The organism is Mycobacterium sp. SMC-18 (assembly GCF_045310895.1).
Lineage (GTDB): Bacteria > Actinomycetota > Actinomycetes > Mycobacteriales > Mycobacteriaceae > Mycobacterium.
In genome coordinates this window covers 114,738-171,236 of record NZ_JBJIAL010000010.1, presented here as the reverse complement: position 1 = coordinate 171,236, position 56,499 = coordinate 114,738, and the positions used below count along the sequence as shown (strand labels likewise).

Sequence of the window (56,499 nt, the reverse complement as noted above, 5' to 3'; positions counted from 1 at the left end):
ACGACGTGCTGCGCTGCCCCGAGTGCGGGGCGATCCTGGTGCGGGTCAAGGACTTCCGTGCGGGAGAAACCGGTCTGTGAGAGTTCTGGTCGAGGCCGACGGTGGGTCGCGCGGCAACCCGGGACCCGCAGGCTATGGCGCCGTGGTGTTTTCGGCTGACCGGGCCGAGGTGCTCGCGGAGAGCAGTGCCTCGATCGGGGTGGCGACCAACAACGTCGCCGAATACCGGGGCCTGATCGCCGGTCTGGAGGCCGCGGCCGCCCTGGACGCCGATGACGTTGCGGTGTCGATGGATTCGAAGCTGGTGGTCGAGCAGATGTCGGGCCGCTGGCAGGTCAAGCATCCGGACCTGATCCCGTTGAACCGCGAGGCGGTGGCGCTCGCCCGGCGGTTCGGCCGGGTCAGCTACACGTGGATTCCGCGGGCCCAGAACTCCCACGCCGACCGGTTGGCCAATGAGGCCATGGATGCTGCGGCGGCGTCGGTGTCGGCGCCGCCGGTGCCGGCTGCCCAGGCAGAGCCGAAAGTTGCTGCGGCACAACCATCCGCTCCCGGTTGGACCGGTGCCGTCGGCGCGCCCACCCGGTTCCTGCTGCTGCGGCACGGGCAGACCGAGCTGTCGGTGCACCGGCGCTACTCGGGCCGGGGTAACCCGCCGCTGACCGAACTGGGACGCGAGCAGGCCGCGGCGGCCGCGGCGTATATCGCTGGCATCGACGGCATCTCGGCGGTGATCAGCTCGCCGCTGCAGCGGGCGCTGGACACCGCGAAGGCGGCGGCGAGTGCGCTGGGCCTCGACGTCACCGTCGACGACGACCTGATCGAGACCGACTTCGGTGCCTGGGAAGGCCTGACCTTCCGCGAAGCGGCCGAACGGGATCCGGAATTGCACCGCAGCTGGCTGGGGGACACCAGCGTCGCGCCGCCGGATGGGGAGAGCTTCGATACGGTGACGCACCGGATTCGCCGCGCCCGCAACCGGATCATTGCCGAGCACGGCGCGACGACGGTACTCGTGGTCTCGCATGTCACGCCGATCAAGACGATCCTGCGGCAGGCGCTCGATGCGGGGCCCGGCATCCTGTACCGCCTGCACCTGGATCTGGCGTCGCTGAGCATCGCGGAGTTCTTCGGCGACGGCGGTTCCGCGGTCCGGTTGGTCAATCAGACCGCTTATCTGTAGGCCGGTCTGTAGCTCCGGCGGTTTGCTGACTCACAGATTTGTCGTGTCAGGACAGAGCAGAGCGGGCGACGCTGGTTTTTTCGTCGGTTGCGGACATAGGTCGAAAGCTGTCGCCCACGCAGAATCTGCGTAGCAACATTTCAAACGGTTGTTGAACGCGCATCGGTCGCAGCTGGGCAGAGCTGCCGCGGGTCCGACCCGTCTGGCCGCGCACACCGCGGAACATGTTGGCACCAGTCCCGTTTTCGACCTCGAGGCAGGGGAGTGAATGGCCACGCTCATCGCCGGGCACGCTGCGACGACGACGGGAGCGGACCGCCTGCACTCGCTAGGCCGCAATCTTCGCGATCCCGGCGCATACCACGAGCTGGACCGGCAACTCGACCGCTTCCGCCGCCGCCTCGAACGCCAGCGCAGTGCCGGCACCGCGACCGAAGACGTGTTGGCCGGCGTCCAGCGGCTCCGTCGTGAGCTGAGCCGTCGCGCGGTGGCCCATGGTGCCGGGCGCGTGACTGCCATTCGCCACGCCGTCGATTCGTTGCGCGGCACCTCGTCGCGGGAGACCATCAAGGCCGCCATGACACTGCTGTGCCGGGACTTCGGATTCAGCCGCGTCATGGTCTCCACGGTCCGCGAGCACGATTGGCTGCCGCGGCATCTGCATGGCCGCGGTGCGACATCGCTGTCCTTCCATGGGTTCTCGGTGGGCGTGTCCGTCCGGTTCGAGGAAACCGAGGCAGAGGCCGCCCTGATCCGCGGGCGACACGGCGTCGTCGTGTCCCGCCCGACCGCGTCGGCCCGGCTGGACTACCTCGCGGCACCGATCACCGTCGGCGGCGCGGTGATCGGGATGCTGCACGCCGATTTCCCCGAAGCCCCCGGCACCACGGTCATGGATCAGTTCGATCTGCTCGAGGCATTCGCCGAATGCCTGGCCGTGGTGTACGAGCGGGCCGTTCTGGCAGAGAAGGTTTCGCAGCAGCGCGTCGAGGTCGACAAACTCTGCGCCACAATGGATCACCTCATGACGCGGCCCGCACCGGGTGGCGCTGTCGTGTCGGATGCAGGCGAGTGCGAGCCGGATGTCCAGCCGACGAGCGCGCCCGTCGTCGCGGCCGAGCTGACCCCGCGTGAGCGGGAGGTCATGTCCTACGTGGCGACCGGAGCCACCAATCGCGACATCGCGCGCTGTCTGGAGATCTCCGAGGGCACCGTCAAATCCCATCTCAAGCGCATCGCCGAGAAGTTCGGCACCACCAACCGCGCGGCCGCCCTCGCGATGTATCTGGCGATGGACGCCGGCGTGGGGAGCGGACCGTCGCGATGACGCGCCGTGCGATGGTGACCAGGCTCAATCAGATCGACGGACACCTGCGCAGCGTGCTCAACCTGCCGAGAGCGGACAAGGCGACCACTCTCGAGGAGGCCATTGCCAACTCGGCGGCGACCACGGAGGAAGTGCTGTTCGGCGACGACGGCGAGGGCATCGCACTGATGCCCGCCGTGGCGCAGCGGCTGCTGATGGCGTCGTTGCAGGCGCAGGTCGAGGCGCGCCTGATCAGCGGTGACGACTCCGGTGCCACCGCGCGCTCGGTGATCGACAGCATCCGGCGGTTGAAAGCGGCGCCGTCGCTGCAGGCACTCGAGCGCCAGGTGTGCGCCGAGCTCTGCCACACCATCGGGTTGAGCAGTGCGGTGCTGTCGTCCATCGCTCCCGACAAGTTCATCCCCGTGACATCGCACGGCACGCGCGGGACCGGAAAACCGGTGCCGCGCAATGCCGCTGCCGCCGAACAGGACTGCGTGCGGTTCCGGCGGGTCATCCACGCCGGCGGCGATGAGGCGCCGGCCAGCGAGGGCTTCTGCGACATACTGGGCGCTGCGGACTATCTGGTCGCCCCCATTGTCGTCGAGTCGAAAGTGGTGGCACTGGTTCACATGTGTCGCGCGCGGGGTGCCATCGCCGACGGTGACGTCGAGACGTTGGGACTGCTGTTGGCGGTGTATTCGTTCGTCTACGAGCGGCTGTTGAATTCCGAACGGGTGGAACAGCTTCGGGTATCGATCATCGGGGCCGCCGCCCGGTTGGCGGAGGAAGCCGACCGCATCGCCGGCACCGCCGTCAGCCTGGACCCCGGCGGTGACGACGACGTGTTCGCGCCGGCCGCGGCGGTCGATGCGGTCACGGCGGCGTTGTCCAACCGCGAGCGTGAGGTGTTCGCCAGGATGGTGCGGGGCGACTCCAATGCGGAGATCGCCGAGGGGTTGGTCGTGTCGGTGGAAACCGTCAAGACGCACGTGAAACGCATCCTGCGCAAGATCGGTGCGGCCAATCGGTTGGAGGCGATCACGCTCTACATGGACGCGCAGTCCAGATTCGGTGAACAGGCGCGATAGCCGTGCGTGCTTTCGACCTCCGTCGGGTTTTCGGGGCGCTTTCGATATTGCCGCTGTGGTGAATTAAAAAAACTGGCCTGCATTTCTGTTCTGGTGCGAATTCAGCAATTATCTGATATGGCTTGACTGTGCTATTGCTGTGGAATTCCGGTTCCTCCGGCACTGTGTGATGTAGAACACAATAGTCACCCCGATGGGGGACAACTCACAGGCCTGAATCCCTCCATCTGGAGGTGGCTGACGGCTGACCTGCATTGATAGCGTCTCCACCCATGTTGGCCGCAGCGATCGCTTATCGACCATACGTAGTGGATTCGGCGCAATGGTTGGAAAGTGCGGGCGGCAAATGGTGACGATTGCTCGCACAGCGGCGAAGCCGGTTACTTCACTGGGCGGCTTCTTTGCGATGACGTTCGACACTTTTGTGCAAATGTTCCAGCCGCCGTTCGCATGGCATGAATACGTCATGCAAACGTGGTTCGTCGCGCGCGTGTCCGTTCTGCCCGCGCTGCTGCTCACGATGCCGTTCGCGGTGTTGCTGACATTCACCTTCAACATTCTCCTGACCGAATTCGGCGCAGCCGACTTCTCCGGCACCGGCGCCGCGATCGGCACGGTCAACCAGATCGGCCCCATCGTCACGGTGCTGGTGGTGTCGGGGGCCGGCGCGACGGCGATGTGCGCCGACCTCGGGGCGCGGACCATCCGCGAAGAACTCGACGCGTTGCGCGTGATGGGCATCAACCCCATCCGTTCGCTCGTGGTGCCCCGCGTGCTGGCCGCCACCACGGTGGCGCTGGCGCTGTCGGCGACGGTGATCCTGGTCGGCCTGACCGGTGCGTTCCTGTTCTGCACCACCGTGCAGCACGTGTCACCGGGTGCGTTCGTCGGCGGCCTGAACCTGTTGACCGGACCGGGCGACATCATCGTCGCGCTCATCAAGGCGACGCTGTTCGGCATGGCGGCCGGCCTGATCGCTTGTTACAAGGGCACTTCCGTGCGCGGCGGCCCCGCGGGTGTGGGGAACGCCGTCAACGAGACCGTGGTCTTCACCTTCATGGTGCTGTTCGCGATCAACGTCATCGTGACCGCGGTCGCGATCCAGTACACGGTGTCGTGAGGGAGAGATGACTGTCGACGTCCCCAGCCGCAGATTCCCGCGGCTCGACAAACTGGCCAAGACCTCCGTGGCGCGCTGGAATCGCATCGGTGAGCAGGGTGCCTTCTATTCGCACACCATCGGGTCGATTCCCGATGCCGTCGTCAACTACCGCGCCGAGCTGCTACGGCTCATCGCCGCAACAGGTTTGGGCACCGGCGCGCTCGTCGTCGTCGGTGGCACGGTCGCGATCGTCGGCTTTCTGACGATGACGACGGGTGCCCTCGTGGCGATCCAGGGCTACAACCAGTTCTCGTCCGTCGGTTTCGAGGCGCTCACCGGTTTTGCTTCGGCGTTCCTCAATGTGCGGATGATCGTGCCGGCGACCACTGCCGTGGCGCTGTCGGCCACCATCGGCGCCGGTGCGACCGCGCAGATCGGTGCCATGCGGATCAACGAAGAGATCGACGCCCTCGAGGTGATCGGTATCCGCAGCATCACCTACCTCGCGTCGACCCGGGTCCTGGCCGCGGTGGTCGTGGTGATCCCGCTGTACTGCGTCGCTGTCATGATGGCGTTCTTCGCCGCGCGCCTGGGCACCACGACGGTCTACGGGCAGGGCGCGGGTGTGTACGACCACTACTTCAACACGTTCCTCAACCCGACCGACCTCATCTGGTCGTTCGTGCAATGCGTCGCCATCACCGTCGTGATCATGTTGGTGCACACGTACTTCGGCTTCGCCGCTTCCGGCGGTCCCGCCGGCGTGGGTGAGGCGGTCGGCCGTGCGGTGCGCCTGTCGATGGTGATCGCGGCCGTCGAGATCGTGTTCATCTCACTGGCCATCTACGGCCAGTCCGGCAACTTCAACATGGCGGGTTAGCCGGTGGAAGCGCGCAAGGGAGATCGCCGGATCTCGAACTCATGGTGGGCCCTGATCCTGATCACGGCCGTGGTGCTGTTCATGGTGGTGACCACGGTGACCTTCACCGGTGCCGCGAAACCCTATGTGCCCGTGACGGTCATGGCGGACCGGGCGGGTCTGGTGCTGGAGACCAACGCCAAGGTCAAGATGCGCGGCGTGCTGGTGGGCCGTGTCAGCCAGATCGACGTGGGCCAGTCGGGGGCGACCCTGCAACTCAAGCTCGACCCGGACCAGGTGAAGTACATCCCCGCCAATGTCGGTGCGCAGGTGAGCGTTACGACGGCATTCGGCGCCAAGTTCGTCGATCTGGTTTATCCGTCGTCGCCCAGCAGTGCCCGCGTGACCGCGGGCACGGTACTGCATGCCGAACACACGACGACCGAGGTCGACACGGTCTTCGAGAACATCGTCAACCTGCTCGACATGGTGGACCCGGCGAAGCTGAACTCGGTGCTCAGCGCCGTCGCCGAAGGCGTCCGCGGTCAGGGTGAGCGAATGGGCCAGGCCACAACGGATCTCAACGAGGTACTGACGGCGCTCAACTCGCGCTCGGACAAGATTCGTGACGACTGGCGGTCGTTCAAGCAGTTCAGTGACACCTACGGTGCGGCGGCCGACAACATCGTGAAAATCCTCAATGCCGCCAGTACCACCAGCGGCACCGTCACCGGCAAGGCCAAGGCGCTCGACAGTCTGCTGATGAACGTCATCGGATTCTCCGAGGCGGGAACCGACCTGCTCGGCGCGAGCGGGAACAACCTGGTTGACGCGATCAACGGGCTGGAACCCACGACGAGTCTGTTGCTGAAGTACAGCCCCGGGTACACGTGCTGGCTGGAAGGGAACAAGAAGTTCCTCGACACCGGTGCCTGGGGCGTGTTCGGCGGGGCCGACGGCCGCTCGCTGATCCTCGATGCGACGCTGCTGCCGGGCAAGAACCCGTACGTGTTCCCCGACAATCTGCCGATCGTCGCAGCGAAGGGCGGACCCGGTGGGCAGCCAGGCTGTGGCTCGCTACCCGACGTGGCCAAGAACTTCCCGGTGCGGCAACTGATCACCAACACCGGGTGGGGTACCGGGCTCGATATCCGGCCGAACCCGGGGATCGGCAGCCCGTGCTGGGGCCAGTGGTTCCAGAGCACCCGCGCGGTGCCGGCGGCGCCGAGCATCCGGCAGTGCCTGCCCGGACCCGCGCCCGGTCCGATCCCGTATGCCGGGGCGCCGCCCTATGGCGCGGCGTTGTACGGGCCCGGCGGGGTGCCGCTGTGGCCGGGTGTGCCGCCCGCCGCGCCGAATCCCGCTGACGCTCAACCGCAGTCGGCACCGGCGCCCGCGCAGGCGGCACCATTGCCGGCGGAAGCGCCTGTGGCGCCCGCGCCGCCCGAATCGGCAGGCGCGAACTGACCATGACCATCAACCCACAACTGAGGCAGGAGGGACGCCATGGATAACTTCAAAGGCACGCTGCTGCGTCTCGCCGTCTTCCTTGCGGTCTGTCTGCTGGGCACGGTCGCCCTGTGGTTGGTCTTCGCCGACCTGCGATTCGGCGAGGGACACACCTACTTCGCCCGGTTCGTCAACGTCTCGAACATGAAGAAGGACAGTCACGTTCGCATCGCGGGCGTGGAGGTCGGCCAGGTCAAGAACGTGTCGATCAACCGCGATTCGACGGTGACGGTCGAGTTCACCGCGGACAGTTCGGTCGTACTGACCGAGGGCAGCCGTGCGGTGATCCGGTACGACAACGTCGTCGGCGATCGTTTTCTGGCGCTGGAGGAAGGTGCCGGCGGCACCAAGAAGCTCAATCCAGGGGACACCATCCCCGTCGACCACACGCAACCCGCGCTGGACCTCGATGCCGTCATTGGTGGTTTCCGTCCGTTGTTCTCGGCCCTGAGCCCCGACAAGATCAACGACCTGAGCGGGCAGCTGATCGAGGCGCTGCAGGGGCAGGGTCCGTCGATCGGGTCGTTCCTGGCGCAGGCCGCGGTGGTGACCAACACGCTGGCCGACCGCGATCAGCTGATCGGGCAGGTCGTCACCAACCTGAACACGGTGCTGACGTCTTTCGGCGGTAGGAGCGACAAGCTCGACAAGGCCGTGGTGTCGCTGTCGGAGTTGGTCGGCCGCCTGGCGCAACGCAAGACCGACGTCTCGAATGCCGTGGCCTACACGGACGCAGCGGCCAACTCGATTGCCGGCCTGCTGACCGAGGCCCGGCCGCCGCTGGCCAAGACGGTGCACGAGGTGGACCGGACCGCGGGCATCGTGCTCGCCGACCACGACTACTTTGACAACTTCCTCAACACCCTGCCGGACAAGTACAAGGCGTTGTCCCGGCAGGGGATCTACGGCGACTTCTTCAGCTTCTACCTCTGCGACGCGGTGCTCAAGCTCAACGGTAAAGGGGGACAACCGGTTTACGTCAAGGTGGCCGGGCAGACCTCAGGACGGTGCACCCCGAGATGAAACCTTTTGCCGAGCGAAGCCATTTCGCCCTTGGCGCCATCGGTATCGGCGCCGTGGTCGTGATCGCCACCGTGGCGCTCCTGTTCCAGAAGATTCCGTTCGTCAGCGGGACGAGCACGTACTCCGGCTATTTCGAGGATGCTAGTGGACTGCACACCGGTGCGCCCGTGGACATCTCGGGCTTTCCGGCCGGTCGGGTCGCCAGCATCGACCTTGACGGTCCGCGCGTGCTGATCAAGTTCACCGTGGACGACGACGTGCACCTCGGGGAGCGCACCGAGGCCGCGATCAAGACCAAGGGGCTGCTGGGCAGCAAGATGCTCGAAGTCGTTCCCAAGGGCGACGGCGACCTCAAGGGCACCATCCCGCTGGAGCGGACAGTGTCGGCGTACCAGCTTCCGGATGCCCTCGGTGATGTGACCAACGCGATCAGCGGCCTGGACACCCATCAGCTGTCGGACTCGCTGGCCACGGTGTCAGAGGCTTTCGCGAACACCGCACCGGATCTGCGGGATGCGGTGAACGGCATCGCGCGGTTCTCCAAGACGCTCAACGACCGTGACGCGCAGCTGCGTAGTCTGCTGGACAACGCGTCGAAGGCGACGACGGTGCTGGCCAAGCGCAGCGATCAGGTGGTGAGCCTGGTCAAGGACACCAATGTCCTTCTGGTGCAACTGCGTTCGCAGAGTGCCGCGGTGAGCCGGCTGTGGAACAGCCTGTCTGCGGTCTCGCAGCAACTCAAGGGACTGATCGCCGAGAACCGGTCGCAATTGCGGCCGGCGCTGGACAAGCTCAACGGTGTCGTCGCGATGCTCGACAACCGCAAGGAACGGCTGCAACAGGCCGTCAAGGGGCTCAGCCAGTACGTCCTGGCGCTAGGCGACGCCGTGAGTTCAGGGCCGTTCTTCAAGGCGTACATCGTCAACCTGCTGCCCGGTCAGTTCGTGCAGCCGTTCGTCGATGCCGCGTTCTCCGACCTCGGAGTGGACCCGAACACCAAACTGCCGTCCCAGCTTCAGGATCCCCAGGTGGGTCAGCCCGGCACCCCGCCGCTACCCGTGCCGTTCCCGCGCACCGGCCAGGCCGGCGACCCGCGTCTGACGATTCCGGATGCGATCACCGGCAAGCCCGGCGATACCGCTTGTGGCCCAGCGGGAATCCCGTTGCCCGGCCCCGGCTGCTACCCGGTCCGCGAGCCGCAGCCGGCGCCGCCGCCTGGCGGGCCGCCACCCGGGCCGCCGGCGCTCGCACCCGGGCAGACCGCCATGCCGGAACCACCGAAAACCCCGCCCGTGCACGTGTCGGATCCCGTTGAGCAGCCAGGAGGACAGCAATGAGCAAGCTGTCCACACGCCTGCTCGTCGTCGCCGCCGCGGTGACCCTCGTCGTGGGTGGCGGCTACTTCGCCGTGACGGCGTTCCAGCGCGCGTCGCGCAACGAAGTGGTGGGCTACTTCCAGAACACCAATCAGTTGTTCAAGGGCGACGACGTCCTGATCCAAGGCGTGCCGGTCGGCAAGGTCGAGAACATCGAACCGGGGCCAGAAAAGGTCAAGGTGACCTTCTGGATCGACGACAAGTACAAGGTGCCGGCGGACGCCAAGGCCGTGATCCTATCGCCACAGCTGGTGACGGGCAGGGCAATTCAGCTGATCCCGCCCTACCGGGGCGGGCCGACGCTGCGTGGCGGCGCCGTCATCCCGCTCGATCGGACCGCGGTGCCGGTGGAGTGGGATCAGGTGCGGACCCAGCTGCAGCGGGTGGCCGATCTGCTCAAACCCGACCAGCCCGGCGGCGTCAGCACCCTCGGCGGCTTCATCAACACCGCTGCCGACAACCTGCGCGGACAGGGCGCCAGCATCAGGGAATCGGTGATCCGGCTGTCGCAGGCGGTCTCGATCCTCGGCGACCACAGCAATGACCTGTTCTCGACGTTCAAGAACCTCTCGATCCTGGTCTCGGCGCTGCAGGACAGCACCGGACTGCTGGAACGGCTCAACACCAACCTGGCCGAGGTGAGCGGACTGGTCGCCGACGACCCCAACAAAGTCGGTCAGGCACTGCACGACATGAGTGCCGTCGCCGACGACCTGCGGTCCTTCGTCGCGGACAACAAGGAAGCCGTCGGGACGGCGTCGGACAAGCTGGCGTCGGTCAGCACCGCGATCGTGGGCAGCCTCGATGACATCAAGCAGGTGCTCCACGTGGCACCCAATTCAGTAGCGGATCTGAACAACATCTATGAGCCGGCGGTGGGTTCCCTGACCGGCATCCTGGCGGCCAACAACTTCGCCAACCCGGTCAGTTTCATCTGCGGTGCCATCCAGGCCGCGTCGCGCCTCGGTGCGGACCAGTCGTCGAAGCTGTGTGCGCAGTACCTGGCGCCCATCGTCAAGAACCGGCAGTACAACTTCCTGCCGCTGGGCGAGAACTTGATGGTGGGCGCCCAGGCCCGGCCCAATGAGGTTACCTACAGCGAGGATTGGATGCGGCCCGACTACGTCCCACCATCGCGGCCGGCAGCTCCGGTGGCGCAGCAAGCGGCCGCCGCACCCCAGCCGCTGGCTCCGCAGCAGGCTGCCTCCGCGGATGTACCGGCTGCGCAGACAGTGAGCACCGACGCCAACGCCGGGCTGGCCGGGATGATGACGCCGCCGGCCGGAGGTGGGTCGTGAACCGCCTGCGTACGGCCGGAGGCTGCGTGCTGGCGGCCCTGGCGTTGGTGGCCTCTGCCGGCTGTTCGGGGTGGCGCGGTGCCAACAGCCTGCCGCTGCCCGGCACCGAAGGCGGGGGACCCGGGGCGTTCGAGATCCAGGCGCAGATGACCGATGTCACCAATCTGCAGGAGAATTCGCGGGTCCGGGTTTCCGACGTCACGGTCGGCACGGTCACCAAGATCGAGCGGCAGGGCTGGCACGCGCTGGTCACCATGCGGCTCAACGGCGATGTGAAGGTACCGGCCAACTCGACCATCAAACTGGGGCTGACCAGTCTGCTGGGCACGCTGCACATCGAGCTCGGACCGCCCAAAGATGGCCGGCCACAAGGACAGCTGCACCAGGGGTCGGTCATTCCGCTGGCGAGCAGCGGCAGCTTCCCGTCGGTCGAGCAGACGCTGTCGGCGGTATCGATGGTGCTGGGCGGTGGTGGCATCGGCAACGTCCAGGACATCACCGAGGCCTTCAGCACGGCGTTCCACGGGCGTGCCGAGGACCTGCGCAGCCTCATCAAACAGCTCGACACGTTCACCGCCAACGTCAAGGACCAGACCCCTGACATCATCGCGGCGTCGGAGAGCCTGAACGTCGTCGTCGGCAAGCTGGCCGCGAGCCAGTCCGTCCTGGACAAGGCCATCGACACCGTCCCGGAGGCGCTGGCCGTACTCAACGGTGAGCGCGAGAACCTCGTCAAGGCCGCCGACAAGTTGAGCAAGTTCGCCGCGCTCGCGGCGGATACCGTGGACCGCTCAAAAGAGAACGTGATCAAGGAATTACGTGATCTGGGGCCGACGCTCGAGCAGCTCGCCAACGCCGGGCCGGCCATGACGCGGGCATTGAGCTTCATCCCCACGGTGCCGTTCCCGAGCGACACCATCGAGAAGTGGCAGCGCGGCGACTACGCGAACCTCACCGCGATCGTCGACCTCACCCTCAGCCGTATCGACCAGGCCTTCTTCACCGGCACCCGCTGGGAGTGCGACCTGACGGAGCTGGAACTGCAGTGGGGCCGCACCATCGGCCAGTTCCCCAGCCCGTGCACCGCCGGCGGGCCGAACAACCCGGGCAATCCGCTGACCATTCCGTACCGCTGGGATCAGGGGCCGTAAATGCATCTCGACAAACGCGTGAGAATTCAGCTCGCGATCTTCGCCCTCGTCGCCCTGATCGCGGTGACGATGATGAGCCTGATCTATATGCAGTTGCCCGCCAAGCTGTTCGGCATCGGGCGCTACGTGGTCAAGATGGAACTGCCCGAGACCGGCGGCCTGTATGCCACCGGCAACGTCACCTACCGCGGCACCGTGGTGGGCCGGGTGCAGTCCGTCGGGCTCACACCCACCGGGGTACAGGCGGAGCTGTCGCTCGACTCCGGTACCGATATTCCGTCTGATGTGCAGGCCGACGTGCACAGCCAGATGGCGATCGGTGAGCAGTTCGTGTCGCTGACGCCCCGTGGTACCGGCTCGCGGCCGCTCAAGGACGGTGACGTCATCCCGCTGGCGCACACGTCGGTGCCGCCGGACATCAACACGGTGATCGACTCGCTGACCAAGGGCCTGCAGGCAGTGCCCAAGGAGAACCTCAAGACGGTCGTCGACGAATCCGCCACGGCGGTCGGTGGTTTGGGACCGGAGCTCTCGCACATCGTCAAAGGCGGCAGCCAGCTGGCCATCGACGCACGCGCGAACCTGGACCCGCTGCTGAGCCTGATCGATCAGGTCAAACCCGTGCTCGACTCGCAGAACAACACCTCGGGTGCCATCCAGGCGTGGGCGGCGAACCTTGCCACGGTGACGGGTGAACTGCAGGCGCAGGACAAAGCCGTGGGCACGCTGCTCGACAAGGGCGGCCCGGCATTCGGCGAGATGGGGCAGTTGTTCAACCGGCTGCGGCCGACCTTGCCGATCGTGTTGCAGAATCTGGTGTCCATCAACAAGGTGGCGATCACCTACCAGCCGAACCTCGAACAGCTCCTGGTCCTGCTGCCGCGGACAACGGAAGCAGCGCAAGGCGTTACGTTGGCGAACCGCGACACCAAGCAGGCGTACAAGGGCGCGTACCTGAGCTTCAATCTCAACATCAACCTGCCGCCGCCGTGCACCACCGGATATCTGCCGGCGCAGCAGATGCGCAACCCGGCGCTGGAGGATTACCCCGAGCTGCCGGCCGGTGAGCTGTACTGCCGGACCCCGCAGGACGGCATGTTCAACGTGCGTGGCGCCAAGAACCTGCCGTGCGAGACGGTGCCCGGCAAGCGTGCCGCCACCGTCAAGCAGTGCGAGAGCAACGAACCGTACGTGCCACTCAACGACGGTTACAACTGGAAGGGCGATCCCAACGCCACCTGGACCGGGCAGGACGTGCCACAACTGCGGCCAGGCTCGCCCCCGCCAGCCGGTGCGCCGCCCCCGCCGGTCGCCGTGGCCGAGTACGACCCGGCCAGCGGGTCGTACATCGGCCCTGACGGAAAGACCTACACCCAAGCCGATCTGGCCCACACGGCTCCGAAGGAGAAGACATGGCAAAGCATGATGACACCGCAGCCGGGGAGCTGACCGACGGCGGCGGGGTCGCCGTCCTCGACCCCGACATCGACGACATCGACGAGGTTGATGAGGCCGACGTCGCGGATGCGCCGGAGCCCGCGAAGCCGAAGCCGGTGCGCCGGATCGCGGCGGTGATCGGCCTGGTCCTGGTGGTCGCGCTCAGCGCACTGGTCGGCTGGTTGGCGGTGCGGGCGCACCGCGCAACCCAGACCGATGAGCGGCAGAGCCAGATCGTCCAGGCCGCCCGGCAGGGCGCGCTGAACCTGACGACCATCGACTGGCAACGCGCCGACGCGGACGTCCAGCGCATCCTCGACAGCGCCACGGGGGAGTTCTACGACGACTTCGCCAAACGCTCAGCACCTTTCATCAAGGTCGTCAAGGAAGCGAAGTCGACGTCCACCGGCTCGATCACCGAAGCCGGGCTGGAATCAGAGTCGGGCGATGCGGCCCAGGTGCTGGTCGCCGTGGCCGTCAAAACCTCCAATGTCGGTGCGCCGGATCAACAACCACGCGAATGGCGAATGCGCATCGCAGTGCAGAAAGTCGGTGATGTGATGAAGGTGTCCAACGTGGAGTTTGTGCCGTGAAATTGACCAGGTCCCGGGGCGAAGGCGCCGCCGAAAAATCCGACGAGGCAACCGTTTCGGCCGATGAGGTCGCAGCCGATGAGCTTGACGACGCGGTGGAGGCCGGTGCCACAGAAACCTGCGCCGCGCAGACCACCGACGCGGCGCCTGCAACGCCGCGGCGCCGCGTCGCCTGGGCGAACGTGGCCGTCTACGGCCTGCTGCCCGCGCTCGTCCTCGCGCTCGGTAGCGCCGCCGGTTACCTGCAGTGGAAAGACGTTTCTCTGAGCCGAGCCGACACGGCCAAAAGGGAATCCACCAAGGCCGCCACCGACGGCACCATCGCGCTGCTGTCCTACAAGCCCGAGACCGTCGACAAGGATCTGGAAGCCGCCAAGAAATACATGACCGGCAACTTCCTGAACTCCTACACTTCGCTCACCCGCGACGTGGTCATCCCGGGCTCCAAACAGAAGAAGATCTCCGCTGTCGCCACCGTGCCCGCAGCCGTATGGACCAAGGCGACCCCCGACCATGCCGTGGTCATGCTGTTCGTGGACCAGACGATGATCATCGGCGACAGCGCCCCGACCAGCACCGCCTCGAGTGTTCGCGTCACCCTCGACAAGGTCGAGGGGCGTTGGCTCATCTCGCAATTCGATCCGATGTGAGCCCCCGCGTGTTCGCAAAACTGTTGACCGGTGCGGTGCTCGGCGCGGTCGCGCTGAATGTCGCTGTGCCACCGGGAATGGCATCCGCAGATGCGACTGCGTACCTGATCGGCGTCACCGTGCGGCCCGGCTACAACTTTCCCAATGCCGATGCGGCTCTGGGCTATGGCTACGGCATCTGCGAAAAGGTGGCGGCCGGCCGGACCTTCGCTGACGTAATGGGCGACGTACGAGGCGATTTCAACACCGACGACGACTACCAGGCGTCCTACCTCATCTCGCAGGCCGTCAACGAACTGTGCCCCGCACGAATCTGGCAGCTGCGAAACTCCGCAGCGCACTACCAGTCGCCGCCGGGCGTCCATCCCTGATGCGAAGGAATCCAACATGAGGTGTCGGCAATGGGTGCTGTCGGTGTTGACGGTCGTGCCGTTGGGCACCGCGCTCTGCGTACCGCTCGCGCACGCTGACAACGGCAACACCCTCATCCCGAACAACAAGCGGCTCAACGACTCTGTCGTGTCGAACGTCTACACCGTGCAGCATCAGGCGGGTTGCACCAACGACATCGCGGTGAATGCGCAGCTGCAGCAGGCCGCCGAACGGCAGGCCAAGGACATGATGGCCAACCGGAACCTGGACGGCGACATCGGATCTGACGGCTCCACGCCCCAGATGCGGGCCGAGCAGGCGGGTTACCGCGGCGGTCCGGTCGCGCAGACGGTGGCCACCAACCCGGCGCTCGCGATCAGCGGAGTCGAGTTGATCAACCAGTGGTACTACGACCCGGTGATCAAGCAGATCATGTCCAACTGCGCCAACAACCAGATGGGCGTGTGGTCCGAGAACAGCCTCGACCGCACCGTCGTCGTCGCCGTGTATGGCCAGTTGCCCGAACCGCCGCACCGCGACGAGAAGGGGGGCGGCGGCAACAACGGCTTCGACCCGAGTCCCGACTACGACGGCAGCGACGAGCTGGAGCACGGCCTCACCTGGTTCCCCTGGATCCTGCGCGGTGTCTTCCCGGCGCCGGCGTACCCGGCGAACTAGGGCTCTTGTATCGCGAGTGTGCGCGCAGAGCGAGAAAATCGCCGAACTAGCGATCTGAGTGCACATTCGCGGGGCGAATCCTGCTCAGTTGCGCACGTGCAGCTTCTCGCCGTGCGGCCCGAAGATGGCGATCGCCTCGACCGGGCCGTCGACGGTGCCGAACCAGTGCGGTGTCCAGGTCGAGAACTCCACGGCCTCACCGGGTTTGATGGTGAAGTCGCGGTCGCCGAGTAGCAGGCGAAGGTTCCCCGACAACACGTAGAGCCACTCCTGGCCATCGTGCACCGGCAGCTCGGTCGGTGGCGTGCGCCGCCGCGCGCTCACGCGGATCTTGAACGTGTGCAGACCACCGGCCGGCCCGCCGCGGGTCAGTGGCCAGTACGTGATGCCGCCGCGGGTGTGTGAGGACCCACGCACCCGCGGATCCTCGGCCTCGGGTGCGCGCATGAGTTCGTCGGTGCTGATCGAGAGCGCCGCGGCGAGCCGGGGCAGATGGTCGAGCGCGAACCGGCGCTTGCCCGATTCCAGCCGGCTCAACGTCGAGATGTCGATATCGGCCGCGCGCGCAACGTCTTCCAGCGTCATGCCGCGTTGCGTGCGCAGTTCCCGCAGCCGCCGCCGGACGCGCGCTTCGATGTCATCGTCCTCCGGGTTTGCCTGCATGGCAAATCAGCTTGGCATTTTCGGCATCGCCCGGCAAGGTCGGTGTCATGAACAACGAATGGGAATGCGCCGTCGTCGGGGGCGGCGCGGCGGGGCTGAGCGCCGCGTTGGTGCTCGGCCGCGCCCGACGACGAACGCTGGTCATCGACGCCGGCGAGCAGAGCAATCGCGCGGCACACGGCATCGGGGGACTGCTGGGCCAGGACGGACGACCGCCTGCGGACCTGTACGCCGACGGCCGCCGCGAGCTCGCCCAGTACCCGTCGGTCCAGGTTGTCGACGGGCTGGTGACCGGCGCAACGGCGCACGACGGTCCCACGTTCCGGCTCGAACTCGCCGACGGATCTGTGCACCATGCCCAGCGGATACTCCTGGCCGGCGGCATGCACTACGAGGCACCCGACATCCCGGGGCTGACCGAGCACTGGGGGCGGTCGGTGTTCCACTGCCCGTTCTGCCACGGCTGGGAAGCGCGTGATCAGGCGCTGGCCGTCCTCGCCGACGGCGACCGGGCCGTGCACATGGCGCTGATGCTGCGCGGCTGGACCGACGACGTCGTCGTCGTGACGAACGGTCCGTCCGGGCTCGACGACGACCAGTACCGCGCGCTGGCCGACGCCGGTGTACAGGTCGACGAGCGCAAGATCGTCGAATTCGCATCGCGCGACGGCGAATTGGCGTCCATCGTGTTCGCCGACGGCGACGAACTGAAGCGCGAGGGCGCACTCGTGGCCAGCGCGCTGCGGCAGCGGACCGACCTGGCGGCACAACTCGGTGTGCGGACCGCGCCGCCCGGGCCGGTCGTCGTCGATGCCCTCGTGGTCGATCAGTTCGGCCGGACCTCGGTCTCCGGCGTCTTCGCCGCGGGCGACGTCTGCGCGCAGATGCCTCAGGTGGCCTCGGCGATCGCCGCCGGTTCCGCCGCGGCCGCCGGGATCGTGCAGAGTCTGCTGCACGACCAGTTCGGCCTTCCCGTCATGCCCTGGCCCCACTTCGATCCGCAGGAGGAGTCCGATGTCCACAACTGAAACGCCGCAAGAGCACTGGGAAGGCCGGTACGCCGAGAAGCCGCAGATGTGGAGCGGCCGGGTCAACGCCAACTTCGCGAAGATCGCCGGCGAGCTGCCCCCGGGCCGCGCACTGGATCTGGGGTGCGGCGAGGGCGCCGACGCGATCTGGCTGGCCACCGAGGGCTGGGAGGTGGTGGCGGTCGACATCGCCACCAACGCCCTCGACCGGGCGCGCAGTGCGGCCGAGGCGAGGGGAGTGGCCGGGCGCATCGACTTCCAGCACCACGACCTGTCACACAGCTTCCCGACGGGCAGCTTCGATCTGGTGTCGGCGCAGTTCCTGCATTCCACGGTCCACCTGGAGCGCCGGCAAATACTGCAGCAGGCGGCAGCGGCTGTCGCTCCGGGCGGCACGCTGCTGATCGTCGACCACGGCGAGGCGCCGCCCTGGGCGTCCCAACACATCCATGACCACCGCTTTCAGTCCGCGGACGAGGTCGTCGCCGAGCTCGACCTGCCCGACAAAGGCTGGCAGCCGCAGCACGTCGGTACTGTGGAACGCGAGGCGATCGGCCCTACCGGCGAAGCCGCCGTCTTGCGGGACAACCTGATCGTCCTGCGCCGCACGCACTGATCGGAGGGCACCAGGTGGTCAAACACCGGCTCGACATCCGGCTGGCCGCGGAGTCGATGCTGTTGGTGACCGCCTGTCTGTGCCTGCTGTGGGGCAGCGTCGAAGCGGTCCAGGTCCTGACCGACGCCATGGGCAACTCACTGGCCACCTCCGGCGACTGGTCGCTGGGGCCGGCCGCCGCGCTGCTGGTGTACGGCCCGCAGAAGGTGTGGTCGGCCTGGGCGATCACGGTGCCGGTGATCGTGGTGTTCGGGCTCGGCCTGGCCGCGGTCCGCACCCGTAGGGACGGGCCGCGCTGGCTCAAGCAGGTGCTCCTGGTGTACGGCGCGGTCGTTGTGCTGGACTCGCTGGTCGCGGCGCTCTGACCAGCTGATATGGTGGTCCGCGCGGACGAGTTGGCCGGGCGGCCGCGGGACCGGAAGGTTTCGAGGAAAGTCCGGACTTCACAGAGCAGGGTGATTGCTAACGGCAATCCGAGGTGACTCGCGGGACAGTGCCACAGAAAACAGACCGCCGTCTGAGCCTGGTGCGAAGACGGTAAGGGTGAAACGGTGCGGTAAGAGCGCACCAGCATTCCGGGTGACCGGAGTGGCTAGGTAAACCCCACCCGAAGCAAGGCCAAGAAGGCCGCAACCTGGTTGCGGTTGCGCAGGTGCCCGAGGGCTGCTCGCCCGAGCCTGCGGGTAGGCCGCTTGAGGTACCCGGCGACGGTGTACCCAGATGGATGGTCGCCGCCCCGCCACCAGTAATGGTGGCGGGGAACAGAATCCGGCTTACAGGCCAGCTCGTCCGCCCCGCTACTTCTTCACCTTGCGCATCGCCCGCGCGAGGGCCTTGAGCGAGGCATCCAATTGCAGCCGGGCGTACTCGGCGACCTCGGCCTCCTGCTGGTACAGGATGCCGTAGGTGAAGGTGTCCTCGCCCGCGGCGTGGGCGGCCTCGGCCTGCTGCACCAGATGCCCGCGGCTGACGTAGCTGTCCTGGTGGTCACCCAGGAGCGTCTGGATGTCCTTGGCGCAGTCGGCCACCTTCGACTCGCCCATGGCGGCGGCCGTGTAGCGAAGACGCTTGGCGCCCTTGCGGATTCGGTGCAGCGCCTCCTCGCTGTCCTCGGCGCCGGCAGCCTCCGCGGCCTCGGCCCGCCGCACCGACTTGCGGATGCGGCGGTAGGCGCCGCCGACGGTCACCGGCTGGGCGTCCTCGTCGGCGGTGGCCGGTTGGGTGTTGTCGACGACGATCGCATCGAGCGCGTCGAGCAGCCGGAAGTACCGCTCCGACCGCATGGCCGCGAGCGATCGCCGCAGCCCGGACTGGTAGCGCCGCTGCGAACCGTCGACCAGGCGCTCGCGCACCTGTCCGCGCACCAGCTCCGGCGCCAGGCCCTTCAACGCATCGTCGTACCGCTGGGCGAGCACCTCGGCGTCGCGCGCCGTGCCCAGCACGGCGGCCAGCAGCTTGAGCTCTTCGAGCACCCACTCGCGGTCGCCCAGATTGCCGCTCTCCTGCAGCAGGCTGCGGATCTTGCGGATGGTGACGCGCATCTGGTGCACGGAATCGAAGGTGTCGGCGCGCACCGCGCGGTCCCAGTCGATCAACTCGGACACGTGCGCCGCGATGGCGCGGTGCACCTTATCCGTCGGCTCGGGCGATGGCGGTGGCGCATCCGCGCCGCGCGCCGCGGCGAGCACCTTGGCGAGCTTGGACCCGTGCCCGGCGGGCTTGGCGCCCGCGTCGAAGAGCCGGTTGGCCAGCCGGTCGAGCAGCTCGGGGCCCGACTCGGCACCCTCCGCGCCGTCGCCGACCAGCTCCAGCTCCCACTCGCGCCAGGTCTGCAGCGACTCGCCCGCCGTGGCGGTAACCCGGTCGTCGCAGAACTCGGCCAGCTCGGTGTCGTCGGGCGCGTACAGCATCGAGACGGTGCGCTCGGTCTCGATCCGGGCGACCGGCTGCAGCGTGCGGTCGCGAACGATGGCCAGCACGATGTCGCGCAGTTCGTCGGGCACGCTCTCGCGCGCGGCGGTGATCGGCAGCCGAACCTCGGTGCGCGCGTCGGCGCCGGCGGGCAGCTTGAGATGCCAGCCCGCGTCGGTGCCGCCGGTGCGCCGGCGCAGGGTGATCTTGTGTGCCGCCAGATCGTGATCCGGGGTGTCGAAGTACACCGCGTCGAGATGCGCGACGGGCAGTTGCTCGACCCTGCCGACGGCGGACAATCCGTCGAACGACGGGGACACCGTGCTGTCGACCACCGCGAACTTGCGTTCAATCTCGGTGTGGCGGGACGGTTTACGCTTGCCAGCGGCCATGTTCACCTTCATTTGCGACCCGGGACGGGCAGTACCAACGCTGCCATCAGCCTGCCATATCGCTGCGCGTGACCGGCTGCCGATAACGTCTTGACCCATGACCGAATTCGAGACCCTGAAGTTCGCCCAGTCCGGTGCCATCGTGAATATCGTCCTCGACCGGCCCGAGGCGGCCAACGGCATGAACGACGCGCTCACCCGCGACCTCGCGGCCGCTGCCGCGCTGTGCGACACCGCCTCGGTGAAGGTCGTCACCCTGACCGGTGCCGGCCGATTCTTCTGCGCCGGTGGCGACCTCAAGGCGATGGCCGCCGCCGCGGACCCGGGCGCGTTCGTCAAGGGCATCGCCGACGACCTGCACCGCGCCATGTCGACGTTCGCCCGCATGGACGCCGTGTTGATCACCGCCGTCAACGGCGTCGCCGCCGGTGCGGGCTTCCCGCTGGGCGTCTCGGGCGATCTGGTGCTCGCCGCCGAGTCCGCGTCGTTCACCATGGCGTACACCAAGGCCGGTCTGAGCCCCGACGGCGGATCGTCGTACGTCCTGCCGCGGCTGATCGGGCTGCGCCGCACCCAGGAACTCATGATCACCAACCGCGTGCTCACCGCCGCCGAGGCCGCCGACTGGGGCCTGGTCACGCGCGTCGTGCCCGACGCCGAGCTGCCCGCCGCGCTCGACGCCCTGGCCGCCGACGTCGCCACGCAGGCGCGCGGCTCGAACGCCGCCGTCAAGCAGCTGCTGCTGACGACCTACGGCGCAGACTACGAGACCCAGCTGGAACGCGAGGGCCGGCTGATCGCCAAGTGCGCCGGGTCACCGGACGGCAAAGAGGGCGTCGGCGCCTTCGTCGGCAAGCGCAAGCCGGAATTCGCGTAACTGCTCTGCCGAGAAGACGCAAAACTGTCGCATTTCCCGGGAAATGCGACAGTATTGCGTCTTGTCGCGAGGGGGACGTACCCCAGCTCGTGCAACTAACTCAGTAGGAGTGTTCCTCGGCCGGGAACACGCTGGACGCCACCTCGGCGGCGTATTGCCGTGCGGCGCGGCCCAATTCGGCCCCGACGTCGCCGAAGCGCTTGACGAACTTGGCGGTCTTGCCCGCCGTCATGCCCGCCATGTCCTGCCACACCAGCACCTGTGCGTCGCAGTTGGCGCCGGCGCCGATGCCGACGGTCGGGATGGTCAGTTTGCCGGTGATCTGGGTGGCCAGCTCCGCCGGCACCATCTCGAGTACGACGGCGATGGCACCGGCCTCGGCGACGGCGATGGCGTCGTGGATGGTCTGGTCGCCGGCCTCACCGCGGCCCTGGACCCGGAAGCCGCCGAGCCCGTTGACGCTCTGCGGGGTGAAACCGATGTGGGCCACGACGGGGATGCCGGCCTGGGTCAGTGCGGCGATCTGCTCGACCATCCGCTCACCGCCCTCCAGCTTGACCGCGTGGGCGCCGGTCTCCTTCATGAAGCGGGTCGCCGTCGCGAGAGCCTGCTGCGGGCTCGCCTCGTAGCTCCCGAACGGCAGATCGGCGACCACCAGCGCGTGCGGGGCACCCTTGACGACCGCGCGGGCCAGGGGGATCAGCTCGTCGATGGTGATGGGCAGCGTGGTGTCGTAGCCGTAGACCACGTTGGCCGCCGAATCGCCGACCAGCAGGACGGGAATCTCGGCGTCATCGAAAATGCGGGCAGAGGAGTAGTCGTAGGCCGTGAGCATCGCCCACTTGTGGCCTTCGGCCTTCCATTTCGCCAGGTGGTGGGTACGAATCTTGGTGCGCGGGGTCGTACAGACAGACTCCGGGGCAGCGCCGTAAACCTGATCAGACATCGTCGTCCTCAAATGTGTTGGTCGGTACGAACCTCGAGGCCCAGATCGGGTCCCCGGGACGTTTGACGCTGTCAAGTCTGCCACCACCGCACCCCCAAGGTGAACGACACATGAAGTGGAATGCCTCACATTGGGTAATCCGGGCCGCCTACGATCACGCCCATGCCCGGATACCAACGGCTCAGCGGACTCGACGCCAGCTTCCTCTATCTGGAGACCGCCGTGCAGCCGCTGCACGTGTGCGCGGTGCTGGAACTCGACGCCGCCACCATTCCGGGCGGTTACACGTTCGACAAGATGCGCCAGATGCTCAGTGAGCGCATCGCGGCCATGCCGCAGTTTCGCGAGAAGCTGGCCGACTCGCCGCTGAACCTCGACCACCCCGTGTGGGTCGAGGACCCGGATTTCGACATCGACCGGCACGTCCACCGGATCGGGCTGCCGGCCCCGGGCGGCCGTGTCGAGCTGTCCGAGATCTGCGGCCACATCGCCGCGCTGCAGCTGGACCGCAGCCGCCCGCTGTGGGAGATGTGGGTGATCGAGAACATCGCCGGCACCGACGCCCACGACGGCGGCCGGCTGGCGGTGATGACCAAGATGCACCACGCCGGCATCGACGGCGTCACCGGCGCCAACCTGATGTCACAGCTGTGCACCCTCGAGCCGGACGCGCCGGCGCCGGAGCCCGTCCCGGCCGCCGGCACCGCCTCCGAACTCGAGATCGCGGTGGGCGGCGCGGTCAAGTACTTCACCCGGCCGCTGAAGCTGGCCAACGTGCTGCCCTCGACGGCGACGACCGTCATCGACACCGTTCGCCGCGCCGCCAAGGGACTCACCATGGCGGCGCCGTTCGCCGCACCCAAGACGGCCTTCAACGTCAACGTCACCGCGCACCGCAACGTCGCCTTCGCGCAGCTGGACCTGGCGGACATCAAGACCGTCAAGAACCACTTCCACGTCAAGGTCAACGACGTGGTGCTGGCGCTGGTGTCGGGCGCGCTGCGGCGCTACCTGGCCGAGCGCGACGCGCTGCCGGAATCGACCCTCGTGGCCATGTGCCCGGTGTCCGTGCGCGACAAATCCGACCGCCCGGGCCGCAATCAGGTATCCGGCATGTTCGCCAAACTCGAAACCACCATCGAAGACCCGGCCGAGCGCCTGCGGGCCATCGCCGACTCGAGCACCGTTGCCAAACAACACAGTTCGGCCATCAGCGCGACGTTGCTACAGGACTGGTCGCAGTTCGCCGCGCCGTCGGTGTTCGGCGCCGCGATGCGGGTGTTCGCATCGACGGGCCTGGCCGAGGCCAAGCCCGTGCACAACCTCGTCGTTTCGAACGTGCCCGGTCCGCAGGATCCGCTGTACATGCTGGGCGCCGAGGTCAAGGCGATGTACCCGCTGGGCCCGCTGTTCCACGGCTCCGGGCTCAACATCACCGTGATGTCGCTCAACGGCACGCTCGACGTCGGCCTGATCTCCTGCCCGGAACTGGTTCCGGACCTGTGGGACATGGCCGACGAGTTCGCCGCCGCGTTGGACGAACTGGTTGCCGCCGCCACCGTCTGACGGCGCGCGGCAACGCCCTCATCAGGTCAGACCAGCGCACATGGCACCATGGTCGACCATGAACCTCAGACGGGGGAGTCTCGCCGCAGCAATGGTGCTCGTGCTGGCGACAGGCTGCAGCCAGGTGATCGACGGACGCGCCACCCGCGCGGTGCCGAAGCCGGGCGCGCCCCTGCAGTGGTCGCCGTGCCAGACCACATCCCCGGACTCGCAGTCGCGCATCCCCAAGGGCGCCGAGTGCGCGATGCTGTCGGTGCCCGTCGACTACAGCAAGCCCGACGGCGACGTCGCCCAATTGGCGCTGCTGCGGATCAAGGCGACCGGCGACAAGATCGGTTCGCTGGTGATCAACCCCGGCGGTCCGGGGGAGTCCGGCGTCAGCGCCGCGGTGTCGTTGCTCAACAACATTCCCGACTCGGTACGGCAGCGCTTCGACCTTGTCGGCTTCGACCCCCGCGGCGTCGGGTCCTCCAAGCCCGCGGTGTGGTGCAACTCCGACGCCGACAACGACCGCCAGCGCGCCGACCCACAGGTCGACTACTCGCCGGCCGGTGTCGCGCACATCGAGGCCCAGACCAAGGAGTTCGTGCAGCGCTGCGTCGACAAGATGGGCAAGGAGTTCCTGGAGAACGTCGGAACCGCCAACGTCGCCAAGGATTTGGATGCCATCCGGGCCGCCCTCGGCGACGACAAGCTGACCTACCTGGGTTACTCGTACGGCACCCGGATCGGCGCGCAGTACGCCGAGGACTACCCGGACAAGGTGCGCTCGATGATCCTCGACGGCGCCGTCGACCCCAACGCCGATCCGATCGAAGCCGACATCAACCAGGCCGCCGCGTTCCAGACCGCGTTCAACAACTACGCCGCCGACTGCGCCACCAGCCCGGACTGCCCGCTGGGGACCGACCCGGCCAAGGTCAACGACGTCTACCACAGCCTGGTCGACCCGCTGGTCCAAAAGCCCGCTCCCACAAAGGATCCGCGTGGTCTGAGCTACAGCGACGCGCTGGTCGGCACCATCCTGCCGCTGTACTCGCCGGCGATGTGGAAGGACCTCACCGCAGGCCTCACCGAGCTCGCGGGCGGCCACGGCGACATCATGCTGCGGCTCGCCGACGCCTACATGGGTCGCGACCCCGACGGCCACTACGACAACTCGACCGATGCCCGGGTGGCGGTCAACTGTGTCGACGAACCGCCGATCACCGACCGCGCCAAGGTGATTGCCGAGGACAAGCGCACCCGCGAGGTGGCGCCGTTCATGAGCTACGGCCAGTTCACCGGCGACGCCCCGCTGGGCACCTGCGCGTTCTGGCCGGTGCCGCCGACGTCGAAGCCGCACGAGATTTCGGTCAAGGGCCTGGCTCCGACGCTGGTGGTGTCGACGGTCCACGACCCGGCCACGCCGTATCAGGCCGGCGTGGACCTGGCCAAGGAACTCGGTGGCAGTCTGCTGACGTTCGACGGCACGCAGCACACCGTGGTGTTCCAGGGCAACAGCTGCGTCGACGACCACGCTGCCGGCTATCTGGTCAACGGGACCGTGCCCGAGGCCGGCGCGAAATGCTGAGTCGCGAATAGCGGCAGCGCGAAAAACGCGGTGCCGCCGGGAGATAACCGTTCGGTCACCGTCTGATTGCCGGGTTGTCTCCCTCCGGAACCAGGCTTCGGCTCGGCTGTGCGCCGTGCGACCATGTGTGCCATGTGGCGGGCGGGCAGTCGAGGACGACGGTGTGCGGTAGGGGTCGTCGGATTGCTGGTGGCCATCAGCGCCGCACCGGGATCGGTCGCGCACGCGGCTCCCGAATCTCTGCAGTCCTACTACGAACAGGCACCGGACTGGGGCGGCTGCGAACCCTTCATCGGTGACACGACGGACTTGCCGACGGCGCGGTGCGCCAACATCAGCGTCCCCGTCGACTACGCGGATCCGCAAGGGCCGCAAGCGAAGCTGGCCGTCATCCGGGTCCCGGCCTCGGGCCAGCGACTCGGCGTGCTGCTGGTCAACCCGGGTGGTCCGGGCGCGTCGGCCGTCAACACCGTCGCGGGCATGGGCGCCGTCCTGTCCGACACCGAGATCGGCCGCAGCTTCGATCTCGTCGGCTTCGATCCGCGTGGCGTGGGGCATTCGACGCCGCAGTTGCGGTGCCGCAGCGACGCCGAATTCGACGCGAACCGCCGCGACCCGATGGTCGACTACAGCCCGGCCGGGGTGGCGCACATCGAAGCCGTCAGCCGCCGTACGGCGCAGGACTGCCTGCAACAGATGGGCAGCAGCTTCCTGGCCAACGTCGGAACCGCCTCGGCGGCAAGGGATATGGACGTGGTGCGGGCCGCACTCGGGGAGTCGCAGATCAACTATCTGGGCTTCTCCTACGGCACCGAACTCGGTGCGGCCTATGCCGAACGGTTCCCGGACCGGGTGCGCGCCATGGTGCTCGACGGTGCCGTCGACCCCAATGCCGATCCGGTCACCGAGAACCTGCTCCAATTGGCCGGATTCCAAACGGCTTTCAACGACTATGCGGCGGACTGCGCGCAGTCGGTCGGCTGCCTGCTGGGGACCGACCCGACGCAGTTCGTGGCGCGGTACCAGCAGTTGGTCAATCCGCTCGCCGTGCGTCCGGGCCTGACGTCCGATCCGCGTGGCCTGAGCTACTCCGACGCGATCACCGGCACCATCAACGCGCTCTATACGAAGAAGTACTGGAAGTTCCTGACCAGCGGGCTGATCGGACTGCAGCGCGGCGGTGACGCCGGCGATCTGCTGCTGCTGGCCGACGATTACCAGCACCGTGATCAGAACGGTCGCTACGCGCCCCTGCAGGACGCGTTCACCGCGATCCGGTGCGTCGACGCGCCGTTCCCGACCGATCCCGCGACCTGGGCGGCCGCCGACCAGCGGGCGCGCCAGCTGGCGCCGTTCATGAGCTACGGCCAGTACACCGGCTACGCGCCGCGCGACGTCTGCGCCATGTGGCCGGTGCCCGCGACCTCCCGTCCGCACGCACCGGCGTCGCCCGGCCCGGGCAAGGTCGTCGTCGTCTCCACCACGCACGACCCGGCCACGCCGTACCAAGCCGGGGTGAATCTGGCGCGCGAACTCGGCGCCTCACTGATCAGCTACGAGGGCACCCAGCACACCGTCGTGTTCAACGGCGACAGGTGCGTCGACACGGCTGTGGTGGCGTTCCTGCTCCAGTCTGTGCTGCCTGCGGCGGGATTGCGGTGCTGACCTGAGCGTCTCACCAGCGAAACATGCCGAACAGAGTCCACTTGGTAACACGGATTTAACAGCTGCTGCCTACGCTGCGGACATGGATCGCCAGAAGGAATTCGTGCTGCGCACGCTGGAAGAACGCGACATTCGCTTTGTCCGGTTGTGGTTCACCGACGTGCTCGGATACCTCAAGTCCGTGGCGATCGCGCCGGCCGAGCTGGAAGGCGCCTTCGAAGAGGGCATCGGCTTCGACGGATCCGCCATCGAGGGCTTCGCCCGCGTCTCCGAGGCCGACATGGTGGCCCGGCCGGATCCGTCCACTTTCCAGGTGCTGCCGTGGACCACCAAGAGCACCGGCAAGCATTACTCGGCCCGCATGTTCTGCGACATCACCATGCCCGACGGCTCGCCGTCGTGGGCCGACTCGCGGCACGTGCTGCGCCGCCAGCTGGCCAAGGCCAGCGATCTGGGCTTCTCCTGCTACGTGCACCCGGAGATCGAGTTCTTCCTGCTGGAGCCCGGCCCCAACGACGGCTCGGTGCCGGTGCCGGCCGACAACAACGGCTACTTCGACCAGGCCGTGCACGACTCGGCGCCGAACTTCCGCCGGCACGCCATCGAGGCCCTCGAGTCGATGGGCATCTCGGTGGAGTTCAGCCACCACGAGGGTGCGCCCGGTCAGCAGGAGATCGACCTGCGTTACGCCGACGCCCTGTCGATGGCCGACAACGTCATGACGTTCCGGTACCTGGTCAAGGAAGTCGCGATCAACGAAGGCGTGCGCGCCACGTTCATGCCCAAGCCCTTCAGCCAGTACCCGGGCTCGGCGATGCACACCCACATGAGCCTGTTCGAGGGCGAGACCAACGCCTTCCACAGCGCCGACGATCCGCTGCAGCTGTCGGACGTCGCCAAGTCCTTCATCGCCGGCATCCTGACGCACGCCAGCGAGATCAGCGCCGTCACCAACCAGTGGGTGAACTCCTACAAGCGGCTGGTGCACGGCGGCGAGGCGCCGACCGCCGCGTCGTGGGGTGCGGCCAACCGCTCCGCCCTGGTCCGGGTCCCGATGTACACGCCGCGCAAGGCGTCGTCGCGCCGTATCGAGGTGCGCAGCCCCGACTCGGCATGCAACCCGTACCTGGCGTTCGCGGTGCTGCTGGCCGCCGGCCTGCGCGGCATCGAGAAGGGCTACGAGCTGGGGCCGCAGGCCGAGGACAACGTCTGGAACCTGACGCCCGAGGAACGGCTCGCGATGGGTTACAAGGAGCTGCCGTCGAGCCTGGGTGTGGCGCTCGGCGAGATGGAGAAGTCCGAACTCGTCGCCGAGGCGTTGGGGGAGCACGTCTTCGACTACTTCCTGCGTAACAAGCGCACCGAGTGGGAGAACTACCGCAGCCACGTGACACCGTTCGAGCTCAAGGAATACCTGTCGCTGTAATGGCCTAGTGGTGCGCTAACGTCGGGTGGTGCCCACCCCCGCGACGCAGCGCCCCAAGCAGCCCAGCGTCGGCCGGCTCGGGTTGGTTGCGCCCACGGCGCGGGCGGATCTGGACCGGCTCGGCTGGAACACCGACGCGCATGTTGCGCTCTTGTGGTCGCTGTCGCGCGCCCCTGACGCCGACAGCGCGTTGCGCGCCATGGTGCGGATCGCGGACGCCCTCGAAGGCGACTGGGCCGAACTCAGCGCACTGCTGGTGACCGACACGGCCCTGCGCGGTCGGCTGTTCGCCGTGCTGGGCTCGTCGCTGGCCCTGGGCGATCACCTGGTGGCGCACCCGCTGTCCTGGCGACTGCTGCGCGGCGACATCACGCTGCCGTCCCGCGCCGAGCTGCTCGACGACTTCGAGCGGTTGGCGGCCGAAGTCGCCGGTACCCCAACGGCTTCCGCGGTATTGCAGACCTACTACCGCGACCGCATCCTGGTGCTGGCCGCGCTGGACGTCGCGCCGACGGTCGAGAACGAGCCGGTGCTGCCGTACGTCACCGTCGGGGAGCACCTGTCCGATCTGGCCGATGCGGCACTCGGGGCGGCACTTGTCGTCGCGACCCGGACGGTGTGCGGCGACGAACCCGGTCCCCGGCTCGCGGTCATCGCGATGGGCAAATGCGGTGCGCGCGAACTGAATTACGTCAGCGACGTCGACGTCATCTTCGTGGCCGAGGCGGCGGACTCGGTGACCACGCGGGTGGCCGGCGAGATGATGCGGTTCGCCGGCGAGACCTTCTTCGAGGTCGACGCCGCGCTGCGGCCCGAGGGCAAGGCCGGGCAACTGGTCCGCACCCTGGAGTCGCATGTCGCGTACTACCAGCGCTGGGCCAAAACCTGGGAATTCCAGGCGCTTTTGAAGGCCCGCGCGGCCGTCGGCGATGCCGAGCTGGGCGAGCAGTACATCGACGCGCTGATGCCGATGGTCTGGACCGCCTGTGACCGTGAGGATTTCGTGCCCGACGTGCAGGCCATGCGCCGCCGCGTCGAGGAACTGGTGCCGGCCGGGGTACGCACGCGGGAACTGAAACTGGGCAAGGGCGGCCTCCGGGACGTCGAGTTCGCGGTCCAGCTGTTGCAGCTCGTACACGGCCGCAATGACGATTCGCTGCATGTCGCCTCCACGGTCGACGCATTGGCCGCACTCGGCTCCGGCGGTTACATCGGCCGCGACGACACCGCGAATCTCACGGCGTCCTACGAGTTTCTGCGGCTGCTGGAGCACCGGCTGCAACTGCAGCGACTCAAGCGGACCCACCTGCTGCCCGAGGACGGCGACGACGAGGCGTGGCGCTGGCTGGCGCGGGCGGCGCACATCCGGCCCGACGGCCAGCACGACGCGCTCGGGGTCCTGCGCGAGGATCTGAAGCGGCAGAACATGCGGGTGTCCCGCCTGCACGCCAAGCTCTTCTATCAGCCACTGCTCGAAGTGGGGAACCAGTTCGGTCCGAGCCTGACGACCGCGGCGGCCGAAAGGCAGTTGGCCGCACTGGGTTACGAAGGCCCGCAGAGCGCGCTGACGCACCTGGCCGCGCTGACCAGTGCCAGCGGCCGCCGCGGCACGGTGCAGCAGGTGCTGCTGCCGACGCTGCTGGACTGGCTGTCGGACACCCCGGATCCGGACGCCGGCCTGCTGGCGTACCGGCGGATCAGCGAGGAACTGGGGGACCAGCGGTGGTTCCTGTCCACACTGCGTGACGAGGGCGCCGTCGCCAAGCGGCTGATGCGGGTGCTCGGCACCTCGGCCTATGTGCCGGAGCTGCTGATGCGGGCGCCCGAAGTCCTGCAGCAGTACGCCGACGGTCCGCAGGGGCCGAAACTGCTCGAGGTGGAACCAGATGCGGTGTTCCGCGCGCTGGTCGCCTCGGCCGGTCGGCACGCCGACCCGGTGCGGGCCATCGCCGCGGCGCGCACCCTGCGTCGCCGCGAACTGGCCCGGGTGGCGTCGGCCGACCTGCTGGGGCTGCTCGAGGTGGTCGATGTCTGCAAGGCGCTGACGTCCGTGTGGGTCGCGGTGCTGCAGGCCGCGCTCGATGCGGTGATCCGGGCGCGCTCCGGCGCCGACGGCCCGCTGGCGCGCATCGCCGTCATCGGCATGGGCCGGCTCGGCGGCGGTGAGCTGGGCTACGGATCGGACGCGGACGTGATGTTCGTCTGCGAACCGGTTGCGGGCGTGGAGGATTCGACCGCCGTGCGCTGGGCGATCGGCGTCGCCGAACAGGTGCGGACGCTGTTGGGGCAGCCCTCCAGCGACCCGCCGCTGGAGGTCGACGCCGGACTGCGGCCGGAGGGCCGAAACGGCTCACTGGTGCGGACGCTGGCGTCGTACGAGTCGTACTACGCGCAGTGGGCGCAGCCGTGGGAGATTCAGGCCCTGCTGCGGGCGCACCGGGTCGCCGGCGACCTGGAACTGGGCGAGCGCTTCCTCCTGATGGCGGACAAGACCCGCTACCCGCCCGGTGGCGTCTCGGCGGATGCGGTACGGGAAATCCGGCGGATCAAGGCGCGGGTCGACGCCGAGCGGTTGCCCCGCGGCGCCGACCCCAACACCCACACCAAGTTGGGCCGCGGTGGCCTGGCCGACGTGGAATGGACCGTGCAGCTGCTCCAATTGCGTTATGCGCACCAGGTTCCCGCGCTGCACAACACCTCGACGCTGCAGGCGCTGGACGCCATCGAGGCGGCCCAGCTGATCGAGGGTGACGAGGCGGACACGCTGCGGCAGGCCTGGCTGACCGCGACCCGCGCGCGCAACGCTCTGGTGCTGGTCCGCGGCAAGCCGACCGACCAACTGCCCGGACCGGGCCGTCAGCTCAACGCGGTCGCGGTGGCGGCCGGATGGCCGAGCGGCGACGGCGGCGCCTTCCTCGACAACTATCTGCGCGTGACTCGTCGTGCCAAAACCGTGGTGCGCAAGGTGTTCGGGGAGTAGGCAGCGTGAGTGATTTTCCGTTCGACGTGATCAGCGATGCCGAATACGAGCGTCAGCTGGCGGTGTACCGGCCGTTCACCGATGCGGTGCGCCGGCTGATCGACGCCGGCATCCGGACCGGTGTCGACGACGCCACCATCGCCGAGGCGCAGGCCGCGATCGAAGCGGTCACCGAGCGGCTGGCCGAGGTGCAACACAGCAGCACCTCGACGCTGCGCAATGCCGACACCGGACGGCCGCTGGCATACACGAATCCGGCTGTGGGCGTGCGCAACGCGATCGCCCCGCCGATGGAGATCCACCACGAGGGCGGGGCGGGGGAGGGCGGCCGGTGCTGGGCCGAGTTCGAACTCGGGCTGCCCTACGAGGGACCGCCCGGCCTGGTACACGGCGGTATCTGCGCGCTGATGCTCGACCACATTCTCGGGGAAGCCGCCAGTGACGGGCTGACCAAACCACATTTCACCGGAACCATCACGCTGCGATACGTGCGGGGGACCAAGCAGGGGCCCGTCCGGGCCGAGGCCTGGATCGACCGAGTCGACGGCATCAAGACGTTCGCCCGCGGCACGCTGTCCGATGCCGAGGGTGTCAGCGTGGAGGCCGACGGCATCTTCATCAAGCCCTCCTGGGCGCGCGAGTGAAGTTCTACGTCTCCCTGGCGTTCCTGGACATCAGTGAACTGACCGAGATCGCCCGGGCCGCAGACGAACTCGGCTACGACGGCATCGCGATCCCGGACCATGTGGTGAACCTGGAGACGCTGAGCACGCCGTACCCGTACACGCCCGACGGGCAGCGGCGCTGGCAGCCGTTCACGCACTGGCCCGACCCGTGGGTGCTGGTCGGCGCCCTGGCGCAGGTGACCAGCCGCGTGAAATTCGTGACGACGGTGTACATCCCGGGGATGCGCGACCCGTTCTCGGTCGCGAAATCGGTCGGGACCGCGGCCTGCCTGTCCGGTGGCCGGGTGGAGTTCGGCGTCGGCGTGGGCTGGTGCGCCGATGAATTCGCCTTGATGGGGCAGGCTTTCGAGCGCCGCGGCAAGCGCACCGACGAGATGCTTGACCTGATCCGGCAGCTGTGGCAGCCGGGGTGGACGTCGTTCGACGGGGAGTTCTACCAGGTGCCGCGGCTCGAGATGGAGCCGACGCCGCCTCCGGTGCCCATCTACGTCGGCGGGCTCAGCGAGATCGCCCTGCGGCGGGCCGCGCGCAACGACGGCTGGATCGGCGACCTGATCACCACCGACCAGGCCATCGCCGCGGCGACCCGGGTGCGCGAACTGCGCGTCGAAAACGGCTTACCGCTCGAGGGTTTCGAGATCCTGACGCCGCTGGCCGATGCGTATCTGCCGGAGCATTTCGAGCGCGCCGCGCAGGCCGGCATCACCGGCAACGTCACGATGCCCTGGATGTTCTACAGCGGCCCCACGGCCACACTGGCCGAGAAGATCGACGGACTCAAGCGCTTTCGCGTCGACCTCGGTCTGTGACTAGCGTTTCCGCAGCGCGTCCAGGGCGATGGCACCGCCGCCGGTGAAGACCAGCAGGAACAACGCGAAGCAGTAGAGCACCGCGGGCTCGCCGCCGTTGGCGATGGGCAGCAGGCCTTTCGGCTGGTGCGCCATGAAATACGCGAAAGCCATCTCGCCGGAACCGATGAAGGCGGCGATGCGGGTGGCCAGGCCCGTGAAGATCAGGATGCCGACGATGAGCTCGATGGCGCCGGCGTACCAGCCCGGGAAACTGCCGAAATCCGGTGCGGCCATGCCGGGATTGGTGTCGACGGGCCACTTGAACAGCGTGGTGGCGCCGTGGAGCGTGAACAGGAAGCCGATGACCATCCGGAACACGGAGAGCACGATGGGAGCTACAGCGTCGAGCCGGGATTCGATGTCAGTCTGAGCCATGGCGACATCATATGAGGTTCCTGTGACGCGCCAGGTGCTGCGAGATTGCGGAATGGGAGCAAATTCTCGCGATTTGCCTCACAGCGCCGCGGCGACGGGTGCTGAGCCACCGGGCTGCCCCTCCCCGGAGGGAGAGGCAACCCGGCTACCGGTCATCCGATAGCGGCCCGGCCGTAGTTGTCCGCGTAGGCATTCGCGACTCCGGGCAGGATTTCGACGATGGCGAAATACCGGTCCCACAGCGGTGTTTCGCGCAGCTCTTCGACCGCCAGCTCATACTCGTGCGGGTCTGCGGCCGTCAGCATCCAGACATCGGTGACCCGGGCGGTGTAGAACTCCGTGTCGTACCACGTGAAGTTGACCGCCTTGTGGCGATCGAGGATCGGCTGCAGATGCAGCGTGAGTTCGTCGAACCGTTTAGCGACCGGGAAACCGAGCCACTCGGGGTTGGTCTTGACCAACAGGAAAACCGTGAACATGGGCGAACCTCATTCTCTCGCTTGTGAATAGGGCTGGAGAGAAACGAAAAAGGCCAACGAATCTCTCCGTTGACCTGTGAGGTTGTCAGCACCGCGAGCAGTGACGCTCGCGATGGTTAGGCTACCGTACTTGTTCGCGGTGGGCAAGCGGGCACCCCCGACGTCGTCACCCCGATACAGAACTGCCCCTCTCCCGGAGGAGAGGGGCAGTTCGTGTGCTCGCGACTCAGCAGTCGTAGTAGAGCGAGAACTCGTACGGGTGAGGGCGAATCTGCACCGGCAGGATCTCGTTCTCGCGCTTGTACGAGATCCAGGTCTCGATCAGGTCCTCGGTGAACACGCCACCCTCGGTGAGGTAGTCGTGGTCTTCCTCGAGCTTGTCGATGACGCTGGCCAGCGAGGTCGGGGCCTGCGGGATGTTGGCGGCCTCGTCCGGCGGCAGCTCGTAGAGGTCCTTGTCGACCGGGGCCAGCGGCTCGATCTTCTTCTTGATGCCGTCGATACCGGCCATGAGCATCGCCGAGAAGGCCAGGTACGGGTTGCCCGAGCTGTCCGGGCAACGGAACTCGAGGCGCTTGGCCTTCGGGTTGTTGCCGGTGATCGGGATACGCACACACGCCGAGCGGTTGCGCTGGCTGTACACCAGGTTGATCGGGGCCTCGTAGCCCGGCACCAGACGCTTGTAGGAGTTCACCGTCGGGTTGGTGAACGCCAGCAGCGACGGGGCGTGGTGCAGGATGCCGCCGATGTAGTGGCGCGCCATGTCGGACAGGCCCGCGTAGCCGGACTCGTCGTGGAACAGCGGCTTGCCGTCCTTCCACAGCGACTGGTGGGCGTGCATGCCCGAGCCGTTGTCACCGAACAGCGGCTTCGGCATGAAGGTGACGGTCTTGCCGTTCGCCCACGCGGTGTTCTTGATGATGTACTTGAACAGCAGCACGTCATCGGCCGCGGCGAGCAGCGTGTCGAACTTGTAGTTGATCTCGGCCTGGCCGGCGGTGCCGACCTCGTGGTGGCCGCGCTCCAGGGTGAACCCGGCGTTGATCAGATTGGTCGACATCTCGTCACGCAGGTCGACATAGTGGTCGTACGGCGCGACGGGGAAGTAGCCACCCTTGGGGCGGACCTTGTAGCCGCGGTTGGGGGAGCCGTCGGCCTCGTAGGGCTCGCCGCTGTTCCACCAGCCCGACTCGGAGTCGACTTCGTAGAACGTGCCGTTGATCTTCGAGTCGAAGGCCACGGAGTCGAAGATGTAGAACTCGGCCTCGGCACCGAAGTACGCGGTGTCGGCGATGCCGGTGCTCTTCAGGTAGTTCTCGGCCTTGCGTGCGACGTTGCGCGGGTCACGGGAGTAGGCCTCACGCGTGAACGGGTCGTGCACGAAGAAGTTCAGGTTCAGCGTCTTGGCGGCGCGGAACGGGTCGATGCGCGCGGTGTTGGCGTCCGGCAGCAGCATCATGTCGGACTCGTGGATGGACTGGAAGCCGCGCACGGACGAACCGTCGAACGCGAGGCCGTCTTCGAAAACGCTCTCGTCGAAAGCCGAAGCCGGGATCGAGAAGTGCTGGACAACACCAGGCAGATCGCAGAAACGGATGTCGACGTACTCGACGTTCTCGTCCTTGATCAGCTTGAAAATGTCGTCAGACGTCTTTTCTGCCACGTAAGTGATCTCCTTTACTGGTGTTACCCGCGGTTGAACCTAGGGACACGATGTTGCACGCCAATCAACCGTATGTTTCGCGGACGTTACGCGATCGGTGGTTCCTGGAACCGTGGGCCACCCGCCGCGCGGTTCGGTTGCATGAGCGCGCACGCCTATCCTGACACCATGGCAGGTGCTGATGAATTCCGGCTCGGTTCGTGGCTGTCCGGGCCCGAATCGCAGCGCCCCGTTGATGACTCCACGTACCCGGGTAAAGCCCTCGGCCTGCCGGAAACCGGCCCGGGTTCCCTCGCCCGATTCGGGCGCCGCTTCGCCGCGTTGTTGGTGGACTGGCTGATCTGCTACGGCCTCGGCACCCTGAGTGTGGTGTTCGGCGGATTGAGCGAATACGAATACCAATACGTCTGGCACGGCACACCCGCGGTGATCGCCTGGGTCGTCGTCGGCACGGTGTCGGTGCGGCTCTTCACCTTCACGCCGGGCCAGTTCGCACTGGGATTGCGCGTCGTGTCCGTCGGCCGGAGCCAGTACGTCGGCCTCGGCCGCGCCTTCGTCCGCATGCTGCTGGTGTTGCTGGCCGTGCCGGCGCTGTTCACCGACGCCGACGGCCGCGGGCTGCAGGACCGGCTGACCAACACCGCCGTCCTGCGCCGCTGACCGAAGCGATTTGTGCACGATTTTCCGCGGTCAGCGCGGAAAATCGTGCACAAATCGCAGGCGGCGGGCTACTTGCGACGCGCGGTGCGCTGCATGCCCTTCATCTTGGCGCCCGCGGGCAGCGGGCCCTTGGGCAGGCCGCCGGGGCCCAGCTTGGTACCGAGGGCGGCCAGGCGCGACTCGAGGGCGTCCATCTGCTTGGTGGTGATGTTGGCGGGCAGCTTGGTCAGGTGCCGTTCCAGCTTGGCCAGCGGCACCTGGTCCTCTTCGTTGCCGACCACGATGGTGTAGATCGGCACCTCGCCGACCAGTCGTGCGGTGCGCTTCTTCTCCTGCGCCAGAAGCGGTTTCAGGCGCTGCGGCGAACCCTCGCCGACGAAGATCACACCCGGCCGGCCGACCACGCGGTGCACGGCATCGAAGCTGCCGGTGGCGGCGACGCCCTGCGTGACGCGCCACTGGCCGCGCATGTTGTCCAGCGCCCAGGCCGCCGCGCCGGTCTGGCCGTCAGCCTTGCTGTAGACCGACTTCTGCGCGCGTCGGCCGAAGATGATGAACGCGACCAGCGCGCCGAGCAGCACACCCAGGATGGGCAGCGTGATCCAGCTGAAGATGCCGCCGGAGTACGCGGCCATCGCGACGGCGAGCCCCACGATCAGGACGAACGCGCCGATCATGTACGGCAGCAGCCGCTTGTCCTCTTTGCGCTGAATCTGGAACGCCTGCCAGAGCTGGGCTCGGCGCTGCTTCGAAGCGGCCTTGCGCGCCGCCTTCGCCTCGGCCTTCGCGGCCTTCACAGCGGCAGGATTGGTGGTCTTCGCCATGCCACCAGGATAGATTCAGGAAACCGGTGGCCGTAACCGGGCAGCCTGGGCGTACAGCTTGCCGGCTCGGTAGGACGACCGGACCAGCGGTCCGGCCAGGACACCGGCGAACCCGAGACCCTCGGCGAACTGCTGGTGCTCGACGAATTCCTCCGGTCGCACCCACCGCTCGACGGGGTGGTGCCGCGGCGACGGACGCAGGTACTGCGTGATGGTGACGATGTCGCAGCCCGCGTCGTACAGGTCCTGCAGGGCCACCCGGATCTCCTCGGGCGTCTCACCCATACCCAGGATCAGGTTGCTCTTGGTCACCAGGCCGTAGTCGCGGGCGGCGGTGATGACGCCGAGGCTGCGCTCGTAGCGGAACGCCGGGCGGATGCGCTTGAAGATGCGCGGCACGGTTTCGACGTTGTGCGCGAACACTTCTGGACGTGAGTCGAAGACCTCTTCGAGCAGTGCGGGCACACCGTTGAAGTCGGGCGCCAGCAGCTCGACACCGGTGTTCGGGTTGAGCGCGTGGATCTGGCGGACGGTCTCGGCGTACAGCCAGGCGCCGCCGTCGGGCAGGTCGTCGCGGGCCACGCCGGTGATGGTGGAGTACCGCAGGCCCATAGTGTGCACGCTCTCGGCCACCCGGCGCGGCTCGTCCCGGTCCAGGTCGGCGGGCTTGCCGGTGTCGATCTGGCAGAAGTCGCAGCGGCGGGTGCACTGCTCGCCACCGATCAGGAAGGTGGCCTCGCGGTCCTCCCAGCATTCGTAGATGTTGGGGCAGCCGGCCTCTTCGCAGACGGTGTGCAGGCCCTCGCGCTTGACCAGGCTCTTGAGGTCCTTGTACTCCGGGCCCATCTTGAGCTTGGTCTTGATCCACGGCGGCTTGCGCTCGATGGGCGTCTCCGCGTTGCGGACCTCCAGGCGGAGCAGCTTGCGGTTACCGGGATCAACGCTCATGGTGTCGATGTTAGTGCCGCGGCGCCGAGCGCCTTGACGGACGGAGCGCCGAGTACCTCGCACACTGCCTCGGCCACCCGGTCGATGACGTCCTCGGGCGTGATCTCGCGGCCCAACTCCTTCGTCAGCGACGTGACGCCCGCATCGGCGATGCCGCACGGGACGATGCCGCCGAACGCCGTCAGGTCGCAGTTGCAGTTCAGCGAGAAGCCGTGCAGCGTCGTGCCGCGGGCGACGCGGATGCCGATGGCGGCGATCTTGCGTTCGGGCCGCAGGTCGTCGGCCGGCAGCCAGACACCGGACCGGCCGTCCACCCGGATGGTCTGCAGGCCCAGGTCGCCGCACACCGTCATCAGCGCATCCTCGAGCAGCCGAACGAATCTCACGACGTCGAGCGGCTGTGCCAGGCCGATGATCGGGTAGCCCACCAGCTGCCCGGGGCCGTGCCAGGTGATCTTGCCGCCGCGGTCGGTGTCGATGACGGGGGTGCCGTCGACCGGCCGCTCGTGCGGTTCGGTGCGGCGGCCGGCGGTGTAGACGGGCGGATGCTCGAGCAGCAGCAGCGTGTCGTTGCCGCGCTCGTCGGAGCGGGCGGCGGCGAGCTCGCGCTGCAGCTCCCAGGCGTCGTTGTAGTCGATGGTGCCGAGGCGGCGCACGTCGATCGGGCCGCAGGCAGATCGGATCGTCACTGAACTGACGCTACGCCTGCCGGAGTCAGGCCGCGTTGGGGGCGGTGACGTACGACAGCGCCTCGCCGATGGTCCGCTGGTGGAACTCGAAGCCGGCGTCCTCGAGCGCGGCCGGGATGGCCCGCTGGCCGCCGAGCAGTCCCTCCTCGGCGAACTCGCCGAGCGCGGCCCGCAGCGCGAAACCGGGCATCAGCAGCGGGGTGGGGCGGTGCAGTGCCCGCCCCAGCGCCTCGGTGAACTCGCCATTGGTCACCGGCGCCGGGCCCGTCAGATTCAGCGGGCCGGACAGGTCGTCGTGATTGAGCGCGAACAGCAGGGCCCGCACCTCGTCCTCGAGCGTGATCCACGGCATGTACTGGCGCCCACTGCCCAGCCGGGCACCGAGGCCGAGCCCGAAGACCGGGCGGAGCCGAGCCAGCATGCCGCCGGCCGGTGCCAGCACGAGGCCGGTGCGCGCGAGCACGACGCGGACGCCGGCGTCGGCGGCCGGCCGGGTGGCGGCCTCCCAGTCCAGACAGAGCCGGGCCAGGAAGCCGGTGCCGGCGGGGGATCGCTCATCGGCGATGCGGTCGCGCGTATCGCCATAGAAGCCAACGGCACTGGCGTTGATGAGCACGGGCACCCCGGCGTCGACGACGGCGTCGGTCAGCACCTCGGTCGGGACGATCCGGCTGTCACGCAGGCTCTGCTTGAACGCTCCCGACCAGCGGCGCGCCCCGATGCTCACGCCGCACAGGTTGACCACGGCATCGACGTCACGCAGCGTGCGCCAGTCGAAGTCGCCGGCGTCGGGGTTCCAGTACACCTCGTCGGCGTTGGCCGGCTGCCGGCGCACGATGCGCACCACCCGGTGGTCGGTCGCGCGCAGCGCCGACACCAGTGCGGAACCGATGAGTCCCGACGAGCCCGCGATGGCAATGACCGCGTGCGCCATGGGATTACAGCCCCAGGTCGGCCTCGAACGCACCCTCTTCGAGACGACGTTTGATGGTGGTCACGAACCGTCCGGCGTCGGCGCCGTCGATCAGGCGGTGGTCGTAGGTCAGCGGCAGGTAGCAGACCGACCGGACACCGATCGACTCGTTGCCGCTCTCGTCCACGACGACGCGCGGCCGCTTGACGATGGCGCCGGTGCCGAGCATGGCCGCCTGCGGCGGGACCAAGATCGGGGTGTCGAACAGGGCGCCCTGGCTGCCGATGTTGGTGATCGTGAAGGTGCCACCGGCCAGCTCGTCGGGCCGCAGATTGCCCGAGCGGGCGCGGTCGGCGATGTCGACGATCGCCCGCGCGAGGCCACCGAGGGACAGGTCACCGGCGTTGTGCACGACCGGCGACAGCAGGCCCTGCTCGGTGTCCACCGCGAAGCCGAGGTGCTCGGCGTCGTAGTAGGTGATCTCCTTGGTTTCCTCGTTGTAGCTGGCGTTGACGTTCGGGTGGATCTTCAACGCGTCGATCACCGCGCGGGCGATGAACGGCAGGTAGGTCAGGTTCACACCCTCGCGCTCGGCGAACGAGTTCTTGGCGCGCGCCCGCAGCGAGACGATGCGGGTCATGTCGACCTCGTGGGTCTGCGTCAGCTGCGCCGTGGTCTGCAGCGACTCGCGCGTCTTCTTGGCCGTGATCTGCCGGATCCGGGTGGCCTTCTGCGTGGTGCCACGCAGGTGCGCCAGGGCCGGAGCCGGTGCGGCGGCCGGGGCCTTCGCCGCCGGAGCTGCGGGGGCCGGGGCGGACGAAGCGGCGGCAGGTGCGGCCGGGGCCTTGGCGGCCTCCGCCGCGGCGAGCACGTCCTGCTTGCGGATGCGACCACCGACACCGGTGCCCTGCACCGATGCGAGGTCAACGTTGTTCTCGGCAGCCAACTTTCGCACCAGCGGGGTGACGTACGGGCTGGCGTCGTCCGACGACGACGCGGCCGGGGCCGCAGCAGCCGGAGCGGCGGGCGCCGGAGCGGCCGGGGCGGGAGCGGGCGCGGGGGCCGGCGGCGGGGTCGGTGCGGCCGGAGCCGGGGGAGCCGGCGGTGGCGTCGGCGCGGCGGCAGGCTCGGGGGCGGGTGCCGGTGCCGGGGCTTCGGGGGCCGGGGCGGCGGCCGGGGCCGAACCGGCGGCACCGATCTTGGCGAGCTCGCCACCGATGGACACGACGTCGTCCTCGTCGGCGGTGATGGACAGCAGCACGCCGGCGATCGGCGACGGGATTTCGGTGTCGACCTTGTCGGTGGACACCTCGACCAGGGGCTCGTCGACCTCCACGGAGTCGCCGACCTTCTTGAGCCAGCGGGTCACGGTGCCCTCGGTGACGGACTCGCCGAGCGTCGGCATCACGATCGAGGTGGCGTCGGTCGCGTCGGAGGCGGCCGGGGCGGGGGCCGATGCGGGTGCCGGCGCGGGAGTTTCGGCGGCCGGAGCCGGGGCTTCGGCGGCGGGCTCGGGAGCCGGGGTGGGCTCCGGCTCGGGTGCCGCTGCGGGCTCGGGGGCGGACGGAGCCGGGGACTCGCCGGCCTCACCGATGACGGCGAGCTCGCCGCCGATCTCGACCACGTCGTCTTCCTGCGCGACGATCTTGGTCAGGACACCGGCTGCCGGCGACGGGATTTCGGTGTCGACCTTGTCGGTGGACACCTCGAGCAGGGGCTCGTCGACCGCGACGGTGTCGCCCTCCTGCTTGAGCCATCGAGTGACGGTCCCCTCGGTAACGCTCTCACCGAGTGCGGGCATCTGGACGGAGATGGCCATTACGTTGACTCCTCGAAAAGTCGCTCGTCACTTCGAATGTCTACAGGGCCCATCCTGTCATGCTCGCGCAGTCGAGGAGGGGCGGGTCGGGACTTTGTCCCGCTGTGTTGACACCCTCGCTGAGCAGGCTACTGTCGCAATCGAACCAGTACCGGCGGTACGGGATACTTTGAGGTCAGGCGGGTGTGGCGATGCAGTTTGTGGACAGTGCCGACGGGACGCGGATCGCGACCTACGACGAGGGCAACCCCGACGGCCCGGTGATGGTGCTGGTGCACGGCTGGCCCGACTCGCACGACATGTGGGACGCCACGGTGCCGCACCTCGCCGACACCTACCGGGTGATCCGCTACGACAACCGTGGCTCGCGCAATTCCGGTGTGCCCAAGAAGGTTTCGTCGTACACCATGGCGCACTACGCCGACGACTTCGCGGCCGTCATCGCCGCGCTGGCGCCCGGTCAGAAGGTCCACGTGCTGGCCCATGACTGGGGCTCGGTCGGTATCTGGGAGTACCTGTCGCGACCGGAGTCGGTGGACCGCGTCGCGTCGTTCACCTCGACCTCGGGGCCGAGCGCCGACCACACCCGGCGCTTCATCATGGAGGGTCTCAAGCGGCCGTATCAGCCGGCGCGGTTCCTGCAATCGGTGTCGCAGTTCCTGCGGCTGACATACCAGGGCTTCTTCTCGATCCCGCTCGTGGCGCGAGTGCTGGTGCGCGCCAGCGTGCCGACCATCATTCCGCTCCTGCTGAAGTGGCTGGATGGCATGTCCGACAACCAGATTCGGCATTCGGACACCTTCGCGACCGACGCCGCGAACAGCCTCAAGGTGTACCCGGCCAACTACTGGCGCACCCTTTTCAAGGGCCGGCGCGACCACTACGTCACGGTGCCTGTGCAGGTGATCGTCAACCGCGGCGACCAGTTCGTGCGCCCGTACCTGTACAACGAGACGCCCCAATGGGTCTCGCAGTTGTGGCGCCGGGACATCGAGTCGGGACACTGGTCGCCGATGTCACATCCGGAGCTGCTCGCCACCGCCGCCCGCGAACTCGCCGAGCATGTCGCCGGCGCCGCGCCCACGCCAGAGCTGCAACTGGCTCAGGTCGGCAGCAAAGCCGGCTAGGGCGGCCTATCGGGGCGGCTCGCCGTTGACGTTGACGTTGTGCGTGACTTCGCCCTCGTGGTTCACGTTCACGTTGACCGTGGGATTGCAGGCCGGGTTCTGGAACGCGACGCTGTCGCACGGCATGCCGTTGTTGTAGAACAGCCCGCCGCCGTTGTTGTCGCCGTTGTTGTATCCGGGGTCGCACTGATCGTCGCCGCCCAGCCGGTCGATCACATTCCGGAAGGGACACAACTGGTCGGCGATGATGTCCTCGTCTTCGGGATCGGCAAGCGCCTGTGCGGCACCGCTCATCCCGGCTAATTCCATGCCGATAACAGTGGCTGTGACGGCAGCCAGCTGAATGTACTTATTCATGCAGGAACGGTACGCCTCGGACAAGCTCGGCGGTAGAAAAATTCGGCAACTGCCGTCGTCTCAGCTACCGCCGAGCTGTCGTTGTGTGCGTGGTCAGCCGTTGGCGGCGATGTCCTCCAGCACGGCGAACATCGTGCGGGTCGGGACGCCGGTGCCACCCTTGCCGGTGTAGCCCCACGGGCCGCCGGTGTTGTACGCCGGGCCGGCGACGTCGAGGTGTGCCCACTGCACACCGTCGGCGACGAACTCGCGCAGGTACACCCCGGCCACCAGCATGCCCGCGTTGCGCGCGCCGCTGACATTCGCCAGGTCGGCGACCGTCGACTTCAGGTCGTCCTTCAACTCCTCGGGCAGTGGCATCGCCCACGCGTTCTCGCCGACCTGCTGCGACAGCTTCGCGACCCGGTCGCGGAACTCGTCGCTACCCATCACGCCGGGGGTGCGCGTGCCGAGCGCGACCAGTTGCGCGCCGGTCAGCGTCGACGTCTCGATGAGGTAGTCGGGGTTGTCCTCGCAGGCGCGGACGATGGCGTCGGCCAGGATGAGCCGGCCCTCGGCATCGGTGTTGAGCACCTCGATGGTGGTGCCGCCGTACTGCGTCAGGACATCGCCGGGCCGCTGCGCCGTCGACGACGGCATGTTCTCGGCCATGGGGACGGTCGCGGTGACGTCGACCGCCAGCTTCTGACGCGCCGCCAGCACGACGGTCGCGATGACGGCCGCGGCACCGCCCATGTCGGAGGTCATGTGGTGCATGTTGGCGGCCGGCTTGATCGAGATGCCGCCGGTGTCGAAGGTGATGCCCTTGCCCACCAGCGCCACCTTCTTGGCGTTCTTCTTGCCGGAACGGTAGGTCAGCCGCACCAGGCGCGGCCCGCGGGACGAGCCCTTGCCGACACCCACGATGCCGCCGTATCCGGCGTCCTCCAGTTCCTTCTTGCCCAGCACCTCGACCTCGAGGCCCGCCGACTTACCCAAAGCCTTTGCGCGCTTGGCGAATTCGCCCGGGTACAGGTGGCTCGGCGGGGTGTTGACGAAGTCGCGGGCCGTCGCCACGGCAGTCGCGACATCGACGCCGCGGGCCGCTGCGGTCTCGGCGTCGTCGGCGGTGGACAGCACCGTCAGCGCCGTGAGGCCCGCCTCCTTCGGGGCGGTCTTCGCGCTGCGGAATTCGGAGAAGCGGTAGGCGCCGAGGATCAGGCCTTCGACGGCAGCGGCCACGTCCACTTCGGACAGGGTGGTCACGACGGTCTCGGTGCCGTTGAGGGCGCGGGCCGCCACGCCGGCGGCGCGGCGGATGACGTCGGCCGGCCACTCGTCGCGGTCCTTGCCGAGGCCGACGGCCAGCACGCTGGCCACCGGCAGCGACGGCACGAGCACGCGCGTCACCTGCTCGGTCGAACCCTTCGCGCCAAGGGTCTTCAATGCCACCTCGATCTCGCCGGTGGCTTCGGCGTCCAGGAACGGGTTGGCCAGAACCGTGGCCTCGTCGTTCTCGCCGGTGATGACCGGCACGATCAGCACCGCGGCGTCCAGATCGGACGGCAGGGCGGATGCGACGGTGACGGCGGGGGACTGGTAACCGGGTGCGCTGCTCACCGGTCCCACCCTAGTCATCACGCCTGCCGGGCCGCCCGCTCAGCCTCCGGGCACAGCTCGAACGCGGTCACCGGGTCGTTGAAGCCCTTGAGTACCAAAGGCTCCCGCGGCGCCACCGGCCATTTGCCCGGCATGTCGTACCACGGTGCGGCCACCAGAATCTGCCCCGGCTCGGCTGCGGCCACCAGGCGGGCCGCCAGATTCACCGGATTGCCGAAGTAATCACCACCGGTGGCCACCACCGAGCCGAAACTCAGACCGGCCCGCACGCTGATGTGGGCCATCTTCGGCCGCGGATGGTGCACCAGGTCCATGGCGACCCGCGCCAGCGACTCGGGTGTGGCACTGACCCACATCACCGCATCGCCGATGAACTTGACCACCCGGCCGCCGTCGGCGTGCACCACGTCGTTCGTGATGGCGTTGAACTCGTTGAGCAGGCTGGTCAGGTCGGCCGGCGTGAGCCGTTGCGTGAGCTGCGTGAAATTGGACAGGTCGGCAAACCCGACACCGCAGTCCACCGTCAATGGCTCGCGGCGGGCGACGGCATCGAAATACGTTCGGGCAGCGAACAAGTGGTGGCGGTGAAAGGAGTCGATCATGCCGCCGATGCGCGGAATGAAGGCGGCCGCCGATCGGTAGGCCTGCGCCGTCACGAGTTCGTCGTGGCTGTGGGCCAGGTCGAGTTCCGGCAGACCGGCGCGGCTCATCGACGCCAGCGCCTCGGCCACCCGCGCCACACTGGCGCCGATCACCCGGAGGAAGCCCGTCGCGGCGTCGTCGCCGATCGCCGTCCGCAGGTCGGCCCAGGTGCGCAGCGCCTCGATGTCGTTGTCGGTGAGCGTCGGTGTGTTCGGGTCGGCGACCGTCAGGCCCAGCACCGCCCAGGCCTGCTCGACGTCGGCCAGCGGTAATCCGAGCGCCTCAGCGGCGGCGGTCAGGCTGTGGCTGGGCTGCCCCGACCACTGCACGACGTCGCCGGCCAAGCCGAACAACCGCCCCTGGCGCTCGGCCGTGACCATCTGCTCCGCGGTGAAGCCCAGGCCGTCCAGATACTCGATGAGCGGTGCGCGCCGGCGGGCATCGGCGATGCCCGCGGCTTCCAGGGCGTCGAAATCGACCACGAAACGAGTCTGCCAGCTACCGGGGGACCGGCGGGGCGATCTGACCATCGATAACGCCTCGGATCACAGCCACATACCGACTGCGATCCGAGGCGCAAGCACTAGGCTGACTGGCCGTGAGCGAACTGTTGCAGGGCCCGCTGGAAGACCGTCACCGCGAACTCGGGGCGAGTTTCGCCGAATTCGGGGGCTGGTTGATGCCGGTGTCGTACGCCGGCACCGTGGCCGAGCACAACGCCACCCGCGAGACCGTCGGGCTCTTCGACGTCAGCCACCTCGGCAAGGCGCTCGTGCGTGGCCCCGGCGCCGCCGAGTTCGTCAACTCCGCCTTCACCAACGACCTGCGCCGCATCGGTCCGGGCAAGGCGCAATACACGTTGTGCTGCAACGAGTCCGGCGGCGTGATCGACGATCTGATCGCCTACTACGTCTCCGCCGACGAGATCTTCCTGGTGCCCAACGCGGCCAACACCGCCGCCGTCGTCGCCGAGCTGCAGCGCGTCGCCCCGCCCGAACTGACCATCACCGACGAGCACCGCTCCTACGCCGTGCTCGCGGTGCAGGGGCCGAAATCCACCGACGTGCTCACCGCGCTCGGGCTGCCGACCGACATGGACTACATGGGCTACGCCGACGCCGAGTACAACGGCGTCCCGGTTCGGGTGTGCCGCACCGGCTACACCGGTGAGCACGGCTACGAACTGCTGCCCGAGTGGGACCGCGCGGGCGTGGTCTTCGACGCGCTCGTCGCCGCGGTCAAGGATGCCGGCGGTGAACTCGCCGGGCTGGGCTCGCGCGACACCCTGCGCACCGAGATGGGCTACCCGCTGCACGGACATGAACTGTCGCTGGACATTTCGCCGCTGCAGGCCCGCTGCGGCTGGGCCATCGGCTGGAAGAAGGACGCCTTCTGGGGCCGCGACGCGCTGCTCGCGGAGAAGGAAGCCGGGCCGAAGCGGACGCTGCGCGGCCTGAAGGCTGTCGGACGTGGCGTGCTGCGGGCCGGTTTGACAGTGTTGGACGCCGGGGCGAGCGAAGCGACGGGGGAGGTACCTGCCAAGCCGGTGGGCATCACCACGTCGGGCACCTTCTCGCCGAGCCTCAAGGTCGGCATCGCGCTGGCACTGCTCGACACCGCGGCCGACATCGCCGACGGCGCGCGGGTGACCGTCGACGTCCGCGGCCGGGCGCTCGAATGCGAGGTCGTGGCGCCGCCGTTCGTGGCGGCCAAGACGCGTTAGCCGCGGCGAAAACGCGCTAGCCACGGGCGATACAATCGGCATATGACCGATGGCCCCCTCGAATTCACCGTTTCGCGCGCGAGCAACCCGGCGAGCGATGAGGTAAGGGCTCAGGTTCTGGCCGACCCCGGATTCGGGCGGTTCCACACCGACCACATGGTGGCCATCGACTACACCGTCGACCGTGGCTGGCACGACGCACGGGTCACCGAATACGGGCCCATCGAGCTCGATCCGTCGGCGATCGTCCTGCACTACGCGCAGGAGGTCTTCGAGGGTCTGAAGGCGTACCGCTGGAATGACGGCTCGATCGTGTCGTTCCGTCCGGAGGCCAACGCCGCCCGGCTGCAGTCGTCGTGCCGGCGCCTGGCCATCCCGGAGCTGCCCGGCGACGTCTTCGTCGAGTCACTGCGCCAGCTGATCGCCGTCGACAACGAATGGGTGCCGGCCGCCGGTGGTGAGGCGTCGCTGTACCTGCGCCCGTTCATCATCGCCACCGAGCCCGGCCTGGGTGTGCGCCCCGCCAACGAGTACCGCTATCTGGTGATCGGTTCGCCCGCCGGCGCGTACTTCAAGGGCGGCATCAAGCCGGTGTCGGTCTACCTGTCCACCGAGTACGTGCGGGCCAGCCCGGGCGGCACCGGCGCGGCCAAGTTCGGCGGCAACTACGCCGCGTCGCTGCTGGCGCAGGCGCAGGCCGCCGAGATGGGCTGCGACCAGGTGGTCTGGCTGGACGCCATCGAGCGCCGGTACGTCGAAGAAATGGGTGGCATGAACCTGTTCTTCGTGTTCGGCAGTGGTGGTTCGGCACGACTGGTCACCCCCGAGCTGTCCGGCTCGCTCCTGCCCGGCATCACGCGGGACTCGTTGCTGCAGTTGGCGGTTGACGCCGGCTTCGCCGTCGAGGAACGCAAGATCGACATCGACGAGTGGCAGAAGAAGGCCGCCGCGGGGGAGATCACCGAGGTGTTCGCCTGCGGTACCGCCGCCGTCATCACGCCCGTCGCGCATGTGAAGTACGGGCACGGCGAATCGGCCGGCGAGTTCACCATCGGCGACGGCCAGCCCGGTGAGGTCACCATGGCGCTGCGCGACACCCTGACCGGCATTCAGCGCGGCACCTTCGCCGACACCCACAACTGGATGACCCGCCTGGGCTGATCACGGCCAACGTGAAGAAGATCGCGAGAAATCTCGCGATCTTCTTCACATTCGGCGGCTAGTGGACGGCCAGCCCGAGGGCAGTCAACGTGGTCGTGACTTCGACGGCCGCACCCAGTACGTCGCCGGTGATCCCACCGAACCGGCGGACGCAGTGCGCCACCAGTAGTGCGGTGATTCCCAGCGCGACCAGCACGGCCACCGGACCCTGCCACAGCCGCGGCGTCGCCCACGCGGACGCCGCGGCCACCGCCACCGTCCACGCCGCGACCACCCCCACCGGCTGACTGCCGGCGACCATCGCGCCCAACGTGCTGCCCGGCGCGGCCGGTACCGACGTGCGGCAGGCCGCCAGCGCGGCGACACGGCCTGCGGTGACAGCGACGACGACCGCCACCGGGCTCAGCGCGGCGAACGTCATGCTCTGCGCGCCGATCGCCACCACGATCGCGGCCACCCCGAACGGACCCGCGGTGCCACCGCGCATGACGGCCAGCGCCCGTTCGGGCGGTCCGTAACAGCCGAGGCCGTCGACGGTGTCGGACAGCCCGTCGATGTGCAGGCCCCGGGTCAGTAGAAGTAGTACCGCCACCGCGAGCAGCCCGGCGAGTGGGCCGGTCACGTACACCTGCCCGGCGCCCCACACGACGGCCGCGGCGATACCACCGAGAACGATGCCGACCGCTGGCAGTGCGGTCAGTGTGCCCCGCCCGAACGGCCGGTCACTGCGCACCGGCAGGACGGTGCTGAACGCGAAAGCCGAAGCGAGGGAACCGATCACAGTCAGTGTGCGGGTTTGTCGGTGACGTTCGCCTCGCCGAACGTGGCCATCGACGCCAGCGTCGCGACCGCGGCCCGCAGCACGGGCAGCGCCACCGCCGCGCCGCTGCCTTCGCCGAGGCGCATGCCGAGGTCCAGGATCGGGGTCAACTGCAGGCGCTGCAGCGCCACCGCGTGAGCGGGTTCGGTCGACAGGTGGCCGGCCTGCCACCATGCCTTCGCGCCGGGGGCCAGCCGGTCGGCGACGAGCGCCGCGGCGGTCACCACCATGCCGTCGAGCAGCACCGGGGTGCGCCGGAGGGCGGCCTGGGCCAGGAAGCCCGCCATGGCGCCCAGGTCCGCACCGCCGCAAACGGCAAGCAGCGCAACGGGATCGGCCTTCACCTGGCGCGCGCGGAACAGCGCGTCGCGGATGGCCGCGGTCTTGCGGGCCCAGCCCTCGTCGTCGACGCCGGTGCCGCGGCCCACCACGGCGACGGGTTCGGTCGCCGTCAGGGCAGCGACCAGAGTCGTTGCCGGAGTGGTGTTTCCGATGCCCATGTCGCCGGCGATGAGCAGGTCGGCGCCGGCGTCGACCTCCTGATCGGCAATGGTGCGGCCCGCCGCGATCGCCGCGATGGCCTCCTCGGTCGACAGCGCGTCCTCGACGGCGATGTTGCCGCTGCTGCGTCGCACCTTGTGGGCGCCGATCGCGGGGGAGTGGGCCTCGCCGTCGACGGCGATGTCGGCCACGCGCACGGTCGCGCCGGCCACCTCGGCCAGCACGTTGATGGCGGCGCCGCCGGCGTCGAAGTTCGCCACCATCTGCGCGGTGACCTCGGACGGGAACGCCGAGACGCCGGACGCCGTCACCCCGTGGTCGCCGGCGAACACCACGATGCGGGCGCGCTCGAATTGCTTTGGGGGACAGACGCCTTGGCACGCCGACACCCAGACCGACAGATCCTCGAGGCGTCCCAGGGAGCCCGGCGGCTTGGTCAGGGTCAGCTGGCGCGCGAGGGCGGCCTCCCGCACATCGGCGTCCGGTTTGGTGAGGTCGGGGAACTGGGCGCGGGGATCGCTCATCGGGGCTCCTTGACGGTGAGAGGCTGGCCGGCCACCACCAGCACCACGCGGTCGCAGACGGCGGCCAGGCGCTGGTTGAGCGAGCCCAGCTCGTCGGCGAACCGGCGGCCCGACTCCGTGGCGGGGACGACGGTCAGGCCGACCTCCGGGCTGACCAGGGCCAGTGGCGCGGTGAATTCGTGGACCGCAGAGGTCAATTCGTCGATATCGGTCCGAAGGGAGGCGCCGGACCGAGCCCCTTCCCATGCGCCGCGCCGGTCCATGGCGGCGACCAGCCAGCCGCCGATGTCGTCCACCATGGTGGCGGCGCCGGCGGCACGCAAAGTCGTTGCCACGTCAGCGGATTCGATGGTCGACCAGTGTGCCGGCCGGCGGTTCCGGTGAGCCGAAACCCGGGCCGCGAAGTCGGCGTCGCCGTCGACGGACCCGGTCGCGACATAGCGCACCGATCCGTTCGGACCCGCCGCACCGGCGACCCAATCCTCGGCCCACTGCGACTTGCCCGACCGGATGCCGCCGAGCACCAGGGTGCGCACCGGGTTCAGTCGACCTTGTCTCCGCGGTTGACCTGCGGCTTCGGCACGCGCATCCGGCGCAGCTGCGAGGCCCGGCTGGACGCGTAGAAGCCCAGCTTCCAACCACTTTCGGTGTTGCCCGGGAACTTCGCGTCGACCCGCTTGTTGATGCGCCGGCTCAGCAGCACACCGTCGATGGCCATGATCACCATCAGACCCAGCATCGCGACCGACAGCAGGCCCTGGGTCTGCACGGGCGGCAGCGCCATCATGAAGAACACCAGCACCAGCGCCGACGGCATGAACAGCCCCAGCACGTTGCGCCGGGAATCGACGAGATCGCGGACGTAGCGCTTGACCGGACCCTTGTCGCGGGGCAGCAGGTAGGCCTCGTCGCCGGCCATCATCTTGGCGCGGCGCGCATCCATGTCGGCGCGGCGGGCCACTCGGTCGGCCTTGCGCTCTTCCTTGGTCTTCGAGTTGCGCAGTTCCTTGCGGCGCTTACGTGCCTCGGCCGTCGTCATCGGCGCCGGTGCGACCGGGCCGCGCTTGCGGTTCGCGCTCTGCTTGGGGGTCGGGCGGCCCTTGGGCGCCGTGGTGCGGGCCCCGGCGTCGTCGCCCGAGTCGACGGTCACGTCGACGTCGTCAGCATTGCCGCTCTCGTCTCCGGAGTCGGCGTTGTCCTTCTTGCGGCCCAGCAGATTCACGGTGTCAGGTTACTTCGGTGGCCGGGCTCGGCCGTCATGCACCCGAGCTGTGGGCGGCTTAACCTGCTCCGATGAGAGTTCTGGTCGCCCCCGACTGTTACGGCGACAGCCTCACCGCGGTCGAGGCCGCGGCGGCGATCGCCGCGGGCTGGGCCGCCGCGCGGCCGGCCGACGCGCTGGTGCTCGCCCCGCAGTCCGATGGCGGCCCGGGCTTCGTCGACGTCCTGGCCGAACGGTTGGGCGGGCTGCAGACCGCGACGGTGCGCGGCCCGCTGGATCGCGACGTCACCGCGCACTGGGTGTTGCACCAGGACACCGCCTACATCGAGTGCGCGCAGGCCTGCGGATTGGCACAGCTCGGCGGGCCGCCGACGGTGCGGACCGCGCTGGATGCCACCAGCTTCGGCGTGGGCCAGCTTGTCGACGCGGCGCTGACGGCGGGCGCGCAGAAGGTGGTCGTGGGCCTCGGCGGCAGTTCGTGCACCGACGGCGGTCTCGGTCTCGTCGCGGCGCTGGGCGGGCTGACGCCGGCATGTCAGCGACTGGCCGGTGTTGAGCTCATCGTCGCGTCCGACGTCGAGCACCCACTTTTGGGGCCGATGGGTGCGGCGGCGGTGTTCGGTCCGCAGAAGGGGGCCGATCCCGCCACGGTGGAGCTGCTGGAGCAGCGGCTCACGGCGTGGGCCCGCGAACTCGAATCGGTGGCCGGCCGGGACGTCGCCGTCGAACCGGGAGCCGGCGCTGCCGGCGGCCTGGGCGCGGCGCTGCTGGCGCTGGGCGGACGGCGCGAGTCGGGCGCGACGGTCATCGCCACACACACCGGGCTGGCTGCGGACCTGGCTGCCGCCGACCTCGTCATCACCGGTGAGGGCCGGTTCGACGACCAGTCGCTGCACGGCAAGGTGATCAGCGCGCTGGTGGGCCAGGCCGCCGGCACGCCTGTGCTGGTGCTGGCCGGGCAGGTGACGCTGGACCCTTCGGCGCTGGCCGCCGCCGGGATCGCGGCCGCGTATTCGATCACCGACCACGCCGGCTCGGTGGAACTGGCCATGAGCGATGCGGCCAACCAGCTGACCGGATTAGCTACGGGCGTAGCCGCTGAACTCGGGAATACCGGCCCGACAAGGTACCGTTGATGGTGCCTGGATAGTGCCAGGCAATCGATGCACCAGGGAGATGCAATGACTGTTGAGGACGCGACCAGCACCGGTACCTCGACCGAGACCCACGGCGTGATCTTGTCGGACGCGGCGGCCGCCAAGGCCAAGGCTCTGCTGGACCAGGAAGGCCGTGACGACCTCGCGCTGCGTATCGCCGTGCAACCGGGCGGCTGCGCCGGCCTGCGTTACAACCTCTTCTTCGATGACCGCACGCTCGATGGTGACCTCACCACCAACGTGGGCGGCGTCAACCTGACCGTCGACCGGATGAGTGCCCCGTACGTCCAGGGCGCCACCATCGACTTCGTCGACACCATCGAGAAGCAGGGCTTCACCATCGACAACCCGAACGCCACCGGCTCCTGCGCCTGCGGCGATTCGTTCAACTGAGATAGCCGACCGTGCTGGTCCGGCGGTCTCCTACAGGGAGTCCGCCGGACGCGGCAGGTACGAGCAGACCAGGGTCTCGCGCGGCTGCACCAGCAGCTGTGCGACAGCCTGCAATTCGTTGTTCTTCGGTCCCGAACCGCGCGGCAGCCGGCCCGACGGCGCCACCTTCATGGTGAACAGCACCTGCGCCTGATTCGGTGACAGCATCACGATCTTGTCGATCGACGTCACATCCGCCTGACCGAACTGCTTGCGGAACGCATCACTGGCCAGATTCGCCACCGTGAAATCCGTGGCGTGATCCTTGATGCCGTCATACAGGCCGCACAGGGCATGGCGTGCCACGGTCTGCTTGTCCTGCTGTAACAGCGCGTTGAGATAGCCCTGGATGGCGGACTTCGCGGAGGCGTCGGTCAGGCCGCGATCGCTGGTGCTGCGCACCGCGAAGATGATGCCGCCGATGACGGCGACGACCGCAAGCACAGCGCCGACGACCAGCAGGATTCGCTTGGTGTTGTTACCGCCGCCCGACGGGTATTCCACGGCCGGTGGGAGAGTCGTCGGGTACGACGTCGGCGGGCCGCTGTAAGGGGCACCGTAGGTGGAGTTCCCCGGACCCGGCTGCGGGGGGATCGATTCCGGGTACGGATATGCGCCGTCCATGTTGTCCACAGGCTAGCGCACCCGGGCAGGGCAGCCCGGACCTCAGCCTGGGTAAGCTCGCCGAATGACCATTGCCGTGACCGGATCGATCGCGACCGACCATTTGATGCGCTTCCCCGGCCGATTCGCCGAGCAGTTGCTGGCCGAACACCTGCAGAAGGTGTCGCTGAGCTTCCTGGTCGACGACCTGGTGGTGCACCGCGGCGGCGTCGCCGGCAACATCGCCTACGCCATCGGCATCCTGGGCGGCAGCCCGACGCTGGTCGGCGCGGTGGGCAAGGACTTCGACGATTACCGCGGCTGGCTGACGTCGCACGGCGTCGACTGCTCGCAGGTGCTGGTGTCCGACTCCGCCTACACCGCACGATTCGTTTGCACCACCGACGAGGACATGGCGCAGCTGGCGTCGTTCTATCCGGGTGCCATGTCGGAGGCGCGCAACATCAAGCTTGCCGATCTCGTCGCCGCTCAGGGTGAGCCCGAGCTCGTGATCATCGGGGCCAACGACCCCGAGGCCATGTTCCTGCACACCGAGGAATGCCGGAAGCTGGGTCTGCCGTTCGCCGCGGACCCCAGCCAGCAGCTGGCCCGCCTGTCGGGCGAGGAGATCCGTCGCCTCATCGACGGCGCCGCCTACCTGTTCACCAACGACTACGAGTGGGACCTGCTGCTGCAGAAGTCCGGCTGGTCCGAGGCCGAGGTGATGAGCCAGATCGAGCTGCGCGTCACCACGCTGGGGGAGAAGGGCGTCGACATCGTCGGCCGTGACGGCTCGTTCGTCCACGTCGACGTCGTGCCCGAGAACGAGAAGGTCGACCCGACCGGTATCGGTGACGCGTTCCGCGCCGGCTTCCTCACCGGCCGCGGCGCCGGCCTGAGCCTCGAGCGGGCCGCTCAGCTGGCCTCGCTCGTGGCCACCCTGGTGCTCGAGGCCCCGGGTCCGCAGGAGTGGACCTGGGACAAGACGACTGCGCTGCCGCGGCTGTCGGCCGCGTTCGGCGCCGAAGCGGCCGACGAGATCGCCGCAGCGCTCGCATAAGCACTACGCCGAAAGTGCGGGAAACGACCGAATTCAGTGCGAATTCGCGGTCGTTTCCCGCACTTTCGGCGTAGTGGTCAGAGTTCGACGGGGTAGACGGGCTCGCTGATCTGCGGCGTGACGCTGCCCTCGATGAAGATGGCGTGCCACAGCATGAAGATCAGCACCGTCCACAGCCGGCGGCTGTGATCGCTGACGCCGCCCCGGTGCTCCTCGAGCATCTGGCGGACGGCGTCGAGGTCGATGAGATGCCCGGCCTGCGACGCGTCGACCGTCGCGTAGGCCCACTCCAGCAGTTCGCCCGAGCGCAGCCAGTGCCGGATCGGCACCGGGAACCCCAGCTTCGCGCGGTGCAGCACATGCGCCGGGACGATGGGCTCGAGGGCCCGCCGCAGTGCGTACTTGGTCGTGGTGCGGGTGATCTTCTGGTCGTACGGCAGCTTGGACGCGACCGCGAACACCTCGGGATCCAGGAACGGCACCCGCAGTTCCAGGGAATTGGCCATGGTCATCTTGTCGGCCTTGACCAGGATGTCGCCGCGCAGCCAGGTGAACAGGTCCAGATGCTGCATGCGCGCCACGGGGTCCCAGCCCGCGGACTCGGCGTAGATCGGCGCCGTCACGTCGGTGTGGGTCCACTCCGGGTTGAACTGCGCCAGGGTTGCCTGCAGTTGCTCGTCGGAGAAGCTGCGGGCGTTGCCGTAGTAGCGCTCCTCGAGCGTCAGCGACCCGCGGTGCAGCAGGCTCTTGCCGCGCATGCCGTCGGGCAGTGACTTCGAGGCCTTGCCGAGCCCGCGCCGCAGTCCCCGCGGGACACGGTCGAAGGCCTTGAGCGACAACGGTTCCCGGTAGATGGTGTAGCCGCCGAACAGCTCGTCGGCGCCCTCACCGGAGAGCACCACCTTGACGTGCTTGCGGGCCTCGCGGGCGATGAAGAACAAGGGCACCAGCGCCGGGTCGGCCACCGGCTCGTCCAGGTACCAGACGATCTCGGGCAGCGCCGCGACGAACTCGGCCTGGCTGACGACCTTGGTCACGTGCCGCGCCCCGATGGCCTCGGCGGAGGCGACGGCGACGTCGACCTCCGAAAAGCCTTCGCGCTCAAAGCCCGTCGTGAAGGTGATCAGCTTGGGGTTGTGCCGCATCGCCAGCGCGGCGATCGCGGTCGAGTCGATGCCGCCGGACAGGAACGCGCCGACGGTGACGTCGGCCCGCATGTGCTTGGCGACGGAATCCTCCAGGACGGCGGTGATCTCGTCGTACCGGGCCTGCTCCTGCCCTGTGACAAATGGCACAGCGGCGAACTTCGGCTTGAAGTAGCGCGTCACCTCGGGCTGCTGGCCCGGGCGAATCCGGGCATAGCTGCCCGACTCCAGCCGCCGGATCCCGCGCTGCAGGGTCTCGGGTTCGGGCACGTACTGCAGCACCGTGTAGTGCTGGACGGCACGTTCGTCGATGCTCAGGTCGACGCCGGCACGGGCCGCCAGGTCGAGAATGCACTTCTTCTCGCTGCCCACGATGGTGCCGCCCGGGCCCGTCGCCAGATACAGCGGTTTGATACCGAACGGGTCCCGCGCGCAGAACAACTCGCGGGTCTCGGTGTCCCACAGCGCGAAGGCGAACATCCCGCGCAAGCGGTTCAGCGCCGCGGTGCCCCAGTAGTGGTAGGCAGCGACGATCGCCTCGCTGTCGCCCTCGGTGGCGAACTCGGCACCGAACTCGGCGCGCAGTTCCTCGCGCAGCTCGAGGTAGTTGTAGATCTCGCCGTTGAACACCAGCGCGTAGCGATTCGGCGCCTCGGGCGGACCCCAGCGCAGCGGCTGGTGGCTGTGCGCGATGTCGATGATCGACAGTCGGTTGAAGCCGAACACGACGGTGTGATGACCGTCGCTCGGATCGCTGTCGTCGGCCCAGGCGCCCGACTCGTCCGGACCCCGGTGGCGCATCGGATGCGTGGCATCCGAGACCGCGTTCACCAGGTCAGTGGAATGGTCGGCAACAGGGTCGGCCAGGTAGGCCAGCAGTCCGCACACGGCGCCAGTATGCCTGTTCAGGCAGGTGAACTCAGAACCGACGTTGCCGATTGGCCGGTCGCTTCGCTCGGCGCTGCGGGCGTGGTCTACGCTGCGTAGTATTCGACCGGCTTGACCGACTCCTAGGAGGGCCTCAACGTGACCGCTCGCGGGCTCCGTTTGGTGGCGTTGTCCGCCATTCTCGGCGCGTCGACGCTGCTGCTCAGCGGATGCAGCTGGCAAGAAGTCTTCGGCCTGGGTTGGCCGACCGGCATCACGCCAGAAGCGCACGCAAACCGTGACCTCTGGGTGTGGTCGGTTATCGCTTCGTTCGTCGTCGGCGCCATCGTTTGGGCGCTGATCTTCTGGGCGATGGCGTTC

55 protein-coding genes and 1 other RNA gene (2 of these 56 running past the window's edge) are annotated in these 56,499 nt (G+C 68.2%); 36 read left to right on the top strand and 20 right to left on the bottom strand.

Annotation, left to right across the window (positions count from 1 at the left end):
• The 16 genes from ACJH6J_RS11835 to ACJH6J_RS11760 form a co-directional block, all read left to right on the top strand.
• Window positions 1-80, top strand: the final stretch of a protein-coding gene (locus tag ACJH6J_RS11835; RefSeq protein WP_138248607.1) for a zinc ribbon domain-containing protein. The gene continues 673 nt to the left of window position 1, outside the view; the window shows 80 of its 753 coding nt (coding positions 674-753); its start codon lies beyond the left edge, outside the window; its stop codon occupies window positions 78-80.
• Window positions 77-1,183 carry a bifunctional RNase H/acid phosphatase gene (locus ACJH6J_RS11830; protein WP_406803983.1) on the top strand — a complete coding sequence of 369 codons (1,107 nt, stop codon included), beginning with the start codon at window positions 77-79 and terminating at the stop codon, window positions 1,181-1,183. The genes ACJH6J_RS11835 and ACJH6J_RS11830 overlap by 4 nt, the downstream gene beginning before the upstream one ends.
• Before the next feature lie 268 nt (window positions 1,184-1,451).
• Window positions 1,452-2,510, top strand: a complete 1,059-nt coding sequence (locus ACJH6J_RS11825) for a LuxR C-terminal-related transcriptional regulator (RefSeq protein WP_406803982.1) — start codon at window positions 1,452-1,454, stop codon at window positions 2,508-2,510.
• Window positions 2,507-3,580: a response regulator transcription factor gene (locus ACJH6J_RS11820; RefSeq protein WP_406803981.1), complete on the top strand. Its 1,074-nt coding sequence runs from the start codon at window positions 2,507-2,509 to the stop codon at window positions 3,578-3,580. The genes ACJH6J_RS11825 and ACJH6J_RS11820 overlap by 4 nt, the downstream gene beginning before the upstream one ends.
• A gap of 346 nt (window positions 3,581-3,926) precedes the next feature.
• Window positions 3,927-4,700 (top strand): ABC transporter permease, encoded by a 774-nt coding sequence (locus tag ACJH6J_RS11815; RefSeq protein WP_138248565.1) that lies wholly within the window; start codon window positions 3,927-3,929, stop codon window positions 4,698-4,700.
• Window positions 4,701-4,707: 7 nt separating this feature from the next.
• Window positions 4,708-5,562: an ABC transporter permease gene (locus ACJH6J_RS11810; RefSeq protein ID WP_406803980.1), complete on the top strand. Its 855-nt coding sequence runs from the start codon at window positions 4,708-4,710 to the stop codon at window positions 5,560-5,562.
• Window positions 5,563-5,565: 3 nt separating this feature from the next.
• Window positions 5,566-7,008, top strand: coding sequence for an MCE family protein (locus ACJH6J_RS11805; RefSeq protein ID WP_406803979.1), 1,443 nt, complete (start codon window positions 5,566-5,568; stop codon window positions 7,006-7,008).
• 39 nt (window positions 7,009-7,047) lie between these two features.
• Entirely contained in the window at window positions 7,048-8,073 is a 1,026-nt protein-coding gene (locus tag ACJH6J_RS11800; protein WP_406803978.1) for a virulence factor Mce family protein, read from the top strand.
• A complete protein-coding gene (locus ACJH6J_RS11795; RefSeq protein WP_406803977.1) occupies window positions 8,070-9,410 on the top strand; it encodes an MCE family protein in 1,341 nt (446 codons plus the stop codon). Before ACJH6J_RS11800 ends, ACJH6J_RS11795 begins: the two co-directional genes overlap by 4 nt.
• Window positions 9,407-10,747 carry an MCE family protein gene (locus ACJH6J_RS11790; RefSeq protein WP_406803976.1) on the top strand — a complete coding sequence of 447 codons (1,341 nt, stop codon included), beginning with the start codon at window positions 9,407-9,409 and terminating at the stop codon, window positions 10,745-10,747. The genes ACJH6J_RS11795 and ACJH6J_RS11790 overlap by 4 nt, the downstream gene beginning before the upstream one ends.
• Window positions 10,744-11,898, top strand: a complete 1,155-nt coding sequence (locus tag ACJH6J_RS11785) for an MCE family protein (RefSeq protein ID WP_406803975.1) — start codon at window positions 10,744-10,746, stop codon at window positions 11,896-11,898. The genes ACJH6J_RS11790 and ACJH6J_RS11785 overlap by 4 nt, the downstream gene beginning before the upstream one ends.
• The gene (locus ACJH6J_RS11780; protein WP_406803974.1) at window positions 11,899-13,347 is read left to right on the top strand and encodes an MCE family protein; all 1,449 of its coding nucleotides are present in this window, start codon (window positions 11,899-11,901) and stop codon (window positions 13,345-13,347) included.
• On the top strand, window positions 13,311-13,928 hold the full coding sequence (locus tag ACJH6J_RS11775; RefSeq protein ID WP_406803973.1) for a mammalian cell entry protein: 618 nt from the start codon (window positions 13,311-13,313) through the stop codon (window positions 13,926-13,928). The genes ACJH6J_RS11780 and ACJH6J_RS11775 overlap by 37 nt, the downstream gene beginning before the upstream one ends.
• Window positions 13,925-14,578 (top strand): hypothetical protein, encoded by a 654-nt coding sequence (locus ACJH6J_RS11770; RefSeq protein ID WP_406803972.1) that lies wholly within the window; start codon window positions 13,925-13,927, stop codon window positions 14,576-14,578. Before ACJH6J_RS11775 ends, ACJH6J_RS11770 begins: the two co-directional genes overlap by 4 nt.
• Before the next feature lie 8 nt (window positions 14,579-14,586).
• A complete protein-coding gene (locus ACJH6J_RS11765; RefSeq protein WP_406803971.1) occupies window positions 14,587-14,949 on the top strand; it encodes a DUF732 domain-containing protein in 363 nt (120 codons plus the stop codon).
• Window positions 14,950-14,965: 16 nt separating this feature from the next.
• Window positions 14,966-15,628 carry a CAP domain-containing protein gene (locus tag ACJH6J_RS11760; RefSeq protein ID WP_406803970.1) on the top strand — a complete coding sequence of 221 codons (663 nt, stop codon included), beginning with the start codon at window positions 14,966-14,968 and terminating at the stop codon, window positions 15,626-15,628.
• Window positions 15,629-15,712: 84 nt separating this feature from the next.
• Here ACJH6J_RS11760 and ACJH6J_RS11755 read toward each other — a convergent pair whose 3' ends face one another.
• Entirely contained in the window at window positions 15,713-16,291 is a 579-nt protein-coding gene (locus ACJH6J_RS11755) for an XRE family transcriptional regulator (RefSeq protein ID WP_318985213.1), read from the bottom strand.
• Window positions 16,292-16,338: 47 nt separating this feature from the next.
• Here ACJH6J_RS11755 and ACJH6J_RS11750 point away from each other — a divergent pair, with 47 nt between their 5' ends.
• From ACJH6J_RS11750 to rnpB, 4 genes are all read left to right on the top strand, one after another.
• Window positions 16,339-17,319, top strand: coding sequence for an NAD(P)/FAD-dependent oxidoreductase (locus ACJH6J_RS11750; RefSeq protein WP_406803969.1), 981 nt, complete (start codon window positions 16,339-16,341; stop codon window positions 17,317-17,319).
• Window positions 17,306-17,935: a class I SAM-dependent methyltransferase gene (locus ACJH6J_RS11745; protein WP_406803968.1), complete on the top strand. Its 630-nt coding sequence runs from the start codon at window positions 17,306-17,308 to the stop codon at window positions 17,933-17,935. The genes ACJH6J_RS11750 and ACJH6J_RS11745 overlap by 14 nt, the downstream gene beginning before the upstream one ends.
• 14 nt (window positions 17,936-17,949) lie before the next feature.
• Window positions 17,950-18,300, top strand: a complete 351-nt coding sequence (locus ACJH6J_RS11740; RefSeq protein WP_346414468.1) for a hypothetical protein — start codon at window positions 17,950-17,952, stop codon at window positions 18,298-18,300.
• Window positions 18,301-18,326: 26 nt separating this feature from the next.
• Window positions 18,327-18,727: RNase P RNA component class A (gene rnpB, locus ACJH6J_RS11735), an RNA gene on the top strand.
• A gap of 5 nt (window positions 18,728-18,732) precedes the next feature.
• On the opposite strand, the gene ACJH6J_RS11730 is transcribed toward rnpB, so the two are convergent.
• Window positions 18,733-20,238, bottom strand: coding sequence for a CHAD domain-containing protein (locus ACJH6J_RS11730; protein ID WP_406803967.1), 1,506 nt, complete (start codon window positions 20,236-20,238; stop codon window positions 18,733-18,735).
• A 97-nt stretch (window positions 20,239-20,335) separates the two neighbouring features.
• Between ACJH6J_RS11730 and ACJH6J_RS11725 the strand changes: the two genes are divergently transcribed.
• Entirely contained in the window at window positions 20,336-21,115 is a 780-nt protein-coding gene (locus tag ACJH6J_RS11725) for an enoyl-CoA hydratase/isomerase family protein (protein ID WP_406803966.1), read from the top strand.
• Window positions 21,116-21,215: 100 nt separating this feature from the next.
• Here ACJH6J_RS11725 and panB read toward each other — a convergent pair whose 3' ends face one another.
• Window positions 21,216-22,061 carry a 3-methyl-2-oxobutanoate hydroxymethyltransferase gene (panB, locus tag ACJH6J_RS11720; protein WP_061005324.1) on the bottom strand — a complete coding sequence of 282 codons (846 nt, stop codon included), beginning with the start codon at window positions 22,059-22,061 and terminating at the stop codon, window positions 21,216-21,218.
• Window positions 22,062-22,223: 162 nt separating this feature from the next.
• Here panB and ACJH6J_RS11715 point away from each other — a divergent pair, with 162 nt between their 5' ends.
• The 7 genes from ACJH6J_RS11715 to ACJH6J_RS11685 all read left to right on the top strand — a co-directional run bounded on the left by ACJH6J_RS11715 (window position 22,224) and on the right by ACJH6J_RS11685 (window position 32,766).
• Window positions 22,224-23,627: a wax ester/triacylglycerol synthase family O-acyltransferase gene (locus ACJH6J_RS11715; RefSeq protein WP_073698188.1), complete on the top strand. Its 1,404-nt coding sequence runs from the start codon at window positions 22,224-22,226 to the stop codon at window positions 23,625-23,627.
• A gap of 58 nt (window positions 23,628-23,685) precedes the next feature.
• Complete coding sequence (locus ACJH6J_RS11710) at window positions 23,686-25,200, top strand: alpha/beta hydrolase (protein ID WP_064859274.1); 1,515 nt, start codon at window positions 23,686-23,688, stop codon at window positions 25,198-25,200.
• 123 nt (window positions 25,201-25,323) lie between these two features.
• Complete coding sequence (locus tag ACJH6J_RS11705) at window positions 25,324-26,865, top strand: alpha/beta hydrolase (RefSeq protein WP_406803965.1); 1,542 nt, start codon at window positions 25,324-25,326, stop codon at window positions 26,863-26,865.
• An 82-nt stretch (window positions 26,866-26,947) separates the two neighbouring features.
• Window positions 26,948-28,291 (top strand): type I glutamate--ammonia ligase, encoded by a 1,344-nt coding sequence (glnA, locus tag ACJH6J_RS11700; protein WP_073698185.1) that lies wholly within the window; start codon window positions 26,948-26,950, stop codon window positions 28,289-28,291.
• 28 nt (window positions 28,292-28,319) lie between these two features.
• Window positions 28,320-31,271 (top strand): bifunctional [glutamine synthetase] adenylyltransferase/[glutamine synthetase]-adenylyl-L-tyrosine phosphorylase, encoded by a 2,952-nt coding sequence (locus tag ACJH6J_RS11695; RefSeq protein ID WP_073698196.1) that lies wholly within the window; start codon window positions 28,320-28,322, stop codon window positions 31,269-31,271.
• Window positions 31,272-31,276: 5 nt separating this feature from the next.
• Window positions 31,277-31,915 carry a PaaI family thioesterase gene (locus ACJH6J_RS11690; RefSeq protein ID WP_135357239.1) on the top strand — a complete coding sequence of 213 codons (639 nt, stop codon included), beginning with the start codon at window positions 31,277-31,279 and terminating at the stop codon, window positions 31,913-31,915.
• The gene (locus ACJH6J_RS11685; protein ID WP_135357240.1) at window positions 31,912-32,766 is read left to right on the top strand and encodes a TIGR03619 family F420-dependent LLM class oxidoreductase; all 855 of its coding nucleotides are present in this window, start codon (window positions 31,912-31,914) and stop codon (window positions 32,764-32,766) included. Before ACJH6J_RS11690 ends, ACJH6J_RS11685 begins: the two co-directional genes overlap by 4 nt.
• Here the strand turns inward: ACJH6J_RS11685 and ACJH6J_RS11680 are convergent, their stop codons facing one another.
• The 3 genes from ACJH6J_RS11680 to glnA (ACJH6J_RS11670) form a co-directional block, all read right to left on the bottom strand.
• Window positions 32,767-33,183 carry a DoxX family protein gene (locus ACJH6J_RS11680; RefSeq protein WP_064859256.1) on the bottom strand — a complete coding sequence of 139 codons (417 nt, stop codon included), beginning with the start codon at window positions 33,181-33,183 and terminating at the stop codon, window positions 32,767-32,769.
• Between the two features lie 152 nt (window positions 33,184-33,335).
• Complete coding sequence (locus tag ACJH6J_RS11675) at window positions 33,336-33,662, bottom strand: darcynin family protein (protein WP_346414660.1); 327 nt, start codon at window positions 33,660-33,662, stop codon at window positions 33,336-33,338.
• A gap of 226 nt (window positions 33,663-33,888) precedes the next feature.
• The gene (glnA, locus tag ACJH6J_RS11670) at window positions 33,889-35,325 is read right to left on the bottom strand and encodes a type I glutamate--ammonia ligase (RefSeq protein ID WP_073698180.1); all 1,437 of its coding nucleotides are present in this window, start codon (window positions 35,323-35,325) and stop codon (window positions 33,889-33,891) included.
• Between the two features lie 168 nt (window positions 35,326-35,493).
• On the opposite strand from glnA (ACJH6J_RS11670), the gene ACJH6J_RS11665 reads away from it, so the two are divergent.
• Window positions 35,494-35,985 (top strand): RDD family protein, encoded by a 492-nt coding sequence (locus ACJH6J_RS11665; RefSeq protein WP_212812119.1) that lies wholly within the window; start codon window positions 35,494-35,496, stop codon window positions 35,983-35,985.
• A 68-nt stretch (window positions 35,986-36,053) separates the two neighbouring features.
• On the opposite strand, the gene ACJH6J_RS11660 is transcribed toward ACJH6J_RS11665, so the two are convergent.
• From ACJH6J_RS11660 to sucB, 5 genes are read right to left on the bottom strand one after another with little or no spacing between them, the layout of a single operon-like run.
• On the bottom strand, window positions 36,054-36,809 hold the full coding sequence (locus ACJH6J_RS11660) for a DUF4191 domain-containing protein (RefSeq protein ID WP_212812118.1): 756 nt from the start codon (window positions 36,807-36,809) through the stop codon (window positions 36,054-36,056).
• Between the two features lie 15 nt (window positions 36,810-36,824).
• Window positions 36,825-37,757, bottom strand: coding sequence for a lipoyl synthase (gene lipA / locus ACJH6J_RS11655; protein WP_020103549.1), 933 nt, complete (start codon window positions 37,755-37,757; stop codon window positions 36,825-36,827).
• A complete protein-coding gene (gene lipB / locus ACJH6J_RS11650) occupies window positions 37,754-38,446 on the bottom strand; it encodes a lipoyl(octanoyl) transferase LipB (RefSeq protein WP_212812117.1) in 693 nt (230 codons plus the stop codon). Before lipB ends, lipA begins: the two co-directional genes overlap by 4 nt.
• A 25-nt stretch (window positions 38,447-38,471) precedes the next feature.
• Window positions 38,472-39,380, bottom strand: a complete 909-nt coding sequence (locus ACJH6J_RS11645; protein ID WP_212812116.1) for a TIGR01777 family oxidoreductase — start codon at window positions 39,378-39,380, stop codon at window positions 38,472-38,474.
• 4 nt (window positions 39,381-39,384) lie between these two features.
• A complete protein-coding gene (gene sucB, locus ACJH6J_RS11640; RefSeq protein WP_346414659.1) occupies window positions 39,385-41,178 on the bottom strand; it encodes a 2-oxoglutarate dehydrogenase, E2 component, dihydrolipoamide succinyltransferase in 1,794 nt (597 codons plus the stop codon).
• Between the two features lie 191 nt (window positions 41,179-41,369).
• On the opposite strand from sucB, the gene ACJH6J_RS11635 reads away from it, so the two are divergent.
• On the top strand, window positions 41,370-42,305 hold the full coding sequence (locus ACJH6J_RS11635; RefSeq protein WP_212812115.1) for an alpha/beta fold hydrolase: 936 nt from the start codon (window positions 41,370-41,372) through the stop codon (window positions 42,303-42,305).
• Between the two features lie 6 nt (window positions 42,306-42,311).
• On the opposite strand, the gene ACJH6J_RS11630 is transcribed toward ACJH6J_RS11635, so the two are convergent.
• From ACJH6J_RS11630 to ACJH6J_RS11620, 3 genes are all read right to left on the bottom strand, one after another.
• Window positions 42,312-42,662, bottom strand: a complete 351-nt coding sequence (locus ACJH6J_RS11630) for a hypothetical protein (protein WP_212812114.1) — start codon at window positions 42,660-42,662, stop codon at window positions 42,312-42,314.
• Window positions 42,663-42,755: 93 nt separating this feature from the next.
• The gene (locus tag ACJH6J_RS11625) at window positions 42,756-44,279 is read right to left on the bottom strand and encodes a leucyl aminopeptidase (RefSeq protein WP_371824532.1); all 1,524 of its coding nucleotides are present in this window, start codon (window positions 44,277-44,279) and stop codon (window positions 42,756-42,758) included.
• Window positions 44,279-45,433 (bottom strand): adenylate/guanylate cyclase domain-containing protein, encoded by a 1,155-nt coding sequence (locus ACJH6J_RS11620; protein ID WP_212812112.1) that lies wholly within the window; start codon window positions 45,431-45,433, stop codon window positions 44,279-44,281. The genes ACJH6J_RS11625 and ACJH6J_RS11620 overlap by 1 nt, the downstream gene beginning before the upstream one ends.
• Window positions 45,434-45,501: 68 nt before the next feature.
• On the opposite strand from ACJH6J_RS11620, the gene gcvT reads away from it, so the two are divergent.
• Window positions 45,502-46,626: a glycine cleavage system aminomethyltransferase GcvT gene (gcvT, locus tag ACJH6J_RS11615; RefSeq protein WP_212812111.1), complete on the top strand. Its 1,125-nt coding sequence runs from the start codon at window positions 45,502-45,504 to the stop codon at window positions 46,624-46,626.
• Window positions 46,627-46,668: 42 nt separating this feature from the next.
• On the top strand, window positions 46,669-47,787 hold the full coding sequence (locus ACJH6J_RS11610; protein WP_020103558.1) for a branched-chain amino acid aminotransferase: 1,119 nt from the start codon (window positions 46,669-46,671) through the stop codon (window positions 47,785-47,787).
• Window positions 47,788-47,845: 58 nt separating this feature from the next.
• Here the strand turns inward: ACJH6J_RS11610 and ACJH6J_RS11605 are convergent, their stop codons facing one another.
• Genes ACJH6J_RS11605 through ACJH6J_RS11590 form a run of 4 tightly spaced genes read right to left on the bottom strand, consistent with a single transcriptional unit; the run spans window position 47,846 to window position 50,854 of the window.
• Window positions 47,846-48,568 (bottom strand): adenosylcobinamide-GDP ribazoletransferase, encoded by a 723-nt coding sequence (locus ACJH6J_RS11605; RefSeq protein WP_212812110.1) that lies wholly within the window; start codon window positions 48,566-48,568, stop codon window positions 47,846-47,848.
• A 2-nt stretch (window positions 48,569-48,570) separates the two neighbouring features.
• The gene (gene cobT, locus ACJH6J_RS11600) at window positions 48,571-49,632 is read right to left on the bottom strand and encodes a nicotinate-nucleotide--dimethylbenzimidazole phosphoribosyltransferase (protein ID WP_406784176.1); all 1,062 of its coding nucleotides are present in this window, start codon (window positions 49,630-49,632) and stop codon (window positions 48,571-48,573) included.
• Window positions 49,629-50,168, bottom strand: a complete 540-nt coding sequence (locus ACJH6J_RS11595; RefSeq protein WP_406803964.1) for a bifunctional adenosylcobinamide kinase/adenosylcobinamide-phosphate guanylyltransferase — start codon at window positions 50,166-50,168, stop codon at window positions 49,629-49,631. The genes cobT and ACJH6J_RS11595 overlap by 4 nt, the downstream gene beginning before the upstream one ends.
• A gap of 5 nt (window positions 50,169-50,173) precedes the next feature.
• The gene (locus ACJH6J_RS11590) at window positions 50,174-50,854 is read right to left on the bottom strand and encodes a DUF3043 domain-containing protein (RefSeq protein WP_212812107.1); all 681 of its coding nucleotides are present in this window, start codon (window positions 50,852-50,854) and stop codon (window positions 50,174-50,176) included.
• Between the two features lie 71 nt (window positions 50,855-50,925).
• On the opposite strand from ACJH6J_RS11590, the gene ACJH6J_RS11585 reads away from it, so the two are divergent.
• Entirely contained in the window at window positions 50,926-51,990 is a 1,065-nt protein-coding gene (locus ACJH6J_RS11585; RefSeq protein ID WP_406803963.1) for a glycerate kinase, read from the top strand.
• 45 nt (window positions 51,991-52,035) lie between these two features.
• On the top strand, window positions 52,036-52,404 hold the full coding sequence (locus ACJH6J_RS11580) for an iron-sulfur cluster assembly accessory protein (RefSeq protein WP_020103564.1): 369 nt from the start codon (window positions 52,036-52,038) through the stop codon (window positions 52,402-52,404).
• Window positions 52,405-52,434: 30 nt separating this feature from the next.
• On the opposite strand, the gene ACJH6J_RS11575 is transcribed toward ACJH6J_RS11580, so the two are convergent.
• On the bottom strand, window positions 52,435-53,067 hold the full coding sequence (locus ACJH6J_RS11575) for a hypothetical protein (protein ID WP_212812105.1): 633 nt from the start codon (window positions 53,065-53,067) through the stop codon (window positions 52,435-52,437).
• Between the two features lie 64 nt (window positions 53,068-53,131).
• Between ACJH6J_RS11575 and ACJH6J_RS11570 the strand changes: the two genes are divergently transcribed.
• On the top strand, window positions 53,132-54,106 hold the full coding sequence (locus ACJH6J_RS11570; protein ID WP_406803962.1) for a carbohydrate kinase family protein: 975 nt from the start codon (window positions 53,132-53,134) through the stop codon (window positions 54,104-54,106).
• 77 nt (window positions 54,107-54,183) lie between these two features.
• Here ACJH6J_RS11570 and asnB read toward each other — a convergent pair whose 3' ends face one another.
• On the bottom strand, window positions 54,184-56,139 hold the full coding sequence (gene asnB / locus ACJH6J_RS11565; RefSeq protein WP_212812103.1) for an asparagine synthase (glutamine-hydrolyzing): 1,956 nt from the start codon (window positions 56,137-56,139) through the stop codon (window positions 54,184-54,186).
• Window positions 56,140-56,277: 138 nt separating this feature from the next.
• Between asnB and ACJH6J_RS11560 the strand changes: the two genes are divergently transcribed.
• On the top strand, window positions 56,278-56,499 hold the beginning of the coding sequence (locus tag ACJH6J_RS11560) for a cytochrome c oxidase subunit II (RefSeq protein ID WP_212812102.1). Its footprint extends 819 nt past the window's final position; 222 of the gene's 1,041 nt are visible here — the first part of the coding sequence; the start codon lies at window positions 56,278-56,280; its stop codon lies beyond the right edge, outside the window.

Coding starts and splice junctions, on each gene's coding strand:
- ACJH6J_RS11825 (WP_406803982.1), top strand. CDS start 1,452: ATGGCCACGCTCATCGCCGGGCACGCTGCGACGACGACGGGAGCGGAC.
- ACJH6J_RS11820 (WP_406803981.1), top strand. CDS start 2,507: ATGACGCGCCGTGCGATGGTGACCAGGCTCAATCAGATCGACGGACAC.
- ACJH6J_RS11815 (WP_138248565.1), top strand. CDS start 3,927: ATGGTGACGATTGCTCGCACAGCGGCGAAGCCGGTTACTTCACTGGGC.
- ACJH6J_RS11810 (WP_406803980.1), top strand. CDS start 4,708: ATGACTGTCGACGTCCCCAGCCGCAGATTCCCGCGGCTCGACAAACTG.
- ACJH6J_RS11800 (WP_406803978.1), top strand. CDS start 7,048: ATGGATAACTTCAAAGGCACGCTGCTGCGTCTCGCCGTCTTCCTTGCG.
- ACJH6J_RS11795 (WP_406803977.1), top strand. CDS start 8,070: ATGAAACCTTTTGCCGAGCGAAGCCATTTCGCCCTTGGCGCCATCGGT.
- ACJH6J_RS11790 (WP_406803976.1), top strand. CDS start 9,407: ATGAGCAAGCTGTCCACACGCCTGCTCGTCGTCGCCGCCGCGGTGACC.
- ACJH6J_RS11780 (WP_406803974.1), top strand. CDS start 11,899: ATGCATCTCGACAAACGCGTGAGAATTCAGCTCGCGATCTTCGCCCTC.
- ACJH6J_RS11775 (WP_406803973.1), top strand. CDS start 13,311: ATGGCAAAGCATGATGACACCGCAGCCGGGGAGCTGACCGACGGCGGC.
- ACJH6J_RS11760 (WP_406803970.1), top strand. CDS start 14,966: ATGAGGTGTCGGCAATGGGTGCTGTCGGTGTTGACGGTCGTGCCGTTG.
- ACJH6J_RS11755 (WP_318985213.1), bottom strand. CDS start 16,291: ATGCAGGCAAACCCGGAGGACGATGACATCGAAGCGCGCGTCCGGCGG.
- ACJH6J_RS11750 (WP_406803969.1), top strand. CDS start 16,339: ATGAACAACGAATGGGAATGCGCCGTCGTCGGGGGCGGCGCGGCGGGG.
- ACJH6J_RS11745 (WP_406803968.1), top strand. CDS start 17,306: ATGTCCACAACTGAAACGCCGCAAGAGCACTGGGAAGGCCGGTACGCC.
- ACJH6J_RS11730 (WP_406803967.1), bottom strand. CDS start 20,238: ATGGCCGCTGGCAAGCGTAAACCGTCCCGCCACACCGAGATTGAACGC.
- ACJH6J_RS11725 (WP_406803966.1), top strand. CDS start 20,336: ATGACCGAATTCGAGACCCTGAAGTTCGCCCAGTCCGGTGCCATCGTG.
- panB (WP_061005324.1), bottom strand. CDS start 22,061: ATGTCTGATCAGGTTTACGGCGCTGCCCCGGAGTCTGTCTGTACGACC.
- ACJH6J_RS11715 (WP_073698188.1), top strand. CDS start 22,224: ATGCCCGGATACCAACGGCTCAGCGGACTCGACGCCAGCTTCCTCTAT.
- ACJH6J_RS11710 (WP_064859274.1), top strand. CDS start 23,686: ATGAACCTCAGACGGGGGAGTCTCGCCGCAGCAATGGTGCTCGTGCTG.
- ACJH6J_RS11705 (WP_406803965.1), top strand. CDS start 25,324: ATGTGTGCCATGTGGCGGGCGGGCAGTCGAGGACGACGGTGTGCGGTA.
- glnA (WP_073698185.1), top strand. CDS start 26,948: ATGGATCGCCAGAAGGAATTCGTGCTGCGCACGCTGGAAGAACGCGAC.
- ACJH6J_RS11680 (WP_064859256.1), bottom strand. CDS start 33,183: ATGGCTCAGACTGACATCGAATCCCGGCTCGACGCTGTAGCTCCCATC.
- ACJH6J_RS11675 (WP_346414660.1), bottom strand. CDS start 33,662: ATGTTCACGGTTTTCCTGTTGGTCAAGACCAACCCCGAGTGGCTCGGT.
- ACJH6J_RS11665 (WP_212812119.1), top strand. CDS start 35,494: ATGGCAGGTGCTGATGAATTCCGGCTCGGTTCGTGGCTGTCCGGGCCC.
- ACJH6J_RS11660 (WP_212812118.1), bottom strand. CDS start 36,809: ATGGCGAAGACCACCAATCCTGCCGCTGTGAAGGCCGCGAAGGCCGAG.
- lipA (WP_020103549.1), bottom strand. CDS start 37,757: ATGAGCGTTGATCCCGGTAACCGCAAGCTGCTCCGCCTGGAGGTCCGC.
- ACJH6J_RS11645 (WP_212812116.1), bottom strand. CDS start 39,380: ATGGCGCACGCGGTCATTGCCATCGCGGGCTCGTCGGGACTCATCGGT.
- sucB (WP_346414659.1), bottom strand. CDS start 41,178: ATGGCCATCTCCGTCCAGATGCCCGCACTCGGTGAGAGCGTTACCGAG.
- ACJH6J_RS11635 (WP_212812115.1), top strand. CDS start 41,370: ATGCAGTTTGTGGACAGTGCCGACGGGACGCGGATCGCGACCTACGAC.
- ACJH6J_RS11630 (WP_212812114.1), bottom strand. CDS start 42,662: ATGAATAAGTACATTCAGCTGGCTGCCGTCACAGCCACTGTTATCGGC.
- ACJH6J_RS11625 (WP_371824532.1), bottom strand. CDS start 44,279: ATGACTAGGGTGGGACCGGTGAGCAGCGCACCCGGTTACCAGTCCCCC.
- ACJH6J_RS11620 (WP_212812112.1), bottom strand. CDS start 45,433: ATGGTCAGATCGCCCCGCCGGTCCCCCGGTAGCTGGCAGACTCGTTTC.
- ACJH6J_RS11610 (WP_020103558.1), top strand. CDS start 46,669: ATGACCGATGGCCCCCTCGAATTCACCGTTTCGCGCGCGAGCAACCCG.
- cobT (WP_406784176.1), bottom strand. CDS start 49,632: ATGAGCGATCCCCGCGCCCAGTTCCCCGACCTCACCAAACCGGACGCC.
- ACJH6J_RS11585 (WP_406803963.1), top strand. CDS start 50,926: ATGAGAGTTCTGGTCGCCCCCGACTGTTACGGCGACAGCCTCACCGCG.
- ACJH6J_RS11580 (WP_020103564.1), top strand. CDS start 52,036: ATGACTGTTGAGGACGCGACCAGCACCGGTACCTCGACCGAGACCCAC.
- ACJH6J_RS11575 (WP_212812105.1), bottom strand. CDS start 53,067: ATGGACGGCGCATATCCGTACCCGGAATCGATCCCCCCGCAGCCGGGT.
- ACJH6J_RS11570 (WP_406803962.1), top strand. CDS start 53,132: ATGACCATTGCCGTGACCGGATCGATCGCGACCGACCATTTGATGCGC.